The sequence below is a fragment of the Herbaspirillum sp. WGmk3 genome (genome assembly GCF_023952535.1).
Classification (GTDB): domain Bacteria; phylum Pseudomonadota; class Gammaproteobacteria; order Burkholderiales; family Burkholderiaceae_D; genus Herbaspirillum; species Herbaspirillum huttiense.
The window spans coordinates 343538-401208 of sequence record NZ_JAKYWT010000005.1 but is presented as its reverse complement, the minus strand read 5'-3'; the positions used below and the strand labels follow the sequence as shown (position 1 = coordinate 401208).

General features: G+C 59.4%; 50 protein-coding genes and 1 tRNA gene (2 of these 51 running past the window's edge). 24 read left to right on the top strand and 27 right to left on the bottom strand.

Annotated elements, in window-relative coordinates:
- Positions 1-845, top strand: the end of a protein-coding gene (locus MKD49_RS20360; RefSeq protein WP_252697201.1) for a transketolase. Its footprint begins 1159 nt before the window's first position; only the last 845 of its 2004 coding nucleotides appear in the window; its start codon lies off the left edge, out of view; the stop codon is at positions 843-845.
- A gap of 531 nt (positions 846-1376) precedes the next feature.
- Here the strand turns inward: MKD49_RS20360 and MKD49_RS20355 are convergent.
- On the bottom strand, positions 1377-1586 hold the full coding sequence (locus tag MKD49_RS20355) for a cold-shock protein (RefSeq protein WP_006461922.1): 210 nt from the start codon (positions 1584-1586) through the stop codon (positions 1377-1379).
- 479 nt (positions 1587-2065) lie between these two features.
- Here MKD49_RS20355 and MKD49_RS20350 point away from each other — a divergent pair, with 479 nt between their 5' ends.
- Complete coding sequence (locus MKD49_RS20350) at positions 2066-5002, top strand: HD domain-containing phosphohydrolase (RefSeq protein ID WP_252697200.1); 2937 nt, start codon at positions 2066-2068, stop codon at positions 5000-5002.
- A 130-nt stretch (positions 5003-5132) separates the two neighbouring features.
- On the top strand, positions 5133-5780 hold the full coding sequence (locus MKD49_RS20345; RefSeq protein WP_209533630.1) for an alanyl-tRNA editing protein: 648 nt from the start codon (positions 5133-5135) through the stop codon (positions 5778-5780).
- Positions 5781-5838: 58 nt separating this feature from the next.
- On the opposite strand, the gene MKD49_RS20340 is transcribed toward MKD49_RS20345, so the two are convergent.
- Positions 5839-6942, bottom strand: coding sequence for an SDR family oxidoreductase (locus MKD49_RS20340; RefSeq protein ID WP_252697199.1), 1104 nt, complete (start codon positions 6940-6942; stop codon positions 5839-5841).
- A 389-nt stretch (positions 6943-7331) separates the two neighbouring features.
- On the opposite strand from MKD49_RS20340, the gene MKD49_RS20335 reads away from it, so the two are divergent.
- From MKD49_RS20335 to trmB, 11 genes are all read left to right on the top strand, one after another.
- Positions 7332-7991: a hypothetical protein gene (locus tag MKD49_RS20335; RefSeq protein WP_252697198.1), complete on the top strand. Its 660-nt coding sequence runs from the start codon at positions 7332-7334 to the stop codon at positions 7989-7991.
- Between the two features lie 187 nt (positions 7992-8178).
- Complete coding sequence (locus tag MKD49_RS20330; RefSeq protein WP_252697197.1) at positions 8179-8958, top strand: substrate-binding domain-containing protein; 780 nt, start codon at positions 8179-8181, stop codon at positions 8956-8958.
- 83 nt (positions 8959-9041) lie between these two features.
- On the top strand, positions 9042-9221 hold the full coding sequence (locus tag MKD49_RS20325; protein ID WP_034331911.1) for a hypothetical protein: 180 nt from the start codon (positions 9042-9044) through the stop codon (positions 9219-9221).
- Between the two features lie 503 nt (positions 9222-9724).
- Positions 9725-10735, top strand: a complete 1011-nt coding sequence (locus MKD49_RS20320; protein WP_252697196.1) for a hypothetical protein — start codon at positions 9725-9727, stop codon at positions 10733-10735.
- Between the two features lie 57 nt (positions 10736-10792).
- Positions 10793-11647, top strand: coding sequence for a DUF4238 domain-containing protein (locus tag MKD49_RS20315; RefSeq protein WP_252697195.1), 855 nt, complete (start codon positions 10793-10795; stop codon positions 11645-11647).
- Between the two features lie 193 nt (positions 11648-11840).
- Complete coding sequence (locus MKD49_RS20310) at positions 11841-13082, top strand: ABC-three component system protein (protein WP_252697194.1); 1242 nt, start codon at positions 11841-11843, stop codon at positions 13080-13082.
- Positions 13075-13578, top strand: coding sequence for an ABC-three component system middle component 4 (locus MKD49_RS20305; protein WP_252697193.1), 504 nt, complete (start codon positions 13075-13077; stop codon positions 13576-13578). Before MKD49_RS20310 ends, MKD49_RS20305 begins: the two co-directional genes overlap by 8 nt.
- A 3-nt stretch (positions 13579-13581) precedes the next feature.
- Entirely contained in the window at positions 13582-15555 is a 1974-nt protein-coding gene (locus MKD49_RS20300; protein WP_252697192.1) for a hypothetical protein, read from the top strand.
- 15 nt (positions 15556-15570) lie between these two features.
- Entirely contained in the window at positions 15571-16296 is a 726-nt protein-coding gene (locus MKD49_RS20295; protein WP_252697191.1) for a DUF2971 domain-containing protein, read from the top strand.
- A 202-nt stretch (positions 16297-16498) separates the two neighbouring features.
- Positions 16499-16572: transfer RNA gene (locus MKD49_RS20290), tRNA-Gly, on the top strand.
- Between the two features lie 81 nt (positions 16573-16653).
- Entirely contained in the window at positions 16654-17373 is a 720-nt protein-coding gene (trmB, locus tag MKD49_RS20285) for a tRNA (guanosine(46)-N7)-methyltransferase TrmB (protein ID WP_227022649.1), read from the top strand.
- Positions 17374-17513: 140 nt separating this feature from the next.
- Here trmB and MKD49_RS20280 read toward each other — a convergent pair whose 3' ends face one another.
- From MKD49_RS20280 to MKD49_RS20265, 4 genes are all read right to left on the bottom strand, one after another.
- Positions 17514-19082: a methyl-accepting chemotaxis protein gene (locus MKD49_RS20280; RefSeq protein WP_252697190.1), complete on the bottom strand. Its 1569-nt coding sequence runs from the start codon at positions 19080-19082 to the stop codon at positions 17514-17516.
- Between the two features lie 236 nt (positions 19083-19318).
- Positions 19319-21172, bottom strand: coding sequence for a DNA helicase RecQ (recQ, locus tag MKD49_RS20275; RefSeq protein WP_034338828.1), 1854 nt, complete (start codon positions 21170-21172; stop codon positions 19319-19321).
- Between the two features lie 38 nt (positions 21173-21210).
- Positions 21211-22083, bottom strand: coding sequence for an undecaprenyl-diphosphate phosphatase (locus MKD49_RS20270; protein WP_034338825.1), 873 nt, complete (start codon positions 22081-22083; stop codon positions 21211-21213).
- Positions 22084-22240: 157 nt separating this feature from the next.
- A complete protein-coding gene (locus MKD49_RS20265) occupies positions 22241-23095 on the bottom strand; it encodes an undecaprenyl-diphosphate phosphatase (protein ID WP_039789391.1) in 855 nt (284 codons plus the stop codon).
- Between the two features lie 41 nt (positions 23096-23136).
- On the opposite strand from MKD49_RS20265, the gene MKD49_RS20260 reads away from it, so the two are divergent.
- The 3 genes from MKD49_RS20260 to MKD49_RS20250 all read left to right on the top strand — a co-directional run bounded on the left by MKD49_RS20260 (position 23137) and on the right by MKD49_RS20250 (position 24114).
- Positions 23137-23457, top strand: a complete 321-nt coding sequence (locus tag MKD49_RS20260) for a hypothetical protein (protein WP_252697189.1) — start codon at positions 23137-23139, stop codon at positions 23455-23457.
- A 4-nt stretch (positions 23458-23461) separates the two neighbouring features.
- Positions 23462-23824, top strand: a complete 363-nt coding sequence (arsC, locus tag MKD49_RS20255) for an arsenate reductase (glutaredoxin) (protein WP_121042806.1) — start codon at positions 23462-23464, stop codon at positions 23822-23824.
- A gap of 122 nt (positions 23825-23946) precedes the next feature.
- Positions 23947-24114 carry a hypothetical protein gene (locus MKD49_RS20250; protein WP_008325257.1) on the top strand — a complete coding sequence of 56 codons (168 nt, stop codon included), beginning with the start codon at positions 23947-23949 and terminating at the stop codon, positions 24112-24114.
- Positions 24115-24129: 15 nt separating this feature from the next.
- On the opposite strand, the gene MKD49_RS20245 is transcribed toward MKD49_RS20250, so the two are convergent.
- A complete protein-coding gene (locus MKD49_RS20245) occupies positions 24130-24417 on the bottom strand; it encodes a YkgJ family cysteine cluster protein (RefSeq protein ID WP_199725089.1) in 288 nt (95 codons plus the stop codon).
- Between the two features lie 141 nt (positions 24418-24558).
- Here MKD49_RS20245 and MKD49_RS20240 point away from each other — a divergent pair, with 141 nt between their 5' ends.
- The 3 genes from MKD49_RS20240 (at position 24559) to MKD49_RS20230 (ending at position 26358) form a co-directional block, all read left to right on the top strand.
- Complete coding sequence (locus MKD49_RS20240; protein ID WP_252697188.1) at positions 24559-25188, top strand: TetR/AcrR family transcriptional regulator; 630 nt, start codon at positions 24559-24561, stop codon at positions 25186-25188.
- 152 nt (positions 25189-25340) lie between these two features.
- A complete protein-coding gene (locus MKD49_RS20235) occupies positions 25341-26006 on the top strand; it encodes a protein-L-isoaspartate O-methyltransferase (RefSeq protein WP_034338812.1) in 666 nt (221 codons plus the stop codon).
- 28 nt (positions 26007-26034) lie between these two features.
- A complete protein-coding gene (locus MKD49_RS20230; protein ID WP_034338809.1) occupies positions 26035-26358 on the top strand; it encodes a rhodanese-like domain-containing protein in 324 nt (107 codons plus the stop codon).
- Positions 26359-26525: 167 nt separating this feature from the next.
- Here MKD49_RS20230 and MKD49_RS20225 read toward each other — a convergent pair whose 3' ends face one another.
- Positions 26526-27170 carry a TetR family transcriptional regulator gene (locus tag MKD49_RS20225; protein WP_204726132.1) on the bottom strand — a complete coding sequence of 215 codons (645 nt, stop codon included), beginning with the start codon at positions 27168-27170 and terminating at the stop codon, positions 26526-26528.
- Between the two features lie 593 nt (positions 27171-27763).
- Between MKD49_RS20225 and MKD49_RS20220 the strand changes: the two genes are divergently transcribed.
- Genes MKD49_RS20220 through adeC form a run of 3 tightly spaced genes read left to right on the top strand, consistent with a single transcriptional unit; the run spans position 27764 to position 33584 of the window.
- A complete protein-coding gene (locus tag MKD49_RS20220; protein WP_121042799.1) occupies positions 27764-28972 on the top strand; it encodes an efflux RND transporter periplasmic adaptor subunit in 1209 nt (402 codons plus the stop codon).
- An 11-nt stretch (positions 28973-28983) separates the two neighbouring features.
- Positions 28984-32130: an efflux RND transporter permease subunit gene (locus MKD49_RS20215; RefSeq protein WP_121042797.1), complete on the top strand. Its 3147-nt coding sequence runs from the start codon at positions 28984-28986 to the stop codon at positions 32128-32130.
- A 2-nt stretch (positions 32131-32132) separates the two neighbouring features.
- Complete coding sequence (adeC, locus tag MKD49_RS20210) at positions 32133-33584, top strand: AdeC/AdeK/OprM family multidrug efflux complex outer membrane factor (RefSeq protein WP_305882136.1); 1452 nt, start codon at positions 32133-32135, stop codon at positions 33582-33584.
- 108 nt (positions 33585-33692) lie between these two features.
- Here adeC and MKD49_RS20205 read toward each other — a convergent pair whose 3' ends face one another.
- Positions 33693-36404, bottom strand: coding sequence for a DUF3857 domain-containing protein (locus MKD49_RS20205; RefSeq protein WP_252697187.1), 2712 nt, complete (start codon positions 36402-36404; stop codon positions 33693-33695).
- Positions 36405-36716: 312 nt separating this feature from the next.
- Between MKD49_RS20205 and MKD49_RS20200 the strand changes: the two genes are divergently transcribed.
- The gene (locus MKD49_RS20200; RefSeq protein WP_371925498.1) at positions 36717-37730 is read left to right on the top strand and encodes a UDP-glucose 4-epimerase family protein; all 1014 of its coding nucleotides are present in this window, start codon (positions 36717-36719) and stop codon (positions 37728-37730) included.
- Here MKD49_RS20200 and rffA read toward each other — a convergent pair.
- The 18 genes from rffA to MKD49_RS20110 all read right to left on the bottom strand — a co-directional run.
- A complete protein-coding gene (rffA, locus tag MKD49_RS20195; RefSeq protein WP_121042791.1) occupies positions 37727-38878 on the bottom strand; it encodes a dTDP-4-amino-4,6-dideoxygalactose transaminase in 1152 nt (383 codons plus the stop codon). The genes MKD49_RS20200 and rffA overlap by 4 nt on opposite strands.
- Before the next feature lie 23 nt (positions 38879-38901).
- Complete coding sequence (locus MKD49_RS20190) at positions 38902-40545, bottom strand: hypothetical protein (RefSeq protein ID WP_252697186.1); 1644 nt, start codon at positions 40543-40545, stop codon at positions 38902-38904.
- 32 nt (positions 40546-40577) lie between these two features.
- On the bottom strand, positions 40578-40991 hold the full coding sequence (locus tag MKD49_RS20185) for an EamA family transporter (protein WP_232729758.1): 414 nt from the start codon (positions 40989-40991) through the stop codon (positions 40578-40580).
- Positions 40966-41709, bottom strand: coding sequence for a hypothetical protein (locus tag MKD49_RS20180; RefSeq protein ID WP_227022651.1), 744 nt, complete (start codon positions 41707-41709; stop codon positions 40966-40968). The genes MKD49_RS20185 and MKD49_RS20180 overlap by 26 nt, the downstream gene beginning before the upstream one ends.
- A 164-nt stretch (positions 41710-41873) precedes the next feature.
- Positions 41874-42539: an acetyltransferase gene (locus MKD49_RS20175; protein WP_121042785.1), complete on the bottom strand. Its 666-nt coding sequence runs from the start codon at positions 42537-42539 to the stop codon at positions 41874-41876.
- A 4-nt stretch (positions 42540-42543) separates the two neighbouring features.
- Positions 42544-43533, bottom strand: coding sequence for a glycosyltransferase family 2 protein (locus MKD49_RS20170; RefSeq protein WP_121042783.1), 990 nt, complete (start codon positions 43531-43533; stop codon positions 42544-42546).
- Complete coding sequence (locus tag MKD49_RS20165) at positions 43530-44225, bottom strand: WbqC family protein (protein ID WP_039789364.1); 696 nt, start codon at positions 44223-44225, stop codon at positions 43530-43532. The genes MKD49_RS20170 and MKD49_RS20165 overlap by 4 nt, the downstream gene beginning before the upstream one ends.
- A 46-nt stretch (positions 44226-44271) precedes the next feature.
- On the bottom strand, positions 44272-45819 hold the full coding sequence (locus tag MKD49_RS20160) for a DUF2079 domain-containing protein (protein ID WP_121042781.1): 1548 nt from the start codon (positions 45817-45819) through the stop codon (positions 44272-44274).
- Positions 45816-47150 carry an NAD(P)/FAD-dependent oxidoreductase gene (locus MKD49_RS20155; RefSeq protein WP_209580057.1) on the bottom strand — a complete coding sequence of 445 codons (1335 nt, stop codon included), beginning with the start codon at positions 47148-47150 and terminating at the stop codon, positions 45816-45818. The genes MKD49_RS20160 and MKD49_RS20155 overlap by 4 nt, the downstream gene beginning before the upstream one ends.
- Entirely contained in the window at positions 47143-48138 is a 996-nt protein-coding gene (locus MKD49_RS20150; protein ID WP_034337895.1) for a lysylphosphatidylglycerol synthase transmembrane domain-containing protein, read from the bottom strand. The genes MKD49_RS20155 and MKD49_RS20150 overlap by 8 nt, the downstream gene beginning before the upstream one ends.
- A 16-nt stretch (positions 48139-48154) precedes the next feature.
- Positions 48155-49144: a glycosyltransferase family 2 protein gene (locus MKD49_RS20145; protein WP_121042775.1), complete on the bottom strand. Its 990-nt coding sequence runs from the start codon at positions 49142-49144 to the stop codon at positions 48155-48157.
- Between the two features lie 220 nt (positions 49145-49364).
- Entirely contained in the window at positions 49365-50138 is a 774-nt protein-coding gene (locus tag MKD49_RS20140; RefSeq protein ID WP_252697185.1) for a glycosyltransferase, read from the bottom strand.
- Positions 50139-50184: 46 nt separating this feature from the next.
- Complete coding sequence (locus MKD49_RS20135) at positions 50185-51141, bottom strand: glycosyltransferase family 2 protein (RefSeq protein ID WP_256497716.1); 957 nt, start codon at positions 51139-51141, stop codon at positions 50185-50187.
- 50 nt (positions 51142-51191) lie between these two features.
- Positions 51192-52106 carry an NAD-dependent epimerase/dehydratase family protein gene (locus tag MKD49_RS20130; protein ID WP_371925497.1) on the bottom strand — a complete coding sequence of 305 codons (915 nt, stop codon included), beginning with the start codon at positions 52104-52106 and terminating at the stop codon, positions 51192-51194.
- Positions 52049-53083, bottom strand: coding sequence for a GDP-mannose 4,6-dehydratase (gene gmd / locus MKD49_RS20125; RefSeq protein ID WP_039789353.1), 1035 nt, complete (start codon positions 53081-53083; stop codon positions 52049-52051). Before gmd ends, MKD49_RS20130 begins: the two co-directional genes overlap by 58 nt.
- A gap of 37 nt (positions 53084-53120) precedes the next feature.
- Positions 53121-55607, bottom strand: a complete 2487-nt coding sequence (locus MKD49_RS20120; RefSeq protein WP_252697183.1) for a hypothetical protein — start codon at positions 55605-55607, stop codon at positions 53121-53123.
- Positions 55608-55612: 5 nt separating this feature from the next.
- Positions 55613-57202 (bottom strand): FAD-dependent oxidoreductase, encoded by a 1590-nt coding sequence (locus MKD49_RS20115; protein ID WP_209580063.1) that lies wholly within the window; start codon positions 57200-57202, stop codon positions 55613-55615.
- A protein-coding gene (locus tag MKD49_RS20110) for an NAD-dependent epimerase/dehydratase family protein (protein ID WP_121042763.1) crosses the window boundary here: on the bottom strand, positions 57199-57671 show its 3' portion. 802 nt of this gene lie beyond the right edge of the window; the window shows 473 of its 1275 coding nt (coding positions 803-1275); its start codon lies off the right edge, out of view — the gene reads right to left on this strand; the stop codon is at positions 57199-57201. Before MKD49_RS20110 ends, MKD49_RS20115 begins: the two co-directional genes overlap by 4 nt.

The following is a 57671-nucleotide window of genomic DNA, read 5'->3' as shown; positions in this document are numbered from 1 at the left end:
CGCTCAAGGCCTTCACCGCCAGCGACCGCAGCGGCGCCTACCTGCACTGCGGTGTACGCGAACACGTGATGGGCGCGATGGCCAATGGCATCGCCGCGCATGGCGGCGTGATTCCGCTGGCCGTGACCTATCTGGCTTTCTCGGACTATGAACGCCCGGCCATGCGCATGGCTGCGCTGATGGGCTTGCCGGTGAAATTCGTGTTCAGTCACGACTCCATCGGCATCGGCAAGAACGGGCCGACACACCAGCCGGTGGAAATCCTGGCCTCGCTGCGCGCCATGCCCAACATGCTGGTGATGCGTCCGGCCGATGCCAGCGAGGCGGTGGAATGCTGGGAAGTCGCCATGCAGCACCGCAGCGGACCGGTCAGTCTGGTCTTCGCACGACAGAGCCTGCCGCCGGTGCGCAAGCGCTTCGAGGTGAGCAATCTCAGTGCGCGCGGGGGATATGTACTGGAAGAAGCGCAGTGCGGGCCGCGTCAGGTGAGCTTGCTGGCCACCGGTTCGGAGGTGGCCATCGCTTGTGCTGCGCGCGACCTGCTGGAAGCGCGGGGCGTGGCCACCGCCGTGGTATCGCTGCCGTGCTGGGAATTGTTCGACCAGCAGGACAGCCGCTATCGTGACGCCGTACTGGGCGAGGACACGGTCCGGGTGGGCGTGGAAGCGGCAGTGCGCTTTGGATGGGATCGGTATCTGGGCGCGCGCGGCGGCTTCGTGGGCATGGCGGGCTTCGGTGCGCCGGGGCCAGCGGATGTGTTGTACCGGCATTTCGGCATCACGCCAGAAGCGGTGTTGGCGCAGGCTTTGCAGCTGCTGGACAGTCCGCACAGCCAGACGACATAAACCATTTATATGATTTATATAGGTTCCAGAACGCAAAAAGCCCATCTGAAACCAGATGGGCCGTTCATTGATTAACGCTGGATTCCCTCATGACCCTGGCGATCTGCCAGGTGCTGCGAGAGTGTCCTGCCCGGCCTATCTGGCCGGTGCTGGACTCAATCCAGGTGTTCGTGTTGTGGTCCGGAGGCCGCCGTTGGTGCGGGCCGGTGTCACGCTCTACGAGCGATTAATTAACTATTTGCTACACGGCTTGCGCCGTGACTGACGCGCTCCTGCCTTCGTGGTTCACCTGCCCGCGCTATCTGCACGGCCACAGCTGAGTCTCTGGCAGGAACGACGTCCTGCGCTGCCCTGACCTTCGGTACCGGCCCTCCCTGGCTATCTGCCAGGTGAGAGTCTGCGACAAAATCGCGCCGACATGAAAGGACTGCGGGAGTCTGCCGGCCTGGCCTCTGGAGCGTATGGAATTCCGGAGGCGTTCAGGCGCGGTCAGCGAGGATGTTCTGCTTCGCTTGCGCGAATATCGCGGTCTTAGATGACCTTGATGTTGGTGGCCTTTTCACCCTTGGGGCCGACACCGCGGTCGAAGGACACGCGCTGGTTTTCCGACAGGCTGCGGAAGCCGTTGGACTGGATGTCCTGGAAGTGCGCGAAGACGTCAGCGCCGCCAGCATCAGGAGTGATGAAGCCGAAGCCCTTGGCATCGTTGAACCATTTGACTACGCCGGTTTGAGTGCTCATGTTTGTTTCCTTTGGAAAAGTTTGGGACGAATGAAGGCAGATGCCTGATAGGCACTTGAAACCAAGAACTGAAACCGAAGGAAAGAAAACAGAACGACCGAGGAGGGAACGACAGTCAGGCGGAATTGGAACCAACAAGAATACAACTTGATGCAAGTACAGGTCGTATTGTACACCACATGCGACATCTTGCAGGTATCTATTGATAAATGTGTGGTTTTTCTGTAGGCATCGCACGCTTGGCCGCCCCGGCAGGGCCGCTCCGCCCGGCTACTGCGTCGCCACCGGCAAGGAGCGTCACGCCATCACGATGCCCGGCAGTGCCGCCGACAGTGACTTGACCGCTTTTTGCTGGCCCAACGTAATTCCGGTATATTGGCCCGAAGAAAAAAGAGGCCGTGTCCCGTTATGCGCCGGAGGTGGGCGGCGCTGATGGCATCGCGGGTTCCGTTGCATGTCACCCAGTCACTGCGTGCTCGATGCCCCTTCCCGAACGCCCCTTGTTTGATCCGTCCGACGATGATGCCACCGTGCCTGGCTTGCCGGTGCGCTTCGGCATTTCCGCCCTGGTGATGACGGGCATGGTTCTGCTGGCCGTGGTGCTGGTCTCGGTAGGCTGGTGGGGCGCGCGCCAGGTGCTGCTGGACATGGCCGAGCGCTCAGCCGAGGATGCCGGACGCATCATGACCGAGCGCTCGCGCCGCATCATCGACCCGGCCGTGGCCACGCTGCGCCAGCTGGCCTTCGATCCGATCACGCAAGCCACGCAACTCGACGAGCGCCTCACGCGCATTGCCGCCTTCTCCATCGACCTGGTCGCCAATCCGCTGGTGTCGGCAGTCTACGTGGGCTACCCCAATGGCGACTTCCTGCTGGTGCGCTCGCTGCGTGGCGCCGACCAGCGCGCCTTCTTCTCGGCACCGGCGGCATCGACCTTCCTGGTACAAAGCATCGTGCGCGATGCCGATGGCACGCAGCACGGGCAATACCGTTTCTATGATGCCGAACTGAAACTGCTGGCCCTGCGCGATGAGGCGGACTATCTCTTCGATCCGCGCACGCGCCCCTGGTACGCCACGGCGGACCGCTCGCTCATCCCCTCCATCTCGGCCCCTTACGTCTTCTTCACCACGCGCCAGATCGGCATCAGCCTCTCGCAGCGTGCGCGCGACGGCGAGGCCGTGGTCGCCATCGACATGACGCTGGACGACCTCGCCGCCAGCCTCGGCAACCTGCGCCTGACGCCCAACAGCGAACTGGCACTGGTGGACGAGCACCAGCGCGTGATCGCCTACAGCGATATGGCGCGCGTACTGGAACAGGAGGGCGAGAGTTTCCGTTTCCGCAGTCTCAAGGATCTGGAAGTCCCGAGCCTGTCACAGCTCTCCGCACGTGCGCTGGCCGGCGAGACCAGCGCGCTCTACAGCGTGAACGGGCGTGAGTGGCTGGGCTTGTCGCTGCCCTTCGACGTCATCGATGGCCATGCACTGAGGCTGCTCATTGCCGCGCCCGGTGACGAACTGCTGGGCCAGCTCGACCGCAATCGCAAGACCCTGGTACTGGTGGCCTTCCTGGTGGTGCTGGCGTTCCTGCCGCTGGGCTGGTGGGCCGGGCGCGCCATCGGCCGCAGCATGGAGCGGCTGGCGGTGCGGGCCGGACGCATGTCGCGCTTCGACTTCCGCACCCAGGACCGGCGGCGCAGTACCCTGCGCGAAATCAACATGCTCACCGACATGGTGGACCACGTGAGCCTGACGGTGGAAGCCTTCCTCGACATCAGCGCCATCCTCAGTACCGAGACGCATGTCGAAGAGATGCTGCAGCAGGTGCTGGAGAAATTCGTGCAGGCCACGCGCTGCGACGGCGGTGCCGTCTATCTGTGGCAGCGCGAAGACGGCCAGATGCAGCGCGCGGCGGCCTATGGCCAGCAATGCGGATTGACCGACAGCATGGCGTATGACGCACAAGGCACGGGTGCAGGCGCTGCCGACACCATCGCCGCACGTGAGACCGACGATGGCCGCATGCGCGTGGAACTGGATCTGCGTGGCCGCAACGGCTCACTCGAAGGTTTGCTGGTACTGATGCATGCCCATGACAGCGTGCACGAGGATCCGCGCTTCCTGGCCTTTGCGCGGCGTCTGTCGGGCATGCTGGCGGTGGCCATCGAAACGCGCCAGTTGATCGCTGCGCAGAAGGCCCTGCTGGAATCCCTGATCCGCCTGATGGCCGACGCCATCGATGCCAAGAGTCCCTATACCGGCGGCCACTGCGAACGCGTACCGCACCTGGCCATCCAGCTGGTCGACCGCCTGGCGCAAGAAAGTGAAGGCCGCTACGCCGGCTTCACCCTCAACGAGGACCAGCGCTATGCCTTCCAGCTGGCGGCGCTGCTGCACGATTGCGGCAAGGTCACCAGTCCCGAACACATCGTGGACAAGGCGACCAAGCTGGAGGTGATCCACAACCGCATCCACGAAGTGCGCATGCGTTTTGAAGTGCTGTGGCGCGATGCCGAACTGGATCTGCTGCGCGAGCTCTACGCTACCTTGCCTGCAGCCCGGGCCGAATCCTGGCGCGCAGAGCTGGAGCGCCGCCGGCATCAGCTGCGCGAGGACTTTGCCTTTGTCGCGCAATGCAATGTCGGGGGCGAAGCCATGTCGGACGAAGCCATCGCACGGCTGCGCCAGATCGCCATGCAGACCTGGCAGCGTCATTTCGATGACAGCCTGGGCCTGGCCGATGAAGAAAGCCGGCGGCTCGCCGCGGCGCGTGGTGGACAGATGCAGCAGGAACTGCCCTGCACCGAGACCTTGCTGGCCGACAAGCCGGAACACAAGGTAGCCTGGGAAGACGGACACCGGCCACCGGTTGAACGCGGCGACCCGCGCAATGTGCTGGGCTTCGACATGCAGCTGCCGCAGGTCCGGCAGAACATGGGCGAACTGCACAACCTGACCGTGCGGCGCGGCACGCTGACCGAGGAAGACCGTTTCGCCATCAACAATCACATCGTGCAGACGCTGGTGATGTTGAAGAGTCTGCCGTGGCCGGATTCGCTCAAGAGCGTGCCCGATACCGCCGCCAATCATCACGAAAAAATGGATGGCACCGGCTATCCGCGCCGCCTGCGCGCATCCGGGCTGCCCTTGCAGGACAGGGTGATGGCGCTGGCCGATGTGTTCGAAGCACTCACGGCGGCGGACCGTCCGTACAAGCCGGCCAAGACCTTGTCGGAATCGCTGCGCATCATGGCCAGGATGTGCCGGGAACAGCATCTGGATACGGAGTTGTTCCGCTACTTCCTGCACAGTGGCTTGTGGCGGACTTATGCGGATGAATTGCTGCGGCCGGGGCAGCGCGATGCGGTGGATATTGCGGCGATTGAAGACTTGCTGGAAGCGCATCCCGCGTAAGGCAGGCGATGCGAAGCTGAAGTCCGCCGTTATCGTAGAATCTCTTCTCACATTTTTGAACGCATCGGCAGGCTGATGACCTGCCGATGCTACCGCTGATCATCTATTGCTGTCCCTGCCCACTGACAACATGACGCACAAGTTATTCTGGTCCGCCCCCTATCAGACTGAACTCGACACGACCGTCACGGCAGTCGATGGTGATCAGGTACAAATCGCGCAGACCATCTTCTTCGCCTTCTCCGGTGGCCAGGAGAGCGATGCCGGCACGCTGGGCGGCCATCCTGTGCTGCAGGCCGAGAAGCGTGACCAGACCATCGTCTATACGCTGCCGCCCGGCCATGGCCTGCGGGTCGGTGATGCGGTTCACCTGCAGATTGACTGGGCACGCCGCTATCGCCTGATGCGCCTGCACTTTGCGGCCGAGATGGTGTTGCAGCTGGTTTATCAGATGCGGCCCGGCATCGAACGCATCGGCGCACACATCGCCATGGACAAGGCGCGCGTGGACTTCGCCAGCGACACCAGCCTGGCACCGCTGTTCCCTGCCATCGAGGCGGCCGCGCAGGAGCTGGTGGCGGCGGGCTTGCCCATCGTCACCGCATTCAGCGATGAAGCCGCCGGCCGGCGTTATTGGGAAGTGGAAGGATTTGCGCGCATGGCCTGCGGCGGTACGCATCCGCGCACCACCGCCGAAGTGGGAACACTGCGACTCAAACGCAAGAACACCGGACGCGGCAAGGAACGCATCGAGATCCTGCTCGATGCGCCCGCGTGATGCCGCTGAGCCTGGTGAATTTTTCGCATCGCTTGAGGACGACGACTGAGCGGAAGGCTCAGGTCTTGTAGTCGTACTTCATCTGCTGCGCGATGAGGATATCCTTGCTGGTGCGTTCGCACAGGGTCACGTAATCAGTGAGCGGCTGCGGAGGCCGCATGCCCTCCTCGATCAGGCGCTGGTTGTCGAACAGCACTTCCTCCGCCGCAAAATAGCCATACGAACGAATCGCCTTCAACACGATGCGCTTGTTGCAGGGACCGATCAGGTCCTTGAAGCGGTCCTGCATCTGCAGGAAGCTGTCGTAGTGGGTCTGGCGGTAGCGTGACATCTTTTTCTCACCGGTGCCGACGCTGATGGCTTCATCGATTTCGCCGAAGGTGCAGGCGTGACTGGGGCCGGACGAGATGTTGTACGCCGCGTATTTCAGCGTCGGTTTTTCCAGCAGCAGGTGCAGGGCTTCGGCGCAATAGTCCACCGGGATCACGTCGATCTTCTGGTCCAGCTCGCAGGGGAAGGCCTGCAAGGCGCGCGCCAGACGGAAGACCCAGTAGATGCTGCCCGAGGCGGCGCATCCGAGTTCGGTATGGCCGACCACGATGGACGGCCGCGCGACGACCAGCGGCAACTCGGGCAGTTCGGTGCGCAGGCGTTGTTCGGCCTGGTATTTGCTGGCGGTGTAATCGAGGTAGTGCTCGACGTCATCGGCAGGAGAATAGTCTTCCGACACCGGGCGCGGCGCGTTGCGGCCACAGGACATGCCGGTACCGATCTGGATGAAGCGCCGCAGCGGGCGTCCGCGCGAGAGGCCGTGCGCCATGGCGAGCACGCCGTCGACGTTGGTGGGGAAGATGGAACGATGGCTGCCGAACGAGGCCAGGGCCGCCGAGTTCACCACATCGCTGACCTGCAGCAGGCGCGGATCATCGATCCAGCGCTCCACCCCGGTAAGGTCGCCGCACAGAATCTGGTCAGGCGACAGGCGCTGCAGTTCGTCCTCGCTCACGCCGTGCAGACGCAGGTTAGACGCCAAGCGTGCGCGCCCTTCGTTGCGATTGGCCGACCTGACCAGGAACAGCGAGCGCTCCCAGCGTGGCGTGCGGATGAGACGAGCGGCCAGCGCGCCGCCGATGAATCCGGTACTTCCGGTGAGCAACAACATAGACGATGAGAGTTCCGCAGATAAGGAAGCAGGGACCGGCATGCCCCCATGCCGGCCGGTGAAATGAGGGCGCGAATCCGTGCCTCTTCCCCTGAAAATGGGGCAAAAAATTATAAGTGAGACGATCACGGAATTGAACCAGTCCAATTGGACTGGGCGCGCTGGCGCACCGATTCCAGCAGTAAAAAATTTACATCCTGCATCAGGCATTTCAGTCCAAACGGACTGATTTCTTTTGCGAGTGCGGCCATTAGAATTCGATGGATGTTGCCTCGCCCGATTTCCCTTCCCCACCTGACCGCCACTTCATGGCAACGAGGAGTTTCCTCATGCCGCTTGCGCCCGCGCTTCTCTTTCCCAGGTCATCGGCCGTGACGGCGCACGTCCATGTGCTCCCCATCCATCGCCGCGTGCGGCTGGGGATGGAAGGCGGCCTTGTCGCTGCCAGCGTGCTGCTGATGGTGGCCACGCTGGCGGCACGTTCGCTGTCCACCTATACCGCCTGCACGACGGCCCTGACGGCCCTGCTCTGTGGCGGATGCTTTGCGCATCTGCTGGTGCGCGAACGACGCGGGGTCCCTGATTCGCCGCGGAAATCGACGATGCTGGCGACGCTGATCGTGTGCGTTTTCCTGGCGGCGTTGTCGGACACCGGAATGGTCCACGGTCAACGCGGGGATGCGCCGGGGGCGCTGGTGAGTGCCTTGCGCCATGGAGTGATGCCCCTGGGCCTCTTCAGCTATTGGCTGGTGTTCTGCGGGCCCATGTCCTTGCGCTGGCGTACGGTACTGCCGTTTGTGCCGATGCTGGGATGGCTGTGCTTTGCGGCGATCCGCTCGGCGCAGGCCAGGCAGGTGCGCTGGCCGTGGGCCTCTTCGGGTCTGTCGGCGTGGGGCGAGGCGGCGGTGCTGGTGGCGTTGATGGTGATGCTGTTCGTAGCGGGGCTGGTGTTGTTGAAGCTGGTCAAGGCTTATCTGGTGGATGCGGGGATGCGGTCACGGGCGTTTGGGGATTGGGATGCGGGGGCGGTGTCGCGGTCGCCCAGATAGGTTCGGGTGATGCGGTTGAGCAAGATCCTTCATCACCCTCATCACCGATAATCAAGCGCGGTTGGCCGTCTCAGCGGGCCGCTCCGGCAGGCGCAAACGTGGCCTCTGCACGCATCGTATAATCGGTGCCGACGTATTTTTCTGCCGCTCCTTTCCCGTCCCCCGTATTCCATCACCTGGAGTCACCGTGCGTGCGTTCCGTCTTCCGCTGCTGTTCGCTGCGACCTTTTCCGTTTTTTCTTCCTTCGTTGCCCTGCCCGCTTGTGCGGACGAACTCCGGGTGCTCGCCGCCGGGGCCATCGCGCCCATCGTGCGCACGGTGGCCGCCGACTTCGAGCGGCGCAGCGGCATCCACGTCACGGTAGACAACGCCACGGGCGGCGTCGTGGACAAGCGTGTGCGATCGGGTGCGGCGGCGGATGTGGTGGTGGCACCGGATGGCGTGTTGCGCGGACTGGGCAAGGACGGCTATCTGAATCTGGCCAGCGAGCGGCCGATTGCATGGGTGGGGATTGCCGTGGCGGTCAGGCAAGGCGCGCCCTCGCCTGCCATCGCCACCGTGGCGCAATTCAGGAAGGCCTTGCTGGACGCGCCTTCCGTCGCAGTGATCGATCCCAAGGCCGGCGGATCGAGCGGCATCTATCTGGAAAAATTGTTTGAACGGCTTGGCATCGCCAGTCAGATGCACGCCAAGGAAGTGCTGGTGCCTGGTGGACTGGTGGCGGAAAAACTGGTGGATGGAAGTGCGGCGCTGGCATTGCATCAGCAGAGCGAGATTCTGCTGGTCAAGGGGGCGAAGCTGGTGGGGCCGTTGCCGGCGGACATTCAGAATTACACGGTGTATGTGGGGGCGGTGGGGGCGCGCACTGCATCGGGTGCGACAGGGCGGGCGTTTCTGACCATGTTTGGAGAGGAAACGGCGCGCAGGGCGATGGTGGAGCATGGGTTGTTGCCTGAGGGGGACTGACGCATTTGTTCTTGCGAAGGACACCGGACGATCCCGGGAGTAAGATACCGCGAACAAACATCCCCCAGCAGGAGCCAGGCATCATGAGCGAACGTCGCGTCCCTCCCGTCAGTCCGATTCGTGGCATACAGCCGCTATCGGAGGTCAGCGTCAAACGGACTTATTTTCGGCAACTGAATCAATGGCGCAAGATGTCCGAGAAATATGCCAAGGAGAGGAAGGCGCGGGAGGCCAAGGAGCAGGATAAGCAAGCCGGAGACTGAATTTACCGGGATGCAGCAACGCGATGACAACATCCATCGCCCATCCCGGCTCCTCCTGTCCCAAAGGCCCGGTTTGCCGGAGCAGGACAATCCCGCGTAAAATTCGCGGCCTCACGGGTGAAGCTCAATGGTAGAGCAGAAGCTTCCCAAGCCCCGCCACATCAAAAAAACCGCTGTTCATGCGAGTTCCAGCGCAGCCTTATGTAGTGTCGAGCAGAAGACCACATGGATTGTGGGTTGAGCTGCCATGCCACTTTCGAACCCACCGTGGTCACCTAAAGCTTCTGATATGCGGTGTAATAGGTCGCTGTTATAGCCCCTATTTTGAATCCCGCAATTCGCTGCTATTTTCTTTGCGATTACATCAATTCTCGCTTCAACACTGATTATCTTCTATATCTGCTAAATTTCTTAGCGGCCGCGCATTCAACGCTGGATAGTCAGAAATTTAAAGTTCATCCATCTCGTCACAAGCTTGGGCGACATCTATCGCAATTCAAAAGATGACAACAACCAAAAAATCTTTAGAACCTCGCAACCCGGTACTCGCGAAAAAGAGAAATGCCCACAGATGGTTTCAAAACAATCCAACCGCCCGTCGTCATTTCGATCTAGCTTTGAATACATTGCTCGAATTTTATTTGTCAGAATACCATGGGTACATTAATCGAAATGGCCCCCCAGAATATAGATTTAATAGCCATGGCGAAGGCTACACAACTATCAGTGCCAGTATTAAACATTCAAGAGTTAGATTCGTTATTCCAAAAAAAAGGATTCTTCCGAAATTTCGACGCGGCCATTGCCACGCAATAAAAAATAGGCACGGTATCCCTTACGACGTAGTTGACTTTGAAATATCGGGTCAAAAATCTATAGATCTCTTACGTGATTTTTTGTGCGATCCATTTCATAAGATTATCAATTTTTGCAATACCCCGACTCCCATCAAAAAAAAGAAAAAAACTTCCGAAAAAAGCTCAAAAATAAGAAACATAACGGATGAGGACGTCTTATATTTCTCGGACGCCCTGGATATATCGTCATCCACGAGATTTATATTCAAGTCAGGACATAGGGAAAAAAAAACCGGAATTATAAATGCGGCCACAAAGAGTAAAGATTGGGAAATTCTCCTAGCGCACAACGAGTTACAAACAGAACTTTACAAAAAACTATCTATTCAATTTGGCAAAAAAAATGTAGGAACCGAAATCCCTACGGGACAAGGAACTGCAATTGACTTAGTAGTAAAGTGCAAATGTCATTACATCTTTTACGAAATAAAAATAGCGAACTCAGTCAAGTCATGCATAAGACAAGCGATACCTCAATTGCTAGAGTACGCATATTGGGGAAAAGAAGATATTTTAGTGAAAGAGCTAATTATTGTCGGCCCTCACAAAATTACCCATGATGCTGCACGCTACCTAACACGCTTGCATGATTTATTTGGAATTCCAATTCAATATGAGCACTTGGAAATTCATAAATTCAGAAACAAAAATAAGTAAATTTATCGTCGATTAGAACTCTTCTATATTGAAAGATAGCTTTCAAGAAATCTGCACATGAGTGAAAGAACAAAAAAGCAACACTATGTTTGGGAATACTATCTCTCGGCCTGGGCATCAGACGGCCAGATATGGGCTAGGCGAGGTGGAAAGAATTTTAGAACCTCTACAGAGAATGTCGCGCAAGAGCGCTATTTCTACGAGATTCCAAAACTATCCCCCTCCGAAGTCAAGCTACTTAAAAGCATGGTGACAATTGGTCCGTTAATCAATCAGGTTGTCAATCAAAGCAGCCTTGCTACCTATTTGGCAATTGCCCAGTCCGAAAAGGATACGTCGAAATTCGGCATGGAGTGGCACCATACCATGATAGAACAACAAGCCCTTCCTATTCTCAAGGAGCTGAGAAATGGAAATGCCGCCATCCTAGAGGATCACAAAAGCAAAATTCATCTTTGCATCTATCTAGGGCATCAATACACTCGAACGAAAAAGATCAGAAATGCGTTTCCAACGAATCCAAATCTGAATATTCCAGAGGAATATAAAGACTGCGATTTACAGAAAATTCACGCAGCGAGCATATTTATCTTCGCAGGCGGCATTGGTTCTTACCTTTGTGATTATCTTGATCTGAGATTGATATACAACAAATCTGGAAAAAACCTAATCACGTCTGATCAGCCTATCTACAATTTGCTTGCCGTATCTGGTGAAATCTCAAAGGATTCATCGATCTACTTCCCGATTAGCCCAGAGTTGGCACTCTGGGCAAAGAAATCGCCGAATGATGAATACATCGACGACAAATCAAAGGTCGAATATCTTAATTCCTTCATGGCGAAGCACTCTCATGAATTCATCTTTGCAACCAGCGAAGAAGAACTCAATGCTGCCGCCCATGCTAAGTAGTGACAATTGCCGGACAATATTCCGAGCAAGTACTTTTTTGCTCTAGAGACAACATTTCCCTCACCCTTTCTCGCTATTGCTGACGTCAGATACGATCCGAGGAGAAATTCAAACGGATAACGTAACCACGTCATGCGACGCACCTCCCTGTTTGTTATTATTGGCATTGGGGAAAAATTAATAACGAGAACATATGATTGAATTTGTCACTAACGCAGGCCGCCCAAATCTCATTCTGTTTGTACATGGGTTTACTGGCGGAAGAGATACTTGGAAGAATACCGAGCATGGATACTTCTTTGACCAGCTTCGAACTATCGAAAAAATTGAAAGCAACTTCGATATTGCTTGCTTCGAATATTTCTCCAAATTAACAAACTTATTTCCGAATGCAAACGCGAGGCTGACAGGAATTCGCGCACTTCTAAAGCGACCGTTTCAAAAAGTCGAGAAAAATATCAGCATTAATGAGATCGCGGCGCTCCTCAGAAGTCAGCTGCGATTTCAACTTTCTGGGTACGAAAACATATTCATTATTGCTCATAGCATGGGTGGGTTAGTGACGAAAGCCGCGCTCATTAGAGATGCTGAGTTAAATTCCATAAATCGTATTCGTTTGGTTATATCGTTAGCCGTTCCACACTTGGGTGCGGATCTAGCTACGTATGGAAAATTACTCTCAAACAATCAGCAGATTCACGATTTAGCACCCCTTAGCGAACTATGCCCAGCATTGAATGATTCGTGGGTAAAGCTCAGCGATAAGCCTGTTATTAAATATTTCTACGGGACTTATGATGACGTAGTGAAAAAGCACAGCGCCATCGGTCTGGAAAATACAGAACAGGACGTTATTGCATGCGACGATACGCATCTATCGATTTGCAAACCCTCTGGCGCAAACAGCAATTTGATAAAAGCAATCGAGCACTTTCTAGAGGAGTTTCTGAATGGAGACTCCTCTCGTGACAAACTGGAATTCCAAAAACTTGACCACCCAGAACAATTTAACGACGAATATTTTGTTCTCAAGCTTTTAGTCGCAGACGTCCACAACGCGGTAGTGAGCCATTCCAAAGAGCACTTTTTAAATGCAGAATATGCTCGCAAATTGTTCAGCAGTTCAGCTGACCAGAAGAAATTAAAAGACCTATACGACCGCATAAGAACCTTATATCAAGATTCGTACGGCAAATATATTAGTAATGGAGAGAGTAATTCTGGATTATTGGTTAGTGAAATCCATCAAAAGATAATTGATGAAGACTCCGGCTATTTAAAAACCGCTCTTCCCCTCATTCATGGCTTACACAAAAAAGGAATGCTTCACCAATTGGCAAATGATCTAACTAATGATATCTGGTGGAGCGAAACACAATCAGTACCCGCACTCGACGACCTCAAAGCGAAATTAATTGCGTTGAATCATGAGTAATTTGCCTTATCTCGTTCCCGATCAAGATGGTGGACTCAATCTTGCCACCATGATGATTATTCTTCTATTTTTGGCCAAAACGGATCGCGGTAAAAAACTGATTAACAACGAGCGGCTTTTGATTTTTATGTATCTTTTGAGGAATCCTATCGTTCTGAACAAGGTTCTTGAACAGATTGGAAAAGATACTGTGGCACTAAGCGAGAACGAAAGGTATTCGATTGGCGGAATTACCGTTAATTTGGATCCGTTGTTCGATTCAAATTGGATAAAGAGAATTCTGCAGGAAGCAGCGGGTAGAGGTCTCCTAGAAGTGACCTATAGAAAAACTGAAGGCTTTATGTATTCTCTGTCACATACCGGGATTGCTCTCGCCAATAATCTCAATGGCGACTATTTTGACCGATTGAGGATATTTTCAAAAAGTCTTCAACAGGTGAATTCCGAGACCACTAAAAACCTAAATGTTTTGTTAAACAACGTATTTAGAGCATAAGACATGAACACACGCCCCAGCATCCAAATAAGAAAAATCATACTTGTCGGCAGGCGCAAAAATTATGAAGTCAATTTTTTCCCAGGCGTGAATATTATTTACGGAGACTCTTCTACTGGGAAGTCTAGTATTTTAGAAATTATCAATTATCTATTTGGCTCGTCGGAATTCATCTATGACCATGAAATCGAGACCTCTGTTGTATACGCTGCGATGGAGGTCCTTCTCAGTGGTCACGTCTATGTAATCAAACGCGACATATTTGATTCATCAAAATTAGTCGAGGTTTATCCATCTGCCTTCGACGAGACAGATTCAGTATTTCCGAAAAAACTGTCTCCAAATTACAGAAGTGCAGGCCCGGACGGATATCTATCAGACTTCCTTCTGAGCTCGCTTAATCTGCCGATCCTAAAAGTACTAGAAGCCCCCTCAAAAGCCGATTCACAATTAGTGCGTCTCAGCTTCCGTGATTTGTTTAAGTTTTGCTATTTGAAACAAGACGACGTGGGCAGCAAGCAGCTGCTCGGATTCGGCAATTGGGTTGTCTATAACAAAAATAAACAAACGTTCAAATATGTGTTCAATTTATTGGACAGCCATATCTCAGAACTCGAATTGCAACTCTCGAACTTGCACAATGATCGGAAACGTTTGGATGGAAAATACCAGGCAGTTTCTGAGTTTTTACGGGAAACCGAATTTGAATCAGCGATTGGGCTTACTGATTCGATAGAGGAACTTCAAAGGCAGGAGCAAACCCTCAAGGACCAGCTTTCTGAAATCAACAAGTCCATGACGGCCGATAGCGAAACTTATAGTTTCCTTCGTGATTCGTTGTCTGAGCTATCAGGAGACATCAAACTTACTTTGAATGATCGGACGAACTGCGAGCTAGCTATCGAACGATATTCACGCCTTAAAAACGATTACCAGACTGACATATCGAAACTCAAAGCCATAAAAACCGCTAAAGACCAAATTGGTTCACTTCCCTCAGAGCTGTTCAATTGCCCGATTTGCGACAACCATTTGTCACTTGATTCAATTAAACACGAACATAGGATAGATGAGTCTGACAAGGTGAATCAGGAAGTTAACGTTTTGACTCGGAGAATTCGCGATCTCGACTCATTACTGGTGACTGAACGCGGGAAACACCACTCTCTGTCAATGAAAATTAAGTCTCTCTATCAAGATCAAGAGAAGCTTCGCCGTATTTTGGATGAAGAGTCTGCGACTATGATTACCCCCTATCTTTCGGAGAGAGACGGAATTTCAAAAGAACTCGCCACTGTAAAAGAAAAAGAAAGTCAATTAAATAATTCATTAAAAATTCGTAATCAGCAGCGAAATATATTTGATGAACTGGATCGGCTCATATCAAGAATCGAGGCTCTTCAAAAGGATCTCGACAAATTGCGGCTTTCTGCCCCGTCAATTTCTGAAGTTCTCTCAAAATTAGGAGACTCTTTAAACCGCTATTTGACGAAAGTGAACATTAAAGACAGGAGAGATGTTCGTATTACGCCGTCTTCCTATCTTCCTGAGCTACGTAACAGAGAGTACAAAGACATCACCTCCGGTGGCTTGCGCACTATTCTTTCCATCGGCTATCTCATATCGCTGTTCGAATCTGCTCTTGAAGATTCCGTAAATCTTCCAGCATTTCTTATGATCGATACGGTTGGTAAATATCTCGGGAAAACGCAAGAAAAATATACAGAGACAGATACAAATGCCGATTCAAAAGAGAATATTTCAGACCCGTCGAAATATCACAATATGTACGAGTACATGATTGATGTCGCAGAAAAGGCAGAAGAAAAAAATGTCGCCTGCCAAATTATTTTGGTGGACAACGATGTGCCTATTGGAATTCAGGAAAAGTATGCTGGGTTCGTTATCGCCCACTACAGCAATAGCGGACGAAACGGATTACCTGTTGGCCTAATTGATGATGCTGTATCAGTATAAGACGGGTTAACTGAGATGAACGTGATATGGGCTGAACAAGACATAGCGCCAGATGAATCTTTGTGGCGTTACATTCGGGCAGATAGATTCGTGGAAATGATAGATAGACGGTGTCTTTATTTCGCATCAGCACGTCAGTTTGACGATCCGTTTGAAGGCGCAACGTCAATAGTTTATCCACATCCTGTTGACCCTCGATTTGAACGAATCGACGGTACTGAGAGAGCTTTCGAAGAACTTCGACGATTAACTAAAATTAGTTGTTGGAATAAGGGAGAAGATGAGAGCGAAGCGATGTGGAAGCTCTACGCCTCGGAAAGAAAAGGAGTTGCGATACGAACTACTGCATCAAAATTGAAGAATGCGCTGAGGCCTTTTCATCTCGAACCTAGATTTGCGGAGGAGACTCCTGTATGGGGTCACGTCAGATACGTTGACTTAACTAAAGTAAGACTTAACGTAGGTATGCTTGAACGTTTCTTCTATAAACACAAAGCTTTTGAAAGTGAACATGAATTGCGTATCGCGATTTCGCTTCGCTCCGCCGAAGAAGCTGGCGTAGCGGTGCCAGAATCCGGTATCAGCGTACCATTTGAGCCACATATTTTGATAGAAGAAATAATATTAGGCCCCAACCTGCAAGGAGAAGACAAACGAGCTGTAGAAGATACATGTAGAGCCAATGAATTGCATTCCTTGGTCAAAACGTCCTCGTTATTGTGGCAGCCTCGCTATATCTGAGAAAGCTCGCTCCAAAATACTTCCGCCATTCCACAACGCGATAGTATTTGGCTGTCTTGCTCATTGAGGCTGCCTCAAGAAGAAACGCATCGTAGTCGGTTTGCGATAACAGCTCGAAGTAACCAGCTACTACAGAATCGATACCACCGAGCAATCTTCAAGTTCACAAAACACCCCGAAACCGCGTAAAATTGCTGGCCTCGCGGGTGTAGCTCAATGGTAGAGCAGAAGCTTCCCAAGCTTAAGACGAGGGTTCGATCCCCTTCACCCGCTCCAGATCGCTTCCCTGCGGCCCTGTTCGCCCGTCCCTGACCGGTGCGACTTTGCGGGCCGCGCCTCAATTGCTTCGAGTCATCCATGTCTGAAAACAAATCCGGCAAGCCGCTGTTCTATGATCCCAGCGAGCGCCGCATCCGCAGTTTCGTCACCCGCGCCGGGCGCGTGTCGGTCGCGCAAGGACGCGCGCTGGAAGAACTGGGTCCGCGCTTCCTGGTCCCCTACGACAAGGCCCCGCTGGACCTGGCTGTCACCTTCGGTCGCCAGGCTCCGACCATCCTCGAAATCGGCTTCGGCATGGGCGAAACCAGCGCCAAGATCTCGGCCCTCATGCCCGAGAAAAACTTCATCGGCGTCGAAGTCCATACCCCCGGCGTCGGCAGCTACCTCAAGCTGATCGGCGAAGGCAACCTGGACAACGTGCGCATCATCCAGCACGATGCCGTCGAAGTACTCACCAACATGATCGCCCCCGATTCCCTGGCCGGCGTGCACGTGTTCTTCCCCGATCCCTGGCACAAGGCGCGCCACAACAAGCGCCGCCTGATCCAGTCGCCTCTGGTGCAACTGATCAGCACGCGCCTGGCCCCCGGCGGCTATCTCCACTGCGCCACCGACTGGGAAGAATATGCCATCCAGATGCTGGAAGTCCTGTCGGCCGAACCCACCCTGAAGAACACCGCCACCGATCCCTCCGGCTACGTGCCGCGCCCCGAATACCGCGATACCACCAAGTTCGAAAACCGTGGCCTGCGCCTCGGTCACGGCGTGTGGGATCTGGTGTTTGAAAAGCGCGCCTGAATACGCGCGCTGCATGCATGATTCAACGCGCAATCGTGCATGCGACAGGTGATGAATGAAAGCGATCACCCACGGTGATCACTTAAAGATCGCTCCGATGGCATGCTCCAAGGCATGCCATTGTCATTTCTGCGACGGCCTCACTGAAGCTTGAAGACCGCCACCGCGCGTGACAGCGATTCCGCCTGGAACTGCAGGCTCTCCGCCGCCGCAGCAGCTTCTTCCACCAGTGCCGCATTCTGCTGCGTCACGCTGTCCATCTGCACCACCGCCTTGTTGACTTCATCGATGCCGGCGCTCTGCTCGCGGTTGGCGACGTTGATGTCATCCATGATCGCCGCCACTTTCTGGATGGCCGTGATGATGTCTTCCATGGTGCCGCCCGCGCCATTGACCAGGGCCGAGCCGGCGTTGATCTTGCCGACCGAATCGTCGATCAGTTCTTTGATCTCGCGCGCGGCCGTGGCGCTGCGCTGGGCCAGGCTGCGCACCTCCGAAGCCACCACCGCAAACCCGCGCCCCTGCTCGCCGGCGCGCGCGGCTTCCACTGCGGCATTGAGCGCAAGGATGTTGGTCTGGAAGGCAATGCCGTCGATGACGCTGATGATCTCGACGATGCGATGCGAACTCTCCTCGATGGCCTGCATGGTCTGCACCACCGCACCGACCATGTCGCCGCCCTTGCGCGCCACGCCCGATGCCTCATCGGCCAGTTGATGGGCCTGGTGCGTGTTCTCGGCGTTCTTCTGCACGGTGGAGGTGATCTCTTCCATCGAGGCGGCCGTCTCTTCGAGCGAACCGGCCTGCTCTTCGGTGCGCTCGGACAAGTCCCTGTTACCGCTGGCGATCTCGGTCGCGGCCACGGTAATCGCACCGGTGCCGCTGCGCACCTCAGAAACGATGCCGACCAGGTTGTCGTTCATCTCTTTCAACGAGCGCAACAGTTGCGCCGTCTCATCCTTGCCGTGAATGACAACCTGTGAGCGCAGATCGCCGGCCGCTACCGTCTGCGCAATCTGCACCGCTTCGCCCAGCGGGCGCACGATGCTGCGCACCAGCGTCCAGGTGATGGCCAGGCCCAGCAGCAGCGACAGGCCGATCGAGACCAGCAGCAGCACGCGCGCCTGCTGGTAGTCGAAGAGGCTGTCGGCATTGATGGCGTCACGCGTCTTGCGGCTGTGGTCCAGCACGGCGACGACGATGTCATCGATCATCTTGGTCGGCACGCGATCCACACCCTTGACCTGTTCATCCACCCGCGCCACCGAGGCAGGATCGTCGGAGGCATAGAGCTTGAGCGCTTCCAGATAACGATTGAGCAGCTCGGCATGGGCCTGCTGCGCCTTGCGCGCAGGCTCGGCATCCATGCCGATACGCGGCATCAGCGCTTCGAGGGTCTTGAGCTGCTTCTGGGTGGCGGCGCTTTCATCGATGAAGGCCTGGCGGTATTTGTTGAAGGCAGCGGGATCCTTGCCGCGCAGCAAGGTGTTCTTCCACTCCTGCACCTGGATCTTGAATTGCACCTGCGCACTGCGGGCGGCATCGACCGATTGCTCGATGAGGGCTCCCGTCTCCATGCCCTGCGCCCCCTGGCCGTAGATTTCCCCGACCACCATCACGCCACGTATGCCGACAAAGGCGATGGCCGCCAGCAGCAGTGCCGACAGCATGCCCAGGCGCACGCCTATCTTCAGATCATTGAGTTTCATATCGCCCCCCGGCTCACCTTCGTTGGTGTTGAACCCGATTCCCCGCCGTTGATGATATCGCCAAGCGGGGCCAGCAAATCAGGGAAGAGGCCGGTAAAAGTGCCGTATGAATGAAAGTTGCGTTACGGCAGCAACGTCGGCCGAAAACGCCCGCCTGGCGCTCTATCGCGCTGGTGCAGGTGACGCAGGCAATGAAGGGATTTGACTAAAATCAGGGAGAATCCGCCGTCGCCCTCTCAGGCGTCGGCCGACTCCATGCCGGCGATCAGGTCGATGATCTGGGCGCCATAGGTTTCCAGCTTCTTCTCGCCCACCCCGGTGACGTGGCGCAGGTCGTCCAGCGATTGCGGCCGGGCCTTGGCGATCTCGCGCATGGTGGCATCGTGGAAGATGACGTAGGCCGGCACGTTGTGTGTGCGCGCGGTTTCCATCCGCCACCAGCGCAGCTTCTCGAAGAGTGCCTGCTCTTCGCTGCTGAGATCGGTCTCGACGAAGCTGGAGCGCTGCGAGCTGCGCTTGGCTTTTTCCGGCTTGCGATAGCGGCGCAGTTGCACCTGCTGTTCTCCCCGCAGCACCGGACGCGCGGCCTCGGTGAGCTTGAGGGCGCTGTAGTTCTCGGCATCCACCGTCAGCAACCCCAGCGCGATCACCTGGCGCAGGATGGCGCGCCATTCCGCCTCGCCGCGATCGCTGCCCACGCCAAACACGGAAAGCTGATCATGACGCCATTGCTTGACGCGCTCGCCATCGATGCCGCGCAAGACCTCGATCACGTGGCCGGGGGCAAAGCGCTGTTCGACGCGATAGACGGTGGAGAGCAGCTTCTGAACCTCAACCGTGGCATCGAAGGAGACCGGGGGCGTGAGGCAGGTATCGCAATTGCCGCAGGGGCTGGACTTCTCGCCGAAGTAATCCAGCAGGTGCACGCGCCGGCAGTGCAGCGTCTCGCACAGGGAGAGCATGGCATCGAGCTTGGTGCCGAGCACGCGCTTGAAGGTTTCGTCGGCTTCGGATTCGTCGATCATGCGGCGCTGCTGCACCACGTCCTGCAGGCCGTAGGCCATCCAGGCGTCGGCTGGCAGGCCGTCACGGCCGGCGCGGCCGGTTTCCTGGTAGTAGCCTTCCACGCTCTTGGGCAAATCGAGGTGGCAGACGAAGCGCACGTCGGGCTTGTCGATGCCCATGCCGAAGGCGATGGTGGCGACCATCACGATCTTGTCTTCGCGCAGGAAGCGCGCCTGGTTTTTGGTGCGCAGCGCGTAGTCCATGCCGGCGTGGTAGGCCAGCGCATTGAGGCCTTCGCCACGCAGGAACTCGGCCGTCTCTTCGACCTTCTTGCGCGAGAGGCAGTAGACGATGCCGGCGTCTTCCGGGTGTTCGTTCTTGATGAAGTCCAGCAACTGCTTGCGGCCATTGGCCTTTTCCACGATCTGGTAACGGATGTTGGGACGATCAAAGGACGAGACGAACTGGCGCGCATCTTCCAGTTGCAGGCGGTGGATGATTTCTTCGCGGGTCTGCTGGTCGGCGGTGGCCGTCAGCGCAATGCGCGGAACCTGCGGGAAGCGCTCATGCAGGATCGAGAGCTTGATGTATTCCGGACGGAAATCGTGGCCCCATTGCGAGACGCAATGCGCCTCATCGATGGCGAAGAGCGAGATGCGGGCGGACTCCAGCAGGTCCAGGCAGCGCGGCGTCATCAGGCGCTCGGGGGCGACGTAGAGCAGGTCCAGGTCGCCCTGGCGCAGGCGGCGCTCGATCTGCAGCGCTTCGTCGAAACTCTGGGTGGAATTGAGGAAGGCGGCCCGCACGCCGACTTCGGCCAGTGCATCGACCTGGTCCTGCATCAGCGCGATCAGCGGCGAGACCACCACGCCGGTGCCCTCGCGCAGCAGCGCCGGCACCTGGTAGCAGAGCGACTTGCCGCCGCCGGTGGGCATGAGGACAAGGGCATCCCCGCCACCGGCGACGTGCTGGACGATCTCGCCCTGATGACCGCGGAAGGACGAGTAGCCGAATACCGTTTCCAGCACGTGCAAAGCACGTTCTTGCTGGGTGGCACCGGGAGGCAGGGAATCGAAATCGACCATGGAAAAACCTGAAGCTGCTGCGTAGCGAAGGCGCTATTTTATTGCAGCCAGCCTCGCGACACCGCCAGCAGCAGGAAAACACCCAGCGCAGCTCGATAGACGATGAAGGGCCATGTCGAGAAACGCTCCAGGAATTTCATCAACCCCCAGATGGCGGCGAAGGCCGACACGCTCGCCACGGCCAGCCCGAACAGCAGCACGCCCCAGGCTTCCAGCGGGATATGGGCGTGCAGCAAGACCGCCAGTTCCTTCAGTCCGGCCAAGGCGATGGCAGGCAAGCCCAGCAGGAAGGAAAACCGCGCCGCTTCTTCACGGCGGAAGTTCAGGAACAGCGCCGCCGTGAGCGTGGAGCCGGAACGCGAGACGCCCGGGATCAGCGCACCGACCTGCGCCAGGCCGACGATGAGCGCATCGCGCAGGCGCATCTGGTCGACGCTGCGGCGATGGCGGCAGACCATTTCCGAGATCGCCAGCAGCACCGCCATGACGATGCAGGACCAGCCGATCACGCTCAGGCTGCGCAGCGGCGAGCCGCAGGCGTTCAGGACATGCGACAAGGCCAGCCCGGCAATGCCGATGGGGATGGTGGCCAGGATGATGGCCACGGCCAGCTTGAACATGGGATCGTTGAAATCGCGGCGACGCCAGGCCGCCAGGCTGCCGCCGGTGACGGCGCTCACGTCGCGCCGGAAATAACTGATGACGGCGGCCAGGGCCGCCAGCTGCATGGCCGCGGAGAAGGCCGAGCCGGGATCATGCCAGCCGAGGAAGGCCGGCACCACGCGCATGTGGGCGGTCGAAGAAATGGGGAGCAGTTCGGTGATGCCCTGGACGATGCCGAGGAAACCGATCTGCGCGTAACTGAGGGAGGCAAAGCCGATATCAAGCCCGGCGCTGCAGACGTTGGCCATGGGGTGTGCTCTGAAGGGAGTTGGCGAAAAGGAAGTTGTAGACCGCCGCCGGCAGCGAGGCCGGCCACGGGTGCTGCAGTGTACCGCGCCCGCCAGGGCGCTGGCTGACAGGCGCCTGACGCCCGCACAGTCCATGCACGGGCATCAGGCAGGGGGGTTACTCCACCCAGGCAACGGCGCCCGTATAAGCGGTCACCAGGACAATGATGCCGAAGACGATGCGATACCAGGCGAAGATGGTGAAATCATGCGAGCTGATGTAGCGCAGCAACCAGCGCACGCACAGGAAGGCCGAGACGAAGGCAGCCACGGTGCCCACGGTGAACAGCGGGACGTCGGCGGCCGACAGCAGGGCGCGCTCCTTGTAGAGCGAATAGATGGTGGCAGCGAACAGGGTCGGGATGGCCAGGAAGAACGAGAATTCAGTGGCCGCCTTGCGCGACAGGCCGAACATCATGCCGCCGATGATGGTGGCACCCGAGCGGCTGGTGCCGGGGATCAACGCGAAGGCCTGGGCGATGCCGACTTTCAGGGCATCCAGCGGGGTCATGTCATCCACCGTTTCGACGCGCGCCGAGGCCATGCTCATGCGGTCCTTGTTGCGGCGTTCGACCCACAGGATGATGAGGCCGCCGACGATGAAGGCGATGGCCACCGAGACCGGGTTGAACAGCACTTCCTTGATGCGGCGGCTGAACAGGAAGCCGAGAATGGCCGCCGGCAGGAAGGCGACAATCAGGTTGATCACCAGGCGCTGGGCCTTGCGATCGGTGAACATGCCGGTCAGCACGGTGGCGATGCGGACCCGATACTCCCAGCACACCGCCAGGATGGCACCGGCCTGGATGACGATCTCGAAAACGTCGGCCTTCTCCTTGGAAAAATCGGGGCCGGTGAATTGCAGCAGGCTGTTGGCCAGGATCAGGTGGCCGGTGGAGGAAATGGGCAGGAATTCGGTCAGGCCTTCGACGATGCCCATGATGAGCGCCTTGAGCGCGAGGAGAGTATCCATACGGGTGCTGTGGGTGGCTGTTGATGTGGGGTTGACGGGAAATGAACGAAATGAAGGAAATGGCTGCTTTCAGGCCCGAAAGCCCGGCAATCCGGCCATCGGAACACAATAAGCCGCTACAACATGAAGCAAATGGCCTTTTTTCCGTCCCGGCCAGGGGCAAACCCTGCAAAAGTGGCAGCGAAGGTCCGTCCGGGATGGCTGGCGTCGCCATAAAGCGGCCTTTCGACCACACCCGGCAGCAAAAAGTGCACTCGGTGCGCTGCAACAAAATCGGATTTTACCTTAGCAGGGTGACAAAACTTACATTTTGCTGTCAGGAATCCGCGCTAACATGGCTTTTTATTCCCTTCCTCGGCTGACGATATGAGCAAGAACACCGGCATCACGATCTATCACAACCCCAAGTGCGGTACCTCACGCAATGTCCTGCAAGGGCTGCGCGACGGCGGCGTCGAGCCGACCATCATTGAATATCTGAAGAATCCGCCCGACCGCGCCACGCTCGAAGGCCTCATCAAGGCCATGGGCGTGCCGGTGCGCGAGGTGGTGCGCAGCAAGGAAGCGCTGTTCAAGGAACTGGGGCTGGATGCGGACGGCGTGACCGACGCTCAACTGATCGATGCGATGCTGGAACACCCCGTCCTGATCAACCGCCCGATCGTGGTGGCACCGAAAGGCACGATGCTGGTGCGTCCCAGCGAGCGGCTGGCGGAGATTTTCCCGTAAGCACCGAAACGGGGCGTATCGGACCGGCATCCGCTGTCATTTGATGCCAAACTCGCCAGATGCGCCCGATCCGTGGTACAAAGGCAGAGTTCCTCCCTCCCCTTATCGACTCAGGAGCAGCGGTGCATCATCGACACGAAGAAAGTACTGCCGATCTGAAGGAGCTGACCACCATCGCTCCCATCAGCCGTGAAGCCCATGCCGCACACCTCAAGGAAAAGGTGGATACCCGCCGGCTCATCGAGGATATCCGCGAAGAAGCCCGACGGCGGCGCGAGGAAGCCTTCTAGACAGGCTTCCCAGCTTCAGATGCTCTCCCCTCGCCGGCCAGCTTGGCTGCCCGGCGCTGTCAGCGTCTCCAGTTCACTGAGCCAGGCGATGGCCTGACCGCGGTGCTCTCCACACATCTCCACTGAAGGCTGCAAGCCGGCACAGAAATCCGGACGTTCGGGCTGGCCGAAGATCTTGCAGCGCATGTCCTCGCCCAGTTGTACGCACGGCACGCCGGCCGGCTTGCCGTCGGGCATGCCGGGGATCGGGCTGGTGATGGAAGGGGCAATGCAGCAAGCGCCGCATGCGTCTCGGCAGTTCATGGACTTTCCTGATGGCGGTTGGCGCGGAGGGACTGCATTGTAGTGCATCGGGCGGCACGCAGTGCCGGCGGCTTGATCTGGCCGCTTGACGCCGGCGCGGCTTGCCACTTACAGTGCCCCGTCCCGGTAATCTTGTTTCTCATGTCTGCATCGGCCAAAGAACCGCGTTGGGAACGACGCAAACAGGACCGCCCCCAGGAATTGCTGGCGGCGGCGCTGGAATTGTTCGTCGAGCGCGGCTACGCCGCGACCCGGCTGGAAGACGTGGCCACCCGCGCGGGTGTCTCCAAGGGCACCCTTTATCTCTACTTCGATGGCAAGGAAAGCCTGTTCAAGTCGGTGGTACGCGCCAATGTGCTGCCCCTGCTGGACCAGGCCGAAGCCCGCATCGAAGGCCACGCCGGCAGCAGCGCCGAACTGCTGCGTGATCTCATCCTGCACTGGTGGCAGTCCGCCTCGCACTCCGGCGTCGTCGGCATTGCCAAGCTGATGGTGGCCGAATCCGGCAATTTCCCTGAACTTGCACGCTTTTACCATGATGAAGTGACCGCGCGCGGAGATGCGACGATAGTGCGCGTACTCGAACGCGGCATGGCACGCGGGGAATTCCGCCGCGTCGATGCCGACGCCATGAAGAAAGTCATCGTCGCTCCCCTCATCATGCTGATGCTGTGGGAGCAGTCACTCGCACCCTGCGCGGCCACGCCCATCGATCCGCTGGCCTACCTGGAGAGCATGATCGACCTTTGCCTGAACGGGCTCAAAGCCTGACGCCAGCCTGTCGCGCTCGCATTGCATTGAGGAAAACCCGCAACAGAAGCGCCTCCAGCGGCTTTTTCAGCGCATAGATGGGCTGATTAGCCGGGCGGTGTTTGCTAAAATGCTGCCTTTCCGTCGCTATTAGATTAGATCGAGCCACCGCCATGAATATCGAACAAGCCCGCTTCAACATGATCGAGCAGCAAATCCGCCCCTGGAACGTGCTGGCGCAAGACGTGCTGGACCTGCTGATGGTCGTCAAGCGTGAAGAATTCGTCCCGGCCGCCTATCGCAGCCTGGCCTTCTTCGACACCGAGATCCCGCTGCCGGGTGGTGAAAACATGCTGGCTCCGAAGATCGAAGCGCGCATCCTGCAGGAAGCCAATGTGAAGAAGCACGAATACGTGCTGGAAATCGGCGCAGGTTCGGGCTACATGGCAGCCCTGCTGGCGCACAAGGCGCGCCACGTGACGACCGTGGAAATCTCGCCGGAACTGAAGGCCCTGGCCGAACAGAACCTGTCGGACTACGGCGTGGCCAACGTCGACGTGCAACTGGGCAATGGCGCGCAAGGCTGGACCGGTGCCGATGGCAAGGCTGGCGAATACGACGTCATCGTCATCTCGGGCTCGCTGCCGCTGCTGCCGGAATCCTTCGGCAAGCAACTCAAGATCGGCGGCCGCCTGCTGGCCATCGTCGGTTCGGCCCCGGTGATGGAACTGCAACTGATCACCCGCACCTCGGAACACGCCTTCGAAACCGTCAACATCGTGGAAACCCTGGCCAAGCCGCTGCACGCAGCGATCACGCCGTCCCACTTCACGTTCTGAGCCTCAGGGCCGAGACAGGAAAAGCATCATGGAGCACATCTCTGCCCCGGAACTGGCGGCCTGGATCAACGATCCGGACCGCCCCACGCCCCTGCTGCTGGATGTGCGTGAACCCTGGGAACACCAGACCTGCCACATCGCCGGCTCGCAGCTGGTGCCGATGAACACCATTCCCGGCCGCTTCGCGGAGCTGGACGAGGAACAGCCGGTGGTCTGCATCTGCCATCACGGTGGCCGCAGCATGCAGGTGGCTGCCTTCCTGGAGCGCCAGGGCTTTACCAAGGTCATCAATCTGAGCGGCGGCGTGCACGCCTGGGCGGCCCAGGTGGATCCTTCGATGCCGACCTATTGAGCCTGGTCTTTTGGTTTATTGATTCATATCGCATTCTGGCCGGCGGGCGTCATGCACATGGCGCAGGCCGGTCAGGCGGGGGCCGGGTTCTCCGGCCTGCCTGAATTCCCTTCCGTTTTATCCTGATCCTTCATATCGCCTGAAAACCACCCGGGTTTCGAGGCTTATTAGTCCGGCTGCGTCTTCTGCAGCGACGGCGCGGTCTTGAGCGCGTAGAGCGAGGCCGCCAGGATGCGCTCGCCATCCTTGACCAGGTCGAAACTGTCGGGGGAAAAGAACCAGTCCGTCAGCAAGCCGCTGAAGGTGGCATGCGCCGCCAGGCAGGCCAGGCGGATATCGAGCGTGGCCGGAAGCTGGCCGCGTGCCACCGCATTGAGCAGGATCTGCTCCAGCCGCAACAATCCATCGACGTGGCATTCGCGCTGGCGAATCAGGATGGGGTCCTGCGCGTCGGCGAATTCGCATTTGTTGAAGATGATGTCGAACACGCGCCGGCAGCGCTCATCGGTCGCCGCCATGGTCAGCACATAGATGCCGCTGCGCAGGAACTGGCCCAGCGGATCTTCCACCTGCGGGCTGGCGTTTTCTTCCAGCACCGCTTCCATGGGCAGGCGCACGCGCTCGCACATGGCGTCGAACAGATCGCTCTTGTTCTTGAAGTGCCAGTAGATGGCCCCGCGCGTGACTTCAGCGGCCTTGGCCACGTCGGCCAGCGAGGTCTGCGAGACGCCGCGCTCATGGAACACCTGCTCGGCCGCATCGAGGATGCGGGCACGCGTTTCCAGCGCTTCTTCCTTGGTCGAACGGGCCATGTCAACAGACTCCCGGGCAAATGGCCATGGCGCAGCCCCTCAGGTGCGCCACTGGGCGGCCGTGTTGCGGATGCACATCACCCGCAACCGGCAGAGTTTCGTCAAAGGCTTCATGTGCGCAATCATCGTCATGAAGAAGTAAGTGAGTTTCGTGCACAATATCAGGGCGTCAAATTCGTCTTCCCAGCAGCTTGGCCTATCGCCCGAAGGCATGGAAGAGCTCGGATTCAGACCAGCGGAAACGGCATCAGAGTAGCTTTCGAATCAAAATGCAAGGAATCGCTCATATTTTGCTACGCCGTTTCGAACAAGTTTGTTAAATTAATGTGATGTTTGGAAGAAATACATACATTCATGGATGTATGTATAATAGCATCCGCTTCAAGTCCCTGCCGTTCATCATCTGCAAAAAAATTCATCACCCTGGCATGAAGGGGTGGGGACTTTTTTGCATTGCAACAATCTGTAGCCCGGCTCATCCATCCCCTCCATCACCGGATGACAGGCACAGCATCATCGTCGTGACCGGTTCTACCGAATTCGTTTCATCGCCGCCCCTGGCGGCTTCAACTTTACTTTCGTGCGAGATATCTATGAGCTCAGTCAGTCGTTTCACGCGCCTCACCATGACCGTCGCCGTTGCCGCCGCGCTGGTTGCCTGCGGACAGAAACCCGCCGCGCAAGGCGGCCAGATGCCGCCGGCCGAGGTGTCGGTGGTGACCATTGCCCCGCAGCGCGTGGCCATCACCAATGAACTGCCGGGCCGCGTGGAAGCCTTCCGCGTGGCGCAGGTGCGTGCACGGGTGGCAGGCATCGTGCAGAAGCGCGTCTTCAAGGAAGGCAGCGAGGTCAAGGAGGGCCAGGTGCTCTTCAAGATCGATCCGGCCCAGTACAAGGCCAGCCTGGAAAGCGCCCAAGCCACGCTGGCGCGCGCCCAGGCCAACCTGACGCAAACCTCGCTGACCGCGCAGCGCTACAAGCCGCTGGTGGAAGTCAACGCGGTCTCCAAGCAGGAATACGACAACGCCGTGGCCGCCCAGAAGCAGGCTGAAGCCGATGTCGCCGCCGGCAAGGCCGCGGTGCAGACGGCCAACCTGAACCTGGGTTATGCCACCGTGACCTCGCCCATCTCCGGCCGCATCGGCCGCGCGCTGGTGACCGAAGGTGCGCTGGTCGGCCAGGGGGATGCCACCCAGCTGGCCCTGGTGCAGCAGCTCGATCCGGTCTACGTCAACGTGACCCAGTCCAGCGCCGACCTGTTGAAGTTGCAGCAGGCGATGGCCGCCGGCCAGTTGAAGAGCGTGGGCGACAACAAGGCCAGCGTGACCCTGGTGCTGGAAAACGGCCAGGCTTACGAACAGCCGGGCAAGCTGCTGTTCTCCGACATCAGCGTGGATGAAAGCACCGGTTCGGTCTCGCTGCGTGCCGAATTCCCCAACCCCAAGCGCCTGCTGCTGCCGGGTACCTACGTGCGGACCAAGATTGAGCAAGCCGTGGACGAGCAGGCCCTGCTGGTGCCGCAACAAGCCGTGGTGCGTGATGCCGGCGGCTCCTCGGTGATGGTGGTCAATGCCGAGAGCAAGGTCGAGGCGCGTCCGGTCAAGACCGGCGGCGCACGCGGCAACAACTGGCAGGTCATCGATGGCTTGAAGGAAGGTGATCGCGTCATCGTGGAAGGCCTGCAGAAGGTCCGCCCGGGTGCCGCCGTCAAGCCGGTCCAATGGAATCCCGCGGGCGCTCCCGCACAAGCTGCTGGCCAGCCGGCCAAGCAAGAGGCGAGCGCCCAACCGAAAGCTAACTAAGAGGCTGCCAGATGGGAAAGTTCTTTATTGATCGCCCCGTATTTGCGTGGGTGCTAGCGATCTTCATCATGCTGGGCGGTGCGCTGGCCATTACCGGCTTGCCGGTAGCCCAGTACCCCAGCATCGCGCCGCCGACCATCGTGGTCACGGCGACCTATCCGGGTGCGACCGCGCAGACCCTGGACGATTCGGTGACCAGCCTGATCGAACAGGAAATGAACGGCGCCGATGGCCTGCAATACATCGAGTCGCAAAGCCAGGCCAACGGCCAGGTGCAGATCACCATCACCTTCTCGCCGGAAACCAATCCGGACCTGGCGGCGGTGGATGTGCAGAACCGCCTGAAGCGCGTCGAGGCCCGCCTGCCGGCAGCCGTGACGCAACAGGGCGTGCAGGTGACCAAGTCGCGTTCCAACTTCCTGCTCTTCATCGGTCTGTCTTCCACCGATGGCAAGCTCGATCCGGTGGCGCTGGGTGACTATCTGTCGCGTAACGTCCTGAACGAAATCAAGCGCGTGCCCGGTGTGGGCCAGGCGCAGCTGTTCGGTACCGAACGCGCCATGCGCATCTGGATCGATCCGAACAAGCTGATCGGCCTGAGCCTGACCCCGGCTGACGTGACGGCCGCGATCCAGGCGCAAAACGCGCTGGTGGCCGGTGGTACGCTGGGTGCCCTGCCCAGCCCCGGCAGCCAGCAGATCGCCGCGACCGTGGTGGTCAACGGTCAGCTGACCTCGCCCGAGCAGTTCGGCAACATCGTGCTGCGTGCCAATACCAACGGTTCGAGCGTGCGCCTGCGCGACGTCGCCCGCATCGAAGTGGGTGGCCAGAGCTATGACACCTCCGGCCGTCTGGATGGCAAGCCTTCGTCCTTCATCGGCGTGCAGCTGTCGCCGACCGCCAACGCGCTGGGTACCGCCACCGCCGTGCACAAGAAAATGGAAGAGCTGGCCAAGTATTTCCCGGCCGGTGTGAAGTACACCATCCCTTACGACACCTCCAAGTTCGTCAAGATCTCGATCGAGGAAGTGGTCAAGACCCTGATCGAAGCCATCGTGCTGGTGTTCCTGGTGATGTTCCTGTTCCTGCAGAACATCCGCTACACCATCATCCCGACCATCGTGGTGCCGGTGGCGCTGCTGGGTACTTTTGCCACGCTGCTGCTGTTTGGCTTCTCGATCAACGTGCTGACCATGTTCGGCATGGTGCTGGCCATCGGTATCCTGGTCGACGATGCGATCGTGGTGGTGGAAAACGTCGAACGCATCATGAGCGAGGAAGGTCTCTCGCCGGCTGATGCGACCCGCAAGGCCATGGGCCAGATCAGCGGCGCGCTGATCGGTATCACGCTGGTGTTGATCGCGGTGTTCATCCCGATGGCCTTCTTCGGCGGCGCGGTGGGTGCGATCTATCGCCAGTTCTCGCTGTCGATGGTGGCTTCCATGGTGTTCTCGGTGCTGATGGCCTTCACCCTCACGCCGGCATTGTGCGCGACCATCCTCAAGCCTGTTGAGAAGGGTCACCACCACGAGAAGAAGGGTTTCTTCGGCTGGTTCAACCGCAAGTTCAACACCACCGCCAATGCCTATCAGGGCGTGATCGGCAAAATGCTCAGCAAGGCCGGCCGCTACATGATCGTCTACGTGGTGATCGTGGCCTGCGTGGGCTTGCTTTACGTGCGCCTGCCGGCCTCGTTCCTGCCGAACGAAGACCAGGGCTACATCATCACCAACGTCCAGTTGCCACCGGGCGCAAGCACCGCGCGCACGACCGAGGTGGTCAAGAAGATCGAGGAGTACTACCTCAAGGATCCGGCCGTCGAACACGCCATTGCAGTGCTGGGCTTCTCGTTCTCGGGTAATGGCCAGAACGCGGCGCTGGTGTTCACTCCGCTGAAGGACTGGGCCGAGCGTGACAAGTCGCAGTCGGCCGATGCGATCGCCGGCAAGGCTTTCGGTGCCTTCTCGCAGATCAAGGATGCGATCGTCTTCCCGCTGAACCCGCCGCCGATTCCGGAACTGGGTAACGCGACCGGCTTCACCTTCCGTCTGCAGGACCGTGCCGGTCTGGGTCACGATGCGCTGGTGCAGGCTCGCAACCAGATCCTGGGCATGGCTTCGCAGAGCAAGGTGCTGGCCGGTGTGCGTCCGGAAGGTCTGGAAGATGCGCCGCAGCTGCAACTGGACATCGACCGCGACAAGGCCAATGCGCTGGGCGTGCCGTTCTCGACGATCAACAGTGTGCTGTCCACGGCGCTGGGTTCGTCCTATGTGAACGACTTCCCCAACCAGGGCCGCCAGCAGCGCGTGATCGTGCAGGCCGATGCCAACCGCCGCCTGCAACCTGAAGATCTGACCAGCCTGTACGCCCGCAACGCCAATGGCGGCATGGTGCCCTTCTCGGCCTTCGTGACGGCCAAGTGGATCAACGGCCCCGTGCAGCTGATCCGCTACAACGGCTATCCGGCCATGAAGATTGCCGGTGGCGCAGCGCCTGGCCGCAGCACCGGTGAAGCCATGGCCGAGATGGAATCCTATGTGGCCAAGCTGCCGCCGGGCTTCGGTTTCGAGTGGACCGGCCAGTCGCTGGAAGAAAAGACCTCCGGCAACCAGGCTCCGGCGCTGTATGCCCTGTCGCTGATCGCCGTGTTCTTGGTGCTGGCCGCGCTCTATGAAAGCACCTCGATCCCGCTGGCGGTGATGCTGGTGGTGCCGCTGGGTATCCTTGGTGCACTGCTGGGGGTGACGCTGCGCGCCATGCCCAACGACGTGTACTTCAAGGTGGGGATGATTGCGGTGGTGGGTCTGTCGGCCAAGAATGCGATTCTGATCATCGAGTTCGCCAAGGACCTGCAGGCGCAGGGCAAGGGCCTGATTGAAGCGACGCTGGAGGCGGTGCACCTGCGCTTCCGTCCGATCATCATGACCTCGCTGGCCTTCATCCTCGGCGTGCTGCCGCTGGCCATCGCTTCGGGTGCCGGTTCGGCCAGCCAGCGCGCCATCGGTACCGGCGTGATGGGCGGCATGATCACTGCCACCGTGCTGGCGGTGTTCCTGGTGCCGATCTTCTTCGTGGTCGTGCGCAAGATTTTCAAGGGCAGCGAGCGTCAGCGCAAGTTTGACGCCGACCACTCGCCCAAGATCAATAGTGGAGAATGACAATGGCTAATCTGTCGTTGCCGCGCTCGCCTCGCCTGCTGCAATTGTGCGCAGCGCTGATGGTGGCCGGCGTACTGGGGGGCTGCTCGCTGGCTCCCACCTATGACCGTCCGCAAGCCCCGGTGGAGACGGCCTACCCGGCCGATGCCGCCGGCCGTGCCGAGCTGCAGGCGGTCAACCTCGGCTGGCGCCAGTTCTTCCCGGACCAGCGCCTGCAGCAGCTGATCGCGGCTGCCCTGGAAAACAACCGTGACCTGCGCACGGCCGTCCTCAACATCGAGGAAGCCCGCGCGCAATACCAGATCGCGCGTGCCGATCTGCTGCCCAACCTGAACGTCAATGGCAGCGCCGCCCGCACGCGGACTGCGGCCAGCCAGTCGCTGACCGGCCAGCCGTTCATCAGCAACAGCTATCAGGTCGGCCTGGCGGTTCCCGCCTACGAGCTGGACTTCTTCGGCCGCGTGCGTAACCTGAAGGATGCGGCACTGGCGAGCTACCTCTCCACCGAAGAAGCGCAGAAGTCGGCGCAGATCAGCCTGATCGCGCAGGTGGCGCAGGCTTATCTGTCCGAGCGTTCCTACGCGGAGCAGCTGCAACTGGCCAATGACACGCTGAAGTCGCGCGAATCCAATCTGGATCTGGCGCAGAAGCGCTTTGACGTCGGCGCCAGTTCGGCGCTGGATTTCCGCCTGACGCAGACGCTGGTGGAGTCGGCCCGAGTATCGAAGTCCCAGCTGGAACGCCAGCGCGCGCAAGCCGAGAATGCACTGACGCTGCTGGTCGGCAAGAAGGTCGGCGACCTGCCGCCGGCACAGCTGCTGTCGGATGAAAAGATCGTGACCGATATTCCGGCGGGCTTGCCTTCCGACCTGCTGACCAATCGTCCGGACATCCGCTCGGCCGAGCAGAGCCTGCTGGCGGCCAATGCCAACATCGGCGCGGCGCGGGCGGCGTTCTTCCCGCGCATCTCGCTGACCGGCAGCTACGGCAGCGCCAGCAGCACGCTGGGTGGATTGTTCGAGTCAGGTTCGGGGGCGTGGAGCTTTGGTCCTTCGCTATCCTTGCCGATCTTCGACTTCGGCCGCAACAGCGCCAATCTGGATCTGGCGGAAGTGCGCAAGAACAAGGCCGTGGTGACCTACGAGAAGACCATCCAGACCGCCTTCCGCGAAGTGGCCGATGCCCTGGTGGCACGCGGTACGCTGGACGATCAGGTCAAGGCGCAGGAAGCTTTCCTGGCGGCCCAGCAGGAACGCCTGAAGCTGACCGACCTGCGATTCAAGAACGGGATTGCCTCTTCGCTGGATCAGCTTGATGCGCAGCGAGACTTGTTCTCGGCGCAGCAGGCCTTGATTCAGGCACGGCAACTGCGCTTGAACAATGCGATTGATCTGTACAAGGCGTTGGGTGGTGGCCTCAACGAAAATACGGTGAGCATGGCGGCCAAGCAGTAAGCGACAAACCAACTGCCATTCATCGTTCGGACGCCGAAAACGCCGAAGCAAAAAGAGCAGACCCGAGGGTCTGCTCTTTTTTTTCCTTCAGATCCAGTTCTGCTGGCGCTACTTGCGGGCCGCTTGTTCCAGGCGGGCCAACTCCCAGCCCGCCGCCTGGTACTCGAGATAGACGCTCACGCCCGGCTTGCGCGCATTCTCGAATGCCTCCCGTGCGGCCGGGACATTGCCGCTGGCCAGGCGCATCTGGCCGATGAAGAACCAGGCTTCGGTCAGTGCCATGTCCTTGTCATCGCCCTGCTTGCGTTGCGCTGCCTGAAGCACGCCGTCCTCGCCAAGGCTGCCGGCTACCAGCGCCAGCAGCGGGTTCGGCCAGACATCGTCGCTGCCCTTGCCGCGCGCCGCCTGCAGCAGCTCTGCACTGGGTGGCTGACCGGTTCGCCGGGCCGCCAGACCTTGCCATAGCAGCACGTAATGGCGGGACTCGGCGTCATCCTTGGAAATCAGAACCGACTGCGTGAAATCGGCCAGGGCCTCCTGGTACTTGCCCATGAAGAAGCGCGAGATCCCGCGCGACTGGTACAGCGAGCCTTCATTGCCACCCAGGGTCAGCGCCCGAGTGTAATCGGGAATGCTGCGTGCAAAATCACGGCTGTCACGCGCGACGTGGCCGCGGCACTCCCAGGCACGGGGATTGGACGGTCCCTGGCGCACGGCCTCTTCGGCGTCGGCCATCCCTTTGGCCGGCTCGTCCATCTCGGCGCGCACTTCGGCGCGGCGGCACAAGGCCTCGACCAGGTCATTGCCACGCAGGCGGCCAGCCGCGATGACGCGGTCGTAGGCGGCCAGTTCCTCCTGCAGGCGACGGCGCACGGTGTCCTTGAGCGTGCTGCTGCCCATGCCCAGGAAACCGCTCGTCTTGATCGCCTCACGCTCCACGAACTCGCCTTGCGCCGTGATCGAATCCAGCTGCTGGAGCGCGCTGTTGAGTGCCAGCAGCTCGTCGGGTGTGACCGTGTCCTTGAGCACCTCCAGGCTGCGTTCGACCTGCAGCACGTTACCCCGGAAGACCCGCTTGGTCGAATACGTGAAGAACTCGTTACGCAGGTTGCGCTCCAGCGGATCGCGCATCATCGAGACATTGGAGGGCCAGACCATGCGCAAGGTGTAACGCAGGCGGTAAGGGGCACGCGAGACCTTGGCCGGGTAGCTGCGCTTGAAGTTGCGCGGCAGATCATAGATGCCCTGCATGATGCTGGCCCCGTACTTGACCACCCACCCATCCGGATAGGCCTTGGCCGGCTTGGGCAGCTTGAAGCGGGCACGCGCGATGACGCGGTTGTTGGCCGCATCGTCCTCCAGCACCGGCACGGCCACCAGGTCGATACCGGGATAGCGGCGCTCGTAGCCACCGAGTGCGAACTTGCGCAAGCGTTCTTCCGGCAGGCTGCGGGAGACTACGCGCATGGTTTCGGCATCACTGCCGACCCAGGTCCAGGTCGCACTGAGCGTGCCATCGGCATCCAGGGCGGGAATCTCGATCACTTCATCCAGGACGGCGGTATTGCGCGCCACGGCATCAGTCCAGTGCATGCTCTCCAGGGCAGTCGTCTCCGATGCCACCGCCAGTATCGCTGCGCCTTCAACACCACTGCCCTGCTTGCTGAGCGAGCCGGACTGTCCCTGCATGGTCGGGTCCAGGTAGTAATCCGCACCATCGAGCCGCAGGCGCACCAGCACATGGTCGAAAACCAGGGGACTGGGCAGATAACGCGCAACGGTGCGCGGCTCGGCCAGCGAAGTCAGGATGGGAACGGCGTTCATCCCCATGGCGCGCAGCAGCGTCACCAGCAGATAGGTCTTGTCCTTGCAGTCACCGTAGCGGTCACGGACCACGTCGGCGGGCGGGTGCGGACGATGCGAGCTTTCTCCCATGGAGACGGAGAAGTAGCGGATCTCGTCCTGCACCCAACGCAGGGCCGCCACGGCCCGCTGCTCATCGGTGGGTAGTTTCTTCCATTGCTCCAGACGGGCTTGCAGCGCGGCCGGCACCGGCGCGCGCGGGAACAGGCCATCGGCCCAGCGGGCGACGCTGTTCCAGCTATCCCAACTGGTGAACTGCAAACGACGCAGGCTGAAGTCGGCCGGGACCCAGCGATCGGGTTCCTCGATCCGGATGCCGCGCTCGGTGAAGCGAAGCTTGCGCCAGCCGGCGGCCTGGCTGATGTCGGGACGGATATCGGTGTTGCCGATCTCGCCCACCATTTTCCAGTCCACGCGCTGGCCGACAGGATGGCTCAGGATGACACTGCGCAACTCGACCGGAATGGGCCAGTCCCACCCTGCCTCATTCGCGTAGGTGCTACCGAAGACCGGATTGGCACCTTCCACCGAATACGCGTATTGCACCGTATCGCCCACGCGCAGGTCCGGCACCAGCATGACTGCTTGGACCGAGCCGCTGAAGACGCCGTTTTCCATGCCCAGCTCGCGCTGCAGGAAGCGCACCTGCACTCGGCTGGTGTGATCCAGTACCTCTTTTCCGCGCAACACGCGCAGGCTGTGCAAATGCATTTTCTGATACTGCGGCACGAAGTCGATGATCAACTGCCCGGCCGAGGCCAGGGCACTGCTGTCATTGATCTGTGCTGCGCGATTGACGTAGAAGACCGGCTGGCTGTCGGCGCGGAACTGTGTGTCCCACAGGCGCATGACGATGGCCTCGGTACGTCGCGTCGCGGGCACCTCGATGGGTTCCACCCAGGAAGGAGTCTTGTCGCCGCGCGTGAAGGCTTCGGAGGCGACCTGGATCTCGCGCACGGGCAATGACGGGGCTTCCGCGGATTCCGTCGCTGCCGCGCCGGGAGCGGCTGGCAACTGGGCATGGACAACGAAGGACAGACTGCACAGGAGGGTGGCGAGCAGCCCTCTCGGCGACACGAATCGCATGAATTTTCCCCTGATGATTTGCCGACGCATCGGAGGCCAACGGCCGGCTTGATTTTGGTGCTGAGATTGTACGATGGCCACCGGGCTTTTGTGCAGGCATGACGCAACTGCCCAACGGGGCCGGACGATGGCGTCCGGCCGCGACGTTTTTCCGGATCATGGCGAGCCGGATCGGATGTTAGTATGGAGCCCCTTCTGGCCATCACGATCCCGCACTCCTTCATGCGTATCCTCGTTACCGGCGCTTCCGGATTTGTCGGCAGCGCATTGCTGCGACACCTCGCTCCCCGTCCCGATCTCGCTCTGCGCGCGGCCCTGCGCACCGCGGCGTCCGGCGGCTTGTTGCCTGCTGGTGTGGAGGTGGTGGAGACCGGCGACCTGGGACCGCAGACGAACTGGCACGCGGCGCTGACCGGCATTGATACGGTAGTGCATTGTGCTGCGCGCGTTCACGTGATGAATGAGACCGCCGGCGATCCGTTGAGCTTGTTCCGCCGGGTCAATGTGGAGGGTAGTCTTGCGCTGGCAAGACAGGCCAGGGACGCGGGCGTCAAGCGACTGGTGTTTCTCAGCTCGATCAAGGTCAATGGCGAGCAGACTGCGCCGGGACACCCGTTCACCGCCGACGATACGCCGGCCCCCGTCGATGCGTATGGCATTTCCAAAATGGAGGCCGAGCAGGCACTGATGGCTCTGGCTGCCGAGGGTGGCATGGAAGTAGTGGTGATCCGGCCGGTGCTGGTCTACGGGCCGGGCGTGAAGGCCAATTTCAGGAGCATGATGCGATGGCTGCAAAAGGGGATCCCGCTCCCGCTCGGTGCCATCACCGGTAACCGCCGCAGCCTGGTCGCCCTGGACAACCTGGTCGACCTGATGACGCTGTGCATGCATCACCCGGCGGCAGCCAATGAAATCTTTCTGGTCAGTGATGGGGAGGATCTGTCGACCACCGAGCTGTTGCGCCGCATGGGCCAGGCCTTGGGCCGCCCGGCCAGGCTGATTCCCGTGCCTGCGCCGGTGCTCGAATGGGGGGCAAGGTTGTTGGGGAAGGGAGCGGTGGCGCAGAGATTGTGCGGGTCGTTGCAGGTGGATATCGGGAAGACCAGATCAGTACTTGACTGGTCACCGCCCGTGTCCACCGACGTCGCGCTGCGCCGCGCGGCCTCGGCGGTGTATGCCGATGCGGAACGACGTTAAGAGCGCGATGCCTTCAGGGTACTGGTCAGGATATCGATGACCTTGTCCTGCTGTTGAACGGTCAGCCCCGCCCATAGTGGCAGACGAATCAGACGTTCGGATTGCTGATCGGTGACGTCCAATGCACCGCTGACGCGGCCGTAGCGCAGACCTGCGGGCGACGAATGCAGCGGCACGTAATGGAAGACTGCGCCAATCCCTTCCTGCTTCAACGCATCCAGGACCTGCTGACGCTGCCCAGCTTGCGGCACAATCACGTAATACATGTGCGCATTGTGGACGCAACCATCGGGCACGACAGGACGACGCAAGAGACCGTCCTGTTCCGCCTGGGCCAGTTGTTCATCATAGCGATGCCACGCCGCCAGGCGCGCGTCGGTAATGGCGTCCGCACCTTCAAGCTGGGCCCACAGGAACGCCGCTATCAGTTCACCTGGCAAGAAGGATGAACCTACTTCCTGCCAGGTGTATTTGTCGACTTCGCCCCGGAAGAAGCGACTGCGGTCGGTCCCCTTTTCCCGGATGATCTCGGCACGCTGCGCGAGCGCCGGCTGGTTGACCAGCAATGCGCCGCCTTCGCCGGAAATGACATTCTTGGTTTCGTGAAAACTGTAGGCACCGAGATCACCGATGGCACCCAGCGCCCTGCCCTTGTAGGTCGACATCACGCCTTGGGCGGCATCCTCGACGACGTGCAGGCCATGTTGTCGGGCGATGGCAAGGATGGCGTCCATCTCGCAGGCCACACCCGCGTAATGGACCGGGACGATCGCTCGCGTGCGCGATGTGATCGCCTGCTCAATCAGCCGCTCATCCAAGTTGAGCGTGTCCTCCCTGATATCGACGAACACCGGAATACCCCCCCGCAATACGAAGGCATTCGCGGTGGAGACGAACGTATAGGAGGGCATGATGATTTCATCGCCCGGCTGGATGTCCAGCAGCAGCGCCGCCATCTCCAGGGCTGCGGTGCACGAATGGGTCAACAGGACCTTGTGACTGGCTGTCCGCTCCTGCAGCCATGCATGGCATTTGGCAGTGTACGGACCGTCGCCGGCCAGCTTGCCATTGAAATGCGCCTCGGCAATGTAATACAGCTCCTTGCCGGTCATGTGGGGCCAGTTAAAGGGGATATTTTTCCCTTTCATCGCTTCTCTCTCAGAAAGCGCGCCTAGCGGCGCAACAGCATGTAGTGATTGATTTCCATGACGGGCTTGTAGCCGGCGGCCCACACCTTGTCCGTCACGCATTGCCGGGCCTTCAAATGGCCCTCCGGGGATCCCACCACACCAACGGGATCAAACATTATCCCGCCGTCAGCCTTCTTTTCAAAGGTCACCAGAAGATATTCGCTGACCCCGGTACCGACCGGGAAAATCTGAATGGAATTGTGGTTCCTGAACAGTTTCCAGACGTTGAACGGCGGCATGAACGTCACCGATGCCCCGGCTGGTATGGCCGCAACCAGACGATCAGCGCGATCAGTCTCGTAGCGATTGGAGGAAAACTTGGGGTCGATCACATAAAGGTCATTCACCGGCCGCCACAAGCCTTCCTTGATGAACGCGGTTCGCCATGACAGGTCGGGGCCATAGGGATTGAGAAAACTGACGACAGCCCCGATCAGGGACAACATGACGACGGCCGCCAAGCTCCTCGGCCACCGGCCTTGAGTGCCAGCATCGTACTGATCGCGCCGGGCAGCAAGCAAGCCGGTCAGGCCAACGGCACCCGCATAGATGACGAACGGGAAATAGAAGCTGTGATAGTGGGTGATCCAGCCGTCCTTTTCCGCTCCGCCAATCGACACGATGACATTGGGGAAAATCGTGATGCCGGCAATCAGCGCGGCACGCCAGTTGAACAGGGCTGCCAGCAAGATGAAAGGTAGATTGAATGCGATCAGCTTGACCAGGCCCGGACGAAAAACGTTGTTCAGGAACCGGGGAAGATCGAAAAAGCTCTTGTAGACCTCGGCATTGTCGACGTTGTGCTGAAGGACGCTGTAGACGGCGAGATAAGCCATCAGCGCCGCTGACACGGCCAGCACGAACAGAACGTTGCGGCGAGGTGCGGACCGGTAAAGAATCACATGGCCGAGCGCGACTACCAGCATGAGCAAGGCACCGCGTTCGTGAATCATCGCGCCAATAGCGGCAATCACGACGACCAGGATCATGCGCGAGCGTCCCATCACCTCCTTGTTGGTGAACGCCTCATGCATCAGGAATGCAAACGCCAGCGCGAAGGGCATGAACAGACGATCAAAGTAGATCCAGCCTTCCGTCGCGATACGCCAGGCCGGATGCAGACAGACGATCACGGAAAAGAACAGGCACAGGAAGGCAGGCACGTTGCGCCGACGCAGGAACAGATACGAAATGGCGGGCAAGGCAACAAAGGCTGACGCGGTAGAGATCGCGGCGACACGCTCAGCGCCCAGCCACTGCGCCAGTGCACTCAAGGGATAGACGATGAGATTGGCATGGCCAAGCAGAATGTTGGCAGGAATGGTGGAGAACTGCGTCTGATCGATCGCACAAAACTTGTCCGGATCCATCAGGATGAATGGGTACACATTCAGAAACGCACGCACCGCCGATGTCGTGGGTAACCCGAGGTGCCAGGTATTTTCCAGGACATCAAGGAAAAATGCAGTATCCGTATCACCGATGCCGTGATGCGCCTTCCAGAAGGTATAGGCGTACAGCAGCCCCAGCATGCCCAGCAGGAACAGACACATCGCCACGTCGATGACACGGCCCGACAGCGGGGCGCGCACGCTTTTCGAATTGCCTGGTTTGAGCGAGAACATTTGCATTGATAGTGATGCAGTGGGCGCCTGGATCAGCCGCGGGCGGCCACGACGGTGCCGATGATGATGAGTGAAATCCCGAACAGCTTGGGCATCGTCAACCCCTCATTGAGCAGCCAGACGCTCAGGATCAGGACGATGGCGAAATTGAGGCTCATGAAAGGATAGGCATGGCTGAGCTCGAATTTCGTCATCGCTGCCATCCACGCCAGCGACGCCAGAAACGCGGAAAAGAATCCCGAAAAGATGAGGGGATCAAACAACAGGCCCAACAGAAACTTGAGCTTGTCGGCACCGCCCAAGGGCAACGCGCCAAAATGGCCGATCCGCCACTTCAGAATCAGCTGGCCATACACCGTGAATACGATCGTGGCCAGGATGTAGAGGTAATCAAAGAGACGATTCATGTCATCCGCCTGCTCAGCCTTCCAGCACGGCGATGCCAAAACCCGTCTTGCCGTATCCGTTGCCGTTGTAGAGCATGAAACGCTGTCCCTTGTGATCAAAGACGAAAGGATATTCGACCATCTCGCTGTCCCAGCCCTCAGCGGAGACGTCGATGCCTGCCGCATCATCCATGCGGCGCCATTGCTTGGCATCGTCCGACTCGGCATAGCCGATCCGGTAACGATCGCCCCGATACGAATACCACATCTTCCAGACGCCACCATCGCACAGGACAGAGGGACGGGAAATGGCATATTCACCTTCATCGGCATAATCGATGGCGACGATACCTTGCCGGTCCCAGGTGATGCCGTCGGCGGACTCCGCGTATTTGATGTGATAGCGATGTTGCGGCTTGCCCTCGCTGATACGCCAGCCGGTGCAGGACAGGTACCACATGCGCCACAGATCCTCGCCAGGCATCACGCTGCAGCTGGCGCAGAAGTGCGGTTCCTTCATGGAGCGATCCACGATGGGACCATCAGCGTAGCGTTCAAAACGGCCTGAGCCTTGCCCCATGGCCAGGCCGATCGAATTGCGGAACGGCACGGTCACACCCAGATTCCATCCGATGTAATACATGTATTGCTGGCCGCGGTAGGTCGTCAGCCAAGTCGCCATGGTGCCGCTGTCATCGAACTCGCCCAAGGCACCGGGTGCCAGCACGGGTTGATCCGACAATTCCAGGATCTCCTGCGGACGGGCAAGATCAATCACCACGTAGCCTGTATGACTGCGGTTTTCTGCATCACGCGAGCTGAAATAGATGCGATACACGTCATCCCGGACGTGCTCCGCGATCGGGACCGCAGCATGAGTATGCAGCCATGGCCGCTCGCCAGCGGGACTATAGATGAGCCCCAGTTTTTTCCACTTTTGCGTCATATTCCTCTCAACCTGTTGCTTGGAACCCTGGAACGTTCCGTTGCCGTGCCGACGTACACGCCATTGGGCTCAGCATCTGCCAGGAGCAACGCCCCCGCACCGATCACGCATTGTGCCCCGATCTTGATCCTGTCCCGCAAGGTGGCATTGACGCCGATAAAACATTGCTCTCCGATCTCGACACCACCCGAGATGACCGCATGGGAAGCGATGAAGCAGTGATCGCCGATCAGGCTGTGATGGCCAATGTGATTGCCGCTCCACAAGGTCACGTTGTTGCCGATCCTGACGAAGGGCTGGATCGTATTGTCTTCGAAGATGAAGCAGTTCTCACCGATGTTTCCCTGGTTGCGGATAGTCGCATCCGGGCTCAGGTAACTGGCCAGCCGGTAGCCTTTGGCCTTGGCCGCCAGGTACTTTTCCTTGCGCACCGCGTTCAGCCTGGAGTAGCCCAGGGCGATGAACATCGCATGCTGCTGCGGCCCATGCGTACGCTCAAGCTCCTCGAATGGGACCACCGGCAAGCCGCAGAAAGTGGACTCCTTGATGTAATCGCCATCGAGAGTGAACGCCACGATCTCATATTGCCCGTCCAGTCCGAAATAGAAATGGGCGAGCTGGGCAAAGTCGCCTACGCCGAATATCACGAGGGGCGTTTTCATCGGGTCATGCTCCGGTAGTGTCATGTCGGGTATCTGCCTGGCGATCCGTACCATCGGCGGCCACATGTACGGGCATACGCCGGTAGACGTGGCGCACGATCGTGTACGGCCGCTGCTTCACCTCGGAAAATATTCTGGAGAGGTAGAGACCCACCACTCCGATGAACGAGATGATCATGCCGCCCAACAGCCAGACGGAGGCCATCAATGAGGTCCATCCGCTGACATGGCGCGCAATGAGCAGCCATTGTCCCACGATATAGGCGATGCATAGCATTGCCAGTACGGAGATGCTGACACCGATATAGAAAATGCCGATCAGCGGGGCGTTGCTGAAGGACGTCACCGAATTGACGAATTGAGACATCTTCTTGCGGAAGGTATACGTTGTCTCGCTGGTACTGTGCTTTTTGACCAGCATCGGCTGCTGATCAAAACCGGTGATATGCCACAACCCGGCAATGAACACCTCACGCTCGGTGTGCAGCAAAAGCGCATTGACATAGCGACGCGACATCAATCGCGCCGTCACCACGTTCTGGGGCAATGCGATACCGGTCCACGAGCGGAAGGATCTGTAAAACAATTCCCCGCTCCAGCGTTCGAACCATCCACCCTTGCGCTGCTCCTGAACGCCATACACCACGTCGCAATCGCTGCCGTTCATTTTCTCGGAAAAAGGCAGGAGAAACTCGGGATCTTCTTCCAGGTCGGCATCAATCAGGAACACACGCTCTCCCTGCGCGTGGGCCAGCCCGGTCATCATTGCCTTGTGGTGACCAAAATTGCGCGAGAGATCGACGACCACGACGTGGGGATCGCTTTCACCGAGCCTGATGGTCAAGCCCAGGCTGTCATCAGGAGAACCATCGTTGACGAAGACGATCTCGTAGTCGTCACCGACCAATGCCTGGGCGCAACGGCTGCAACGCTGGTAGAACTCCTCGATGTAGGGTGCCGACTGGTAGAGCGTGGCAACAATGGAAAGCTTCATGACGGGATGTTCCTGAGAAATTGACCTGCATCGCTTCCGCAGTTGAACAAGAGATCCAATATCGTAACGGTTGGCAGAAAGTCGCCCCACTGCTGCGGGTAGTCCTTGAAACCTGCGTAATCAAACCATTCGAGGGTGATTCCCGCGCGGAGGAATTGCTCCTCCTCCACATACCCTTTTGCAGAAGGGCCGGAAATGTAATGTGTTGCACCCGCCTGCAGACACAGATCGACCAGGCGTTCCGTCTTGCCATCGACCAGTTCGTAATCCCAGGAATTGGTGATCCTGGTCTTGATATGCAGGAAGCCACAGATGGCCTCGATGAAACCGCGATTCAGTTCGGACAGGTGCGTATGCTGGCAATCCTGGTAGAGCGGATGCAACCACTCGGCTACCTGATCGAAGTGGGCAGCCCGCCGATAGTTCTGCTGCAAGGATTTCCAGTGTTCAGCGGCCCAGGCAGTCCCTTCAATTTCCGTCTCGCGGATCTTCTGCAGATACTTGCCCTTGACGCGAACGGGCACGGTCAGCCACTGCAAACCCTGTGGCGTCTTGATCTGGTTGCGGTTCCGCCAGTCACGCCGGGTATATTGCATGTCGTCGTAGAGAATGAATTCATCCACGGCAGCGATCATGTCGAAGTAACCGCGCCAAGGGATGTAGTTGGACTGCAGGATTGCGATTTTCTTCATTTCTCTTGGGCCTGTCTATGGTCACGCACGATGGCGCAGGTCGGCATCATTCCGGCCTCTTCGCGGTGTTCCTGACTCCAACGCAATGGCCGGGAACGTGCGCGATCTCGTGAAAAGTAAAGCCAAACTGCTGTTCCAGAACGGTGGAGACCGGCTTTCCGGCAACCCAGTTGGCATCATCGGGAAGCTTGCCGTCCAGTTCCCCGCAGTCGATGTAGACGTAGTCAGCTTTGCGCAGACCGAGGGGATAAACACCCACCTTGACCCGTTGATGCAGCATGGCCATTCCGGCTTCATTGGTAACGACGAGACTGCCGGCGGCAAACTCGGCGTTGATCAGACGTCTGGTGTCATAGCCGGTGGGCGTTCCCCGCCGGTTTGCCTGATACATCGCAACAAACTCCCTCATGACGCTGGAGGGGACCGCGATCATGTTCCAATTCAGTTTTTCTTGGGTGTACCACACGAAGGCGGAAGCCAAAGCAAATCCGGCAATCAACGCACCCTTGAATGTTGCCCGCGAGCAAAGAAGATAGAGGTTGCAAACACCGGAGGCTGCCGCGAAGCAGAGCACCGGGAAGTAGTAGGAATGATAGTGGGACAGCCATCCCACCTTCTCCGCTCCACCGATAGAGCCGACCAAATTCGGCAATAGCACCACCAATGCGATGAGAAGGTAACGCGGCGCGAACACCGCCAACATCAGAAGCAATGCGTTGTTCTTGAGATTGATGAAAAGATTGTCGGCAAAGCCCGGAATCTGGGTATAGCGATAGACAAGATCATCCCAGCTGACGGGCAAAAATGTGTCGTAATACAGATTGGTCAGCACCAGTTTCTTGATCAGAAAAGCATATGCGACGAGCAACCCGGCGACGGCCAATTGCGTGAGCAAGCGCTTGCGCTGGTGCCAGCCGAACAAGATCGCATGCATTCCGACCAGCAGGCCACTGATCAGTGCAGCACGCTCGTTGACGAGGGCCAGCAAAAGCGCCACCAATGCCACATACCTCCACCGCAACTGGAAGTGCAGGCAACACAAGAGGATGAAGCCGAGAGGTACGAACAGCCGATCAGGATAGAACTGGCCCGCCAAGCCGAGGAACACCTGGGGACTGAAGAAAACGAGTCCGCAAGACAGAACGGATAGCACCACGCTTCGAGTACGCACCATCACGTAAGCCGCGGTTGCCCAGACCAGCAGCGCATAAGCCGTGGTCTGCAGCACGACCAGCGCCATGGAAGACGACATCATCCACATCAGCCAGGAGATGGGATAAAGAATGTAATAGGCGTGGAAACCCAGCATCGAACGTTCGTCAGCTGCAGGATGGACCAGCATGCCCTGCAGTTCCCGAGAAAGCAGCTCGGTGTTGGGAATTCCGATGTAACGGTGGTCGATGAAGTTCTGCGTATTGGCAAACACGTTGGAGACGGCACCTTTACCCGCATGGATGTTTTCGATGAGCTGCTCGAAGAGAGCAGCATCACCCATACGGTTCGTCTGCATGGCGTCCTTGCCGATGCAAAGGATGCAGGCGGCGATTGCGATGAGCAGCGCCAGCAAGCCCAAGGTCAAGCGTTGCCGCGTCATTGCTTGGACTTCCCCAGCAATCCGACGACATGCCGTCCAATCTTGCGCCCTTCACGCACCGCATAATTGGTACCGCGATCTTCCGGATAAATCTGCGCCATGGAGGCAATGTGCAGTCCCGGCAGAGGTCCTTCGGCCGACGGAATCAGGCGGCTGTAGTGCTTCTCCACCACGGGCTGCGACCAGCGCGACTTCCATACCTTGTGGTCGAGGATCCAGCTCTCGTCGAAGCGCGGGAACATGCGTTTGAGGTGCGGCATGGCATAGGCCAGGACTTCATCGGCACTCATGGAATACAGCGCCTCGTCGACCGGCAGATACTTGGACAGATAGACGATGTGACGTCCGCCATACGTGTCGGTGGACTCGAAGTTGGTGTGCTCGATCACCCCCACGAACGGGAAAGTCGGATCGTTGACGTTGAGCCAGTAGGTACTGGAGAGACTGTTGTTCAGTTCCAGCACCAGGCAGACGTTGCCCAGGTATTCGATGCGACGCAGCTGCTGCAGGTAGTCGGGGCTGGCCCAGTCCTTCACCATATCGGCGATCAGTGGCAGCGCCGGCGTGGCAATCACATGATCGGCGACGATGACACCCTTGGGCGTCTGCACTTGCCATAGTCCATCGTCGCGACGGAAGCTCTGCACCGGTGCCCGCGTGATGACGTGGCCGCCGGCCTGCGTGATGCGCTCGGCCAGGCGGGTCGCAATCGAGACAAAACCGCCCTTCAGATAGGCCAGGCGCTCTTCCCCACCCTTGCCGCGGCTGCCGCCGCGCAGCTTCAGCTTGTTCCAGAACCACACGGCCGAGACCTTGCGGGCGGCCGCCTCACCGAACTTGCCCTTGAGCAGCGGTTCCCACACCACGCGGAAGACCGACTCGCCGCCCAGTTCCTTGAGCCATTGTTCTGCGGTCTTGTCTTCCAGCTCCATCCAGTTCTTGACGCGGCGCGCGCGCAAGGCCAGCAGGCCCAGGCGAACGCGGTCAAAGAAACCCAGCGGCGTGAAGCGCAGCAGATCCATCGGGGTGGAGAGCTTGAAGAACTGGTTGGCATAGTACATGCCGGTATTGGTCGGGTTGATGGTGACCTTGTCGGACAGGCCGATCTCATCGATCAGATGCATCACTTCGAGGTCATTGGTAAACCAGTGATGGTAGAAGCGATCCAGCTTTTCGCCTTCCACATCGAAGGCAGCAGCCAGGCCACCCAGCTCTTCTTCAGCTTCCAGCACGGCCACGGAGGCACCGGCCTTGGCCAACTCATAGGCTGCGCTGAGCCCGGTAAAACCGCCACCGATGACGGCAACGCTGACGCGGATCTGTTCACTCATGTTCCAGCACTTTCTTGGGGCGCAGCGAGCGCACCAGCAGGTAAAGACCACCGCTCAGGGTCGGCGGCAGCCACAAAAGAAGATGGACCAGCAGCGCATAGGCCGTCGAGGCAGCCATATCGTTGCCGCCAATGGCAAGGGTCTTCGCGGTAAAGAAATCAAAGGTGCCGACGTAGCCGGGCGTGCTGGGGATCAGCGTGGCCAGGGTACCGACCGGCAGCGCCAGCCAGGCACTGGCAGGCTCGCTGACGGCAGGCAGTGAAAGCGCCGCCAGCCAGAACAGCATGCCTTCGCACAGCCAGGCCAGCAGCGACCATCCCACCAGCACCAGCATGGTCGGGCCACGCGACATCGACTCCAGCGTGTCGAATGCCTTGCCGATTTCATCGCCAAGGCGCTTGGCGAGCCCCGGCAACACCTTGGCCAGCAAGGCCAGGAAGAAGCGCGCCAGCGGACGCATGGCGTGCGGAAACAGCAGCACCGCCATGATCGCCAGCGCCATCAGCAGCAAGGCACCGGCACCCAGATCGACATAGCTGTGCAGGCGTGCGCCCACCAGCAGGACCGCTGCACCCAGCATGACGATGACCATCAGCAGGTCCAGCAATCGCTCCACGAACAAAGTGGCCACCACCGTCGCCGCCGAGGTGCCCAGCTGCTGATTGAAGGCGACCATGCGCATCAGATCGCCGGCGCGGAAAGGCAGGACGTTGTTGGCGGCGAAACTGGCGAGGAAGGGGCCTGCACAATCGGACCAGCGCAAGGCCGGTCGCGACACGCGCAGCATGGAGGTCCAGCGCGCGATGCGGCAGGCGTAACCGACCGCGAAGATCAGCAAACCAAGCAGGATCAGGCTCTTGTTGGCGGCCAGCAGCGTCGTGCTGAGCTGATTCCAGTCGGTGTGGCGCAAGGCCAGCCAGCCGAAGACCAGCGCAACGCCTACGCCGACGGCAAGGCGGATCAGCTGTTTGGCGGAAAATCGATTCATCAAGGGGGCATCCCGCTCAGGCCGATGCATCGACGACCGCCACCACCGGGCTGCGCGAGCCCTCGATGCGGGCCTCGGGTGCATATCCGATGTATTCCGACACCACGTACAGGGGCCGACGCTTGATCTCGCTGTAGATGCGGCCGATGTATTCGCCCAGGATGCCGATCGACACCAGTTGCACGCCGCCGATGAACAGGACCGCAATCATGAGCGCGGTCCAGCCCTCGACCCAGACCTGGGTGAAGATGCGCAGGAACAGGGCATAGAGGATGCCGAGAAATGCCAGGCCCGCAGCGCTCATGCCCAGTCCGATGGACATCTGCAGCGGCTTGCTGGAGAAGGACAGGATGCCGTCGGTGGCGAACTTGAGCATCTTCTTGAGGGGATACTTGGTCACGCCGGCCACCCGGCGCGCGCGCGCGTACGGCAGGGCCATCTGCTTGAAGCCGACCCAGCTCACCATGCCGCGCACGAAGCGGTCGCGCTCCGGCATGGCGCACAAGGTGTCGACCACACGGCGGCTCATCAGACGGAAATCGCCGGTATCAAGGGGAATGTCGACTTCCGACATCTTGTTGAGCAAGCGATAGAAAGCACGGGCAGTGGCGATCTTGAACGCTGACTCGCCTTCGCGTTCGCTTCGCACGGCGTAGACGACGTCATAGCCTTCGCGCCAATGGGCCACCATCTGATGTACCACGGCCGGCGGGTCTTGCAGGTCGGCATCCATGAGCACCACGGCGTCCCCGCGCGCAGCGTCGACGCCAGCCGTCACGGCGATCTGGTGACCGAAGTTGCGCGACAGGCAGACCACGCGCACCCGGGCGTCTTCACGGGCGATGGCCTTGAGTTTTTCCAGCGTACGATCACGGCTGCCATCGTTGACGAAGATGAGTTCGGCATCGAGGCCGTCCAGCTCATCCATGAGCTTGAACAACTCCAGCTTGGTGAAGTCGATCACCTCTTCTTCGTTGTAGCATGGCACAACAATTGACAACAACATTTACTCCCCCCCTTGTGGGCTCCCGCCCTCTTCCAGCCATGCATCCCGCCCGGTATCCATGCGCAGATGCCTATCTTTTTGCAGAGTTTTCCCGCAAAACCCAGTATTTTAACCACGCCGGGTGAGAATTCCGAAAAATTCACGGCAAAAATGTCCCGCCGCACCGCTCTTTGCAACTGCGTGCAGAGAAGACCCGCCAGAAGCGCGTCGGAAGAGCTTTTCAACGAGTACGCTGTTGCCGCAAGGAACGATAGGCCGGGGAAGTGAAAAAGCGGATGACGCTGCTGATATGCCAGCGCAGGTAGCGCAGTTTGCGGTGACTGTCGCGCTGGGCGTTATGCTCGACCGGTATGGCGCGCGCCACGCGCACTTCATGCCCGGCCAGCCTGGCGCGTGCGCACAGATCCACATCCTCGTAGTACATGCGATAACGCTCGTCAAGTCCGCCCAACTGCTCCATCATGGTTTTGGGCAGCATCATGAACATGCCTGCCACCCAGTCCGGATAGGCCACCTGACCACGCGTGGGAATACTGTCATTGGCAAGGTGGACGCCAAACAGCCGGGCGAGATAGCGTTTGAACGGTTGCAAGGGAGAGGGAAAGTGACGCGCACTGTCTTCTTCCTGTCCTTCTGCATTGACGATCAGCGGTGCGACGATGGCAGCCGGCACCATGCGCGAGACCTCCAGCAGGGCGTCAAAGGGATCGTCATGAAAGCGGATATCCGGATTGAGGATGACGAACCATTGCCCGCTTGCATGCGCCACGGCCGCATTCTGATTGGCGGCAAAACCCTTGGGTTCAGGATTGTTGACCACGACCACCGGGAACGGGAGGTCCGCCAGCAAGTCGTCGAAGGATTCCGGCAAATTGACCGTCAGGATCACTTCGATATCCGTACGCCCCAATCGCGCCAGATCGGCCAGCAGCAAGGCAATGTGCGCGCGGTGACCGTGACTGACGACTGACAGGGAAATGAGAGCTGGGGACATGGAGCGGTCTCGCGTACGGACGGGCAAGGAGTGAAGGCGCAGACGCTCAGCGCATCAGCACGTCGCGCAACGCACTGAGCGGACCGCGGCCGAAACGACGGTAATCACTGGTAGACACGGCATGCCTGAGGACAGCCAGAATGCGCAACGGCAGATACCGCGACAGGCCGGCACGAAAACGGGCAAAGCGCAGCCAGTCAGCAAGCATCGCGGCCAGGTCCGGGGTCAGGCGGCCCTCGCGTTCGAGGCGTGCCTTGAGCTGTTCAACACGGGTCAGCCGCAGCAACTGGAACTTGCTTTCGGGGAGCGCCATCACGAACCTGAAGCGCTTGACCAATCTGGCCAGGCCTGGTGCTTCCATGCCGATGGCATTGCGTCCATGCTGACGATATTGGACCGTGCTGCTTGGTTCGGAGCGCATCTTGCCTGTGGCAGCTGCGAGAATGGCCAGCCATTCATCGTGCACCCAATCCGGCGAAAACGGCAGGGCCAGGGGCAGCAGATCGCGGCGGAACACAGCCGCCGCTCCGGTGACGATATTGCGCCGGCACAGCACGTCCAGTGCGCGGCCTTGCGCCACCCAGCCGCGCTCTTCCTCACTCAGACCGAGCGACTGGAACAGCGAAGCCTGCATGTCGACGCCTTGCGCATCGACCAGCCGGGCGTCGCTGTGCAGAAGGGTCAGCGCCGGATCCTGCTCGAATTGCTCGCTGAGCAGACTGATCTTGAACGGCAGCCACACGTCATCCTGATCGCACAGGAAGATCAGGTCCGTCTGCAGGGACTGCACTGCTGCCTCGAAATTCCTGACCACCCCAAGGCGGGGCTCGTTCCTGACCAGCTTCACGTCAATGCGCTGGCGCGCGGCCCATTGCTGCAGGTATTCCCAGCTGCCGTCATCGGAGGCATCGTCATGAATGGCAATCTGATCGGGCAAGCGGTCCTGCTGAAGCAGGCTGTCGAGCTGCTGCGGCAGGTAGGGCATGCCGTTGCAGGTGCACATGGCAATTCCGCACGTCAGCCTTGCCGGACCTGCCAAGGACTTCGCCACCATCAATGCGCCACCGGGCTGGTGTCCAACATCCATTGCAGCGTCGCGCGCAGGCCAGGATGATGCAGGGGGCCTATGGCCTGTTCCAGCAAAGCCGGGCTGCCGCACAGCGTGCGCACCTCGGAGGCACGGACGAAGGCCGGATTGACGCGCACTTCCAGACTGTGTCCCGTGATCTCTTGCAGCAAGGCGATGACGGCGCGCAACGTCACGGGCTGGCCCGAGCAGACGTTGTAGCACTGCCCTGGCGCGCCCTTGTCGAGCAGGGCCAGATAGGCGTCGCATACGGTACGCACATCATTGAATTCGCGCTCGACATCAAGGTTGCCCAGCTCCACCACGCTGGCCCGTCGGGCAAAATGGTCGACCAGCTTGGGAATGACGAAGGACGCGTGCTGCCCTGCCCCGGTGTAATTGAAGGGACGCGCGAACACGATCGGCAAGCGGTCGAGGTAGTTGCGCGCCATGTATTCCATGGCCAGCTTGCTCATGGCGTAATGATTCGCAGGAGCCGGGGGCTGGCTCTCGCCAATCGGCGATACATCGCAATTGCCATAGATGTTGGCGCTGCTGGCCAGCAGCACTGCCGCCGGACGCTTCGGCACGCGCGCCAGAGCATCCAGCAGATTCATCGTGCCCAGCACGTTGACATCGTAAAACGCACCGGCATCCGCGTGGCCAACGAACGCAATGGCCGCCAGGTGGACCACCGCATCCGCCTGCGCTTGCGCAAGCTGATGCTCCAGTCCCGCCTTGTCATCCAGTTGCCCGGTCAGGGCGATCACTTCATGTCCGCGCGCAATGGCACTGGCAGTGAAATGCCTGCCAGTGAATCCATCACTCCCGGTAAGGAATATCTTCAAAACGAAGTCCCCGCCTGATTGCGACGCACATCGGCTTCCACCATCAGCGCGCACAACTGCTCCAGCGTGGTCTGCGGCTGCCAGCCCAGGATTTCGCGGGCGCGGGTGGGGTCACCGATCAGCAGCTCGACTTCGGCCGGACGGTAGAACTTCGGATTGATGCGCATGACGGTCTTGCCGGTGGCCACGTCCACTGCAGTCTCCTGCTCGGCGGCACCGCGGAACTCAAGATTGATGCCCACACCCTTGAAGGCCATCTGCACGAAGTCGCGTACGGTCTCGGTACGGTTGGTGGCCAGCACGAAGGTATCGGGCTCGTCCACCTGCAGCATGCGCCACATGCCTTCCACGTATTCCTTGGCAAAGCCCCAGTCGCGCTTGGCGTCCAGGTTGCCCAGTTCCAGGCAGTCCAGCTGGCCCAGCTTGATCTTCGCCACCGAGTCAGTGATCTTGCGGGTCACGAATTCGCGGCCGCGCAGCGGGCTTTCATGGTTGAACAAAATGCCGCTGGTACCGAAGATGTTGTAGCTCTCACGATAGTTGATCGTCATCCAGTGCGCGTACAGCTTGGCCACGCCATACGGGCTACGCGGATAGAAAGGCGTGCTTTCGCGCTGGGGGATCTCCTGGACCTTGCCGAACATTTCCGACGTCGAGGCCTGGTAGAAGCGGATGCGCGGATTGACCAGGCGAATCGCTTCCAGAATGTTGAGCGCACCCAGACCGGTGATGTGGGCCGTGGTGGTCGGCTGCTCGAAGCTGACGCCGACGAAACTCTGGGCGGCCAGGTTGTAGATTTCGTCAGGCTGCACCTTTTGCACCAGGGACAGCGTGGTGCCCAGGTCGGTCAGGTCGAATTCCACCAGATGCAGGTTTGGATGATCCTGAATGCCCAGCTCGTTGATGCGCCAGAAGTTGACCGAACTGGTGCGTCGATAGGTGCCATAGACTACGTAGTTCTTTTCAAGCAGAAGTTGCGCCAGGTAAGCGCCGTCTTGTCCTGAGATGCCGGTAATGATTGCGGTTTTCATAGTCTGAGGGATAGCTGAGTCTGGATTGATAAAGGATTTATGAGGGGGTCTTGAAGGAGATCTCGCCTACGGTCACGGGACGCTCATCGTGCGAACTGCCGAACACGATGCCCTGAACCGTCCCGGCAGGAATCGCCACAGCGCGGTCAATTATAGTGTTTTCACCGTGACAAGAATGCACTTCGATGTCGGTGCTGCTCATTTCACCGCGGGAATTGATCCAGTTAACCTGGGATCGGAACTGTGTTCCCTCAGGGCAAGATACCTTCACGTGCAACAGGCCACGGCGCTGTCCTTTCACGTCGATGGTCTGATAGACCGGATGCGTGACGGTAGCGGTCACGCCGCCTTTGACCACGGCATTCCCGTTGAGATCCCACTTGGGACCAGGTTGATCGAGCACCGGTCCTGCGACGCGCTCGACCCGGAACAGGCCATCGGTCTTGACCAGACCGACGCGCATGCCATTGAGACGGAACAGCTCGGTGGTCACCGACATGATATCGGCCTCATGCGATTCGTTTTGCCCCACCGGGTGCACGATGACCTCGATGTCGAAATCGCGCAGCAATTTCTTGAAATTGGTGTCGCGCTCGGGCGAGGAGAAGAACGGCCACGAGTGCCAAGAAAACGCGATGGTGCCTGCCGGGTAATGACTGTAGACCGGATCGGTGCCAACGATGAGAATCTGCTTGCTGCGGATACTGTCCATCTGCTGCAGGATGTCGCCGATGATCACCGCGGGCTTGCTGCGCTCGAGCATTGCACGATGGGCATCACGATCCACCAGCAAACGCGGAGAGAACTGCATCAGCGGCCAGTAGACCACCGGATAGCGCGCCAGGCTGACCAGGCACAGCAGCAGCACCAGCGCGGATGCCGTCAGCGCTGCCTTGGACAGGCGTGCCAGAGCCCAGGCACCGAACACGATGAACCACGGAAGCATCTGGTACACATAGCGCAAATAGGCCTGCGTGTGGAACACCAGCGCGCAATAGAAGGTGGTGGCCAGCAATCCGCCCAGGACCCACCAGTGACGCGTCAGGATGGCGGTGAGCAAGGCGAGCGGGATGAGCACCAGGAAAACGATGCCGATGGCACCATCCGCACCAAACTCGCCGTACCCCATGGACTTGATGCTCGCATCCCAGAACATGCCCAGTCCCAGCGGGTGCAAATAGAGCGGATTGGCAAACGCCTGCTCGTTCTTGAAGACGCTGCCGATGGTGAAGAACGGCGATTTGAAAATATTGTTGTAGAAGGGGAAGAGCGGATTGCCCGTCTTCAGATAGGCCACGACGTAGGGCTGGCAGCTGACAAGCAGAAACACGGCGACCGCCGCCGCCACCACCAGCAAGGTCGGCCGCTGGAACTTGCCCTGGCGTGCCAGCAGGCACACTGCCAGCAGCAGGATCGGCAGCAGCGGCGCGCCCAGCAGCTTGGAGGCACACAGGTAACCAGCAATGGCCCCCAGATACAGCCAGGCACCATGCGGCTTCTCGCTGGTGCCGGTCAGCTCGGCCAGACACAGCAGGAACAGGAAACCGATGACGGGCTCCACGAACATCGAGCCGGACACCAGCATGCTCAGCGGCAAGGTCAGCATCAGGGCCGGTGCGGCCAGCGCGGCGACCACGCCAATGCGAGGGGCCAGGATGCGGAACGACAGCCAGGCCGTCGCCAGCACGAAGGAGGTATCCATCAACTTCGCCGCCTGTTGGCCATCCAGGAAGAAGGGCGGCAACGTCAACCAATTGGCACCGAACGGCATCACCGACCAGATGTACTGGGTCACATCAAAGTCCCAGCGTTTGGCCGCCAGAATGCGAACCGGCAAGTTCAGGTGCATGGCCAGCGCATCGTGTCCCAGCTCGGGCAGCATGGTCACGAACAGCACCAGCGAAATGCCGGCCAGCACCAGGGACAGCAGCAGGGATTCCTGGAGACTACGCCGCCGGCGGCCCAGCAGGTCGCGCAGGGGCGAGGGCCGGCCGGCGGTGCGCCACACGCCGAGACGCCAGCTGGCCAGCAGGGCCCAGCCGCTGAAGAGCAACAGATAGAGCGTCGGTGTATTGATCGGGAAATGCGCCATGAGACCGATGAGACTGCCGGTGATCACGAATCCGAAGCCGCTGTTGCGAACGCTCCAGACGGTGGCCGAATCATCCTTCCACCACGACAAGGTCCAGGCACCGATCAGGGTGGCGCAAGTCCAATACCAGATCACGGCGACGAAGGGTCCGAATCCCGCCAGTGCCACGAACAGCGACGCACATGCGCCCAGCAGAAGCAGGAATGGCAAGCCTGCGGCCAGGCCCGCAAAGCACAGCACCAGCAGCGTGCCGACGGTGTTGTAGAAAGAAACACCCACGGCGGGGGAGACCCAGATCTTCTGCTGCCACCAGCCTTGAGAGAGCGTTCCCCAGAGTGCCACGGCCGCCAGAATGAATGCGACGATGGTCAGCAGCACGGGTTGTGCGACGCCCGGGGATCCCGGTTTGCGATCAGGAAGAGAGGGGTTCATGACGTTCATGCGGAGTGAAGACGCTGCAATGCGGCCCGGGCGATACGATCGGCGTTGGCCATGATGGTCAGCGTATGGGATTTTTCTGTCAGGTTGGGCAGGCTTGCGCCGTCGACCACGAACAGTCCGTCGAGCCCGGCGAGTTCCCCGATGGCCGAGGTCTCACCGGCTTGCGGCCGCTCACGCATCGGCAAGGTACCCGCGTAGTGAATGTCGCCGCCCGGCTGTCCGGCCGTGAAACTCATCGGCAACATGTAGGCCCCCAGTCGCGCGTAGGCGCGGCGCAGGCTTGCCGCGGCCTGCTTCAACAGGGTCGGAACGTCTTCATGGTAAGCGCCCCGGATGTGCAGGCGTCCGTCTGGCGTGAGATGTGCCTGGTTCGCGGAGAGATGCCCGGGAAGGAACATGTTGCCCACCACGCAGGAACTCATCAGCGAACGCAAGACGTCCACCGCCAGCCTGCGACGCAGCGGCAGATGGCGCGCGAACTCGGTCATGGGCAGGCCGACGGTCGAGAAAGTCGAACCGAGTGCGGTCACATCCTCCCGCAGGGTCTGGACAAATGCCAGCTGCCCGTAGCCGAAGGCGTCGGCGCGTGGCTTGCCCAGGAAAGACGGCATCCAGAGAATGAAGGCGGCCGTGGGGCAGGACAGCAGCCGCACCGGTGCCTCGTGCTTCAGGGCAGACAATGCCAGCCGGGTGGTGGCGACAGTGCCCGCAGCCAGGTGCACCTGACGCGCGCTGAAAGTCTTGCGCTGACGGTCCTGCGGATCCTCCCCGTACACCTGCCAGCCCTGCCCTGCATCCTGCCGGAGCGACTCCACCTGCAAGCGTGCATGGCGGAAGTTGGGGAATTGACGCAACGTCGCCAGATCTTCACTGGCGGAATACAGCGAGCGACGCTCACAACCAAACAGGCAGTTCCCGCTGCGATTGCATCCCTTGCGCGCACCACGGTCCTGGCTCAGCACGGCCACGGGAAAACGCCCGAGCCTGAATCCCTGCTGCAGCAGATCAGCACCATGTCGGCGATACTTCTGGTCCAGTGCCGTATGCAGCTTGTCCAGCGCGATCTCGGGCTGTGCTTCGCCCTGCATGCCGAAATAGTCAGTGAGTTCATCCTGTTGCGAACGGCTCACGCCAATGCGTTCCACCACGGTGCGATAGGAATCGTGCATGGCATCGCTCGGGCAGGGAAACGCCGCCAGCTCCTGGGGAGACAGTTGCGCCACACCGCAGCCCCAGGCATTGGACAAGCCGCCGGGAGCCAGCGACCCCAATGCAATGAATCCCTGTGAATCCACTCGATTGACCTGCGCAAAGTCTGCAAAGACGTGCGCATGGGTCGGCACGCGCAACTTGGGAGAGATGGCCTCGCGCATGCCGAGGGCATGGAAGCGCTCGCCGACCATCCACTCCCACTGCCGCGGATCGGTCGCACGTTCTTCCAGAAAGCTGCGTGTCGGACGCCGCACGTCTTCCTGGCGTCCGCCATCGACCATCAGCACTTTCACGCCTGCCTCGACCAGCGGAAACGCCGCCGATACGCCGGCCGGGCCACTTCCCACGATGATGACGTCAAACTCCGGGCTCACGGGAAACTCCTGTTGATGGCGTCACGCAAGAACAGCGGCATGCTCACCGGGCGGGCAATCCGCCAGAACACTTCCGATGCGACGGCACACGCCAGGCCAAGACCATAGCGCAGCATTCCCGCCGGTTGCCGGATGCCGATGAAACGCTCTGCACCCGCCTGCGTTGCCTCTGCCAGCAAGGTGGCCGCGTCCAGTCGCCATGCCAGTTCCTGCCCGCGTTCGCTGGCCAGGAAGGCGCGATCATCGAGCAAGGCCAGCAGCGCCGGATGACGCAGCGTAAAGCCGGGCAGACCCAGAGCGCGCCCTTCCCGGAAGCGCCCGATGGCAGCGATGTAGCGTTCGACGAGATCACTGTCGGGACGGCGATTGAGTACGTAGCACAGCATTGCCGCGGCTTCGGCGGCGAGCTGGTCGCCGGGCGCGGCGGGCTGCATGCCGCTCTCCAGCGAACGCAGTTGCAAGCCGAGCA

Bases quoted from the DNA above. Each gene is read 5' to 3' on its own strand.
- MKD49_RS20355 (WP_006461922.1), bottom strand. From the start codon at position 1,586: ATGAGCACTCAAACCGGCGTAGTCAAATGGTTCAACGATGCCAAGGGC.
- MKD49_RS20135 (WP_256497716.1), bottom strand. From the start codon at position 51,141: ATGTGCACCTGCAACGGCATGCCCTACCTGCCGCAGCAGCTCGACAGC.
- recQ (WP_034338828.1), bottom strand. From the start codon at position 21,172: ATGGTCGATTTCGATTCCCTGCCTCCCGGTGCCACCCAGCAAGAACGT.
- MKD49_RS20310 (WP_252697194.1), top strand. From the start codon at position 11,841: ATGATTGAATTTGTCACTAACGCAGGCCGCCCAAATCTCATTCTGTTT.
- MKD49_RS20265 (WP_039789391.1), bottom strand. From the start codon at position 23,095: ATGGATACTCTCCTCGCGCTCAAGGCGCTCATCATGGGCATCGTCGAA.
- MKD49_RS20245 (WP_199725089.1), bottom strand. From the start codon at position 24,417: ATGAACTGCCGAGACGCATGCGGCGCTTGCTGCATTGCCCCTTCCATC.
- MKD49_RS20315 (WP_252697195.1), top strand. From the start codon at position 10,793: ATGAGTGAAAGAACAAAAAAGCAACACTATGTTTGGGAATACTATCTC.
- MKD49_RS20175 (WP_121042785.1), bottom strand. From the start codon at position 42,539: ATGAAAACGCCCCTCGTGATATTCGGCGTAGGCGACTTTGCCCAGCTC.
- MKD49_RS20235 (WP_034338812.1), top strand. From the start codon at position 25,341: ATGAATATCGAACAAGCCCGCTTCAACATGATCGAGCAGCAAATCCGC.
- MKD49_RS20345 (WP_209533630.1), top strand. From the start codon at position 5,133: ATGACGCACAAGTTATTCTGGTCCGCCCCCTATCAGACTGAACTCGAC.
- MKD49_RS20350 (WP_252697200.1), top strand. From the start codon at position 2,066: ATGCCCCTTCCCGAACGCCCCTTGTTTGATCCGTCCGACGATGATGCC.
- MKD49_RS20295 (WP_252697191.1), top strand. From the start codon at position 15,571: ATGAACGTGATATGGGCTGAACAAGACATAGCGCCAGATGAATCTTTG.
- MKD49_RS20220 (WP_121042799.1), top strand. From the start codon at position 27,764: ATGAGCTCAGTCAGTCGTTTCACGCGCCTCACCATGACCGTCGCCGTT.
- MKD49_RS20340 (WP_252697199.1), bottom strand. From the start codon at position 6,942: ATGTTGTTGCTCACCGGAAGTACCGGATTCATCGGCGGCGCGCTGGCC.
- MKD49_RS20190 (WP_252697186.1), bottom strand. From the start codon at position 40,545: ATGTTCTCGCTCAAACCAGGCAATTCGAAAAGCGTGCGCGCCCCGCTG.
- MKD49_RS20140 (WP_252697185.1), bottom strand. From the start codon at position 50,138: ATGTCCCCAGCTCTCATTTCCCTGTCAGTCGTCAGTCACGGTCACCGC.
- MKD49_RS20270 (WP_034338825.1), bottom strand. From the start codon at position 22,083: ATGGCCAACGTCTGCAGCGCCGGGCTTGATATCGGCTTTGCCTCCCTC.
- adeC (WP_305882136.1), top strand. From the start codon at position 32,133: ATGGCTAATCTGTCGTTGCCGCGCTCGCCTCGCCTGCTGCAATTGTGC.
- MKD49_RS20240 (WP_252697188.1), top strand. From the start codon at position 24,559: ATGTCTGCATCGGCCAAAGAACCGCGTTGGGAACGACGCAAACAGGAC.
- MKD49_RS20325 (WP_034331911.1), top strand. From the start codon at position 9,042: ATGAGCGAACGTCGCGTCCCTCCCGTCAGTCCGATTCGTGGCATACAG.
- MKD49_RS20170 (WP_121042783.1), bottom strand. From the start codon at position 43,533: ATGAAGCTTTCCATTGTTGCCACGCTCTACCAGTCGGCACCCTACATC.
- MKD49_RS20280 (WP_252697190.1), bottom strand. From the start codon at position 19,082: ATGAAACTCAATGATCTGAAGATAGGCGTGCGCCTGGGCATGCTGTCG.
- MKD49_RS20225 (WP_204726132.1), bottom strand. From the start codon at position 27,170: ATGGCCCGTTCGACCAAGGAAGAAGCGCTGGAAACGCGTGCCCGCATC.
- rffA (WP_121042791.1), bottom strand. From the start codon at position 38,878: ATGAAAGGGAAAAATATCCCCTTTAACTGGCCCCACATGACCGGCAAG.
- MKD49_RS20305 (WP_252697193.1), top strand. From the start codon at position 13,075: ATGAGTAATTTGCCTTATCTCGTTCCCGATCAAGATGGTGGACTCAAT.
- gmd (WP_039789353.1), bottom strand. From the start codon at position 53,083: ATGAAAACCGCAATCATTACCGGCATCTCAGGACAAGACGGCGCTTAC.
- MKD49_RS20260 (WP_252697189.1), top strand. From the start codon at position 23,137: ATGAACGAAATGAAGGAAATGGCTGCTTTCAGGCCCGAAAGCCCGGCA.
- MKD49_RS20230 (WP_034338809.1), top strand. From the start codon at position 26,035: ATGGAGCACATCTCTGCCCCGGAACTGGCGGCCTGGATCAACGATCCG.
- MKD49_RS20160 (WP_121042781.1), bottom strand. From the start codon at position 45,819: ATGACGCGGCAACGCTTGACCTTGGGCTTGCTGGCGCTGCTCATCGCA.
- MKD49_RS20215 (WP_121042797.1), top strand. From the start codon at position 28,984: ATGGGAAAGTTCTTTATTGATCGCCCCGTATTTGCGTGGGTGCTAGCG.
- MKD49_RS20320 (WP_252697196.1), top strand. From the start codon at position 9,725: ATGACAACAACCAAAAAATCTTTAGAACCTCGCAACCCGGTACTCGCG.
- trmB (WP_227022649.1), top strand. From the start codon at position 16,654: ATGTCTGAAAACAAATCCGGCAAGCCGCTGTTCTATGATCCCAGCGAG.
- arsC (WP_121042806.1), top strand. From the start codon at position 23,462: ATGAGCAAGAACACCGGCATCACGATCTATCACAACCCCAAGTGCGGT.
- MKD49_RS20145 (WP_121042775.1), bottom strand. From the start codon at position 49,144: ATGTTGTTGTCAATTGTTGTGCCATGCTACAACGAAGAAGAGGTGATC.
- MKD49_RS20165 (WP_039789364.1), bottom strand. From the start codon at position 44,225: ATGAAGAAAATCGCAATCCTGCAGTCCAACTACATCCCTTGGCGCGGT.
- MKD49_RS20120 (WP_252697183.1), bottom strand. From the start codon at position 55,607: ATGAACCCCTCTCTTCCTGATCGCAAACCGGGATCCCCGGGCGTCGCA.
- MKD49_RS20150 (WP_034337895.1), bottom strand. From the start codon at position 48,138: ATGAATCGATTTTCCGCCAAACAGCTGATCCGCCTTGCCGTCGGCGTA.
- MKD49_RS20155 (WP_209580057.1), bottom strand. From the start codon at position 47,150: ATGAGTGAACAGATCCGCGTCAGCGTTGCCGTCATCGGTGGCGGTTTT.
- MKD49_RS20200 (WP_371925498.1), top strand. From the start codon at position 36,717: ATGGAGCCCCTTCTGGCCATCACGATCCCGCACTCCTTCATGCGTATC.
- MKD49_RS20300 (WP_252697192.1), top strand. From the start codon at position 13,582: ATGAACACACGCCCCAGCATCCAAATAAGAAAAATCATACTTGTCGGC.